Genomic DNA, 44,498 nt, shown 5'->3' with positions numbered 1-44,498 from the left:
GAGGGGTGGGGTGGGCAGCGGCACCATTCCACGCCCGCCCCCGCACACGCAACGGAGGGACCCGCGCGCTACAGGCCGTACGCCTCCAGCAGCTTCAACCACACCTCGCTCATGGTGGGGAACGACGGCACCGCGTGCCACAACGTATCGAGCGGCACCTCCCCCGCCACGGCGATGGTGGCCGCGTGGAGCATCTCCCCCACCTCAGGCCCGGTGAACGTGGCGCCCACCAGCACGCGGCGCTGCTCGTCCACCACCCACTTCACGGTGCCGGTGAGGCCCTTGCCCACCAGCGACGTGCCGGACACGTCCTGGAGCTGCTTCTCCACCGTGCGCACCGGCAGCCCGGCCTCGCGCGCCTTGGCCTCGGTGAGGCCCACGCTGGCCACCTGCGGGTGGGTGAAGACGACCTGCGGGGTGGCCTTCGCGTCCGCCCAGGCCCTCGCCTGCTTGCCCGCGATGACGTCGCCCACCATGCGGGCCTGGTACTTGCCCATGTGGGTGAGGAGGTTGCGGCCATTGGTGTCGCCGCACGCGTAGAGCCAGCCGCCGTCCACGCCCTTCGCGCGGAGTTGGTCGTCCACCTCCACCGGCTTGCCGCCCTCGAGCCCCACCGTCTCCAGCCCGATTCCCTCCGTGCGCGGCACGCGGCCCATGGCCACCAGGAGTTCGTCCGCGACGACCTGCTCGCCATTGGACAGCGTCACCGTCACCTCGCCCTTGCCGCCGGGCCGCTGGACGCTCTTCGCGGTCATCCCCAGCAGCACGCGCGCGCCGGAGTCCCGCAGCGCCTGGGCCACCTGCGCTCCGGCGAAGGGCTCCGCGCGGGACAGCAAGCCCTTTCCGCGCTGCACCAGCGTCACCTCGGAGCCCAGGGAGCGCCACGCCTGGGCCAGCTCCACCGCGACGGCGCCGCCGCCCAGCACCACCAGCCGCTTGGGCACCTGCCTGGCCGCGGTGCCCTGGCGGTTGTCCCAGGGCTGGGCGTCCTTCAGCCCCGGGAGGTCCGGGATGCGCGGCCGGCTCCCGGTGGCCAGCACCACGGCCTTTCGCGCCTCCAGCTCCCGCGCGGCGCCGTCCTTGCGCTCCACGCGCACCTTGCGCGGGCCGGTGAGCCTGCCGGTGCCCCGCACCACCTTCAGCTTCGCGTCCTCGGCCCACTTCACCTGGGAGTCATCGTGGTAGTGGCTGACCATCGAATCCCGGTGGTCCAGCACCGCGCGCGCGTCGATGCCCGCCTGGAGCTTCTCGCGGACGCCGGCGGCATGCTCCGCCAGCCACCGGACCTCCCCCGGGCGCAGCAAGGCCTTGCTGGGGATGCAGGCCCAGTACGAGCACTCGCCGCCGAGCAGCTCGTGCTCCACCAGCGCCACCGACAGCCCCGCCGCCGCGGCGCGCGCACCGGCGACCTCCCCCGCGGGGCCCGCCCCAATCACCACCACGTCGAACGCTTCCGCCATGTGCCTTCACCTCGTGCCCACTGCGTAGCGCGACGGCGGGCCAGGCCCACGGCCGCGTTGAGACGCACGTCCGCTGCTGGAAAGTGAGGGTGGTCACCCGTCGACACCGGACACAGGGCCTGGGCCCGAGGGGTGGCTGGCTGTCAGGTCTGCCCGCGTCCTGCCGTCCCGGGCTGTCGCTTGACGTGGGCAGGGGGGCGGTCACACCTTGCCTGCGCGGCATCACGGTCCGCGCGGGAGTCACGCACGCGGCGGGAGGCGTGCCATGGGACGTGTCTTGAATGGAGTCTCGGGTCGCTCCGCGCTGAACGTGCTGAACCGGGTGGGCCGCCTCCCCCGCTGAGCGGGACGGAGCGCGCTTCCAGAGCCTTGGATTCGGCGGGTGCGCGGGGCCTTTGCCTCCGTGCAATGGGCCGGCGTGTGTCTCGTGCGTCGCTGACGGCTTGAAGCCGGGCGCGCACGAGGGCACGCGCGGCCTTCTGGGAACCGTTCGTCCGCTCATGTCCTCTTCCAGGAATCGCCGTACCTCGTCCTCGCGCCATCTGCGCGTGCAGTCCCACCTGTCCCAAGAAGTCTCCCGCACCTTCCGGGGTGAGCTGTCCGACCCGAGGCTCGAAGGCGTCGCGCTGACGTCCTTCGAGCTGTCGCCAGACGGCCGCCTCGTTCGCATCGGCTACACCGTCACGCCCGAAGCCGCGGCTGGCGGCCTTCGTCCCCTGCAGGCGGCGCTCGAAGGCGCCAGCGGCTATTTGCGCTCACAGCTCGCGGAGCACCTGGACCTCAAGCGCGTGCCGCAGCTTCGCTTCATCTACATCGGCGTCTCGGAGCACACGCCCGGGGCGGCGGAGGAGGGCGCGCCATGATGCCCCGTCTCCTTCCGCCCGCGCCGGGCTGCAGGCCCATCCTCGTCTGGGCACGCGCGCTGCCTCCCGGCGCGGAGAAGCAGCTGCGGCACCTCGCATCCCAGCCCTATGTCGTGGAGCACGTGGCCGCCATGCCGGACCTCCACGTCGCCTCCGGCATCGCCGTGGGCACCGTCTTCGCCACCGAGCACCACGTCGTGCCCGGGGCGCTGGGCGGAGACCTGGGTTGCGGCGTGAGCGCCTGGCGTTTCCCACGCACCTCGGGCCTCCCCGGACGGGACGTGCTGGAGCGCGTGCTGTCCCGGTTGGCCGAGCGCATCCCCGTGGGTGACGCCGTCCACCGGGGCCGAGGGCAGCCCTTGCCCTTGGCGCTGGCGTCACCACCCCTGTCCACCCAGAAGCTTCGCCATGCCTGGGAGCGGCTGGCGCCCAGACACCTGGGGACGCTCGGAGGCGGCAACCACTTCCTCGAACTGGACCGGGACGCGGACGGGGACCTCTGGCTGCTGCTGCACACCGGCTCGCGGGGCGTCGGCGCGGCCATCGCGGACCACCACGGGCGGGTGGCGCGGGCGCTCGGGGAGGGCGGCCTTCCGGCCCTGAGCATCCACACCGCCGAGGGCGCCGCCTGCCTCGCCGACACGCAGTGGGCCTGCCGCTTCGCGCTCGCCAACCGGGAGGCCATCGCCGCGCGCGCGCTGGACGTCCTGGAGGAGGCCCTGGGCGTGGCCGCCGACACCCCGTCGGTCGTGGACGTGCACCACAACCACGTCGCTCAAGAGGCGCACGGGGGCCGCGTGCTGCTGGTCCACCGCAAGGGCGCGGTAGGGCTCCATGCGGGCCAGCGCGGGCTCATCCCCGGCTCCATGGGCACGGCGTCCTACGTCGTGGAGGGGCTGGGCGAGCCGCGCGCCTTCCGCTCCTGCTCACACGGCGCGGGCCGCGTCCTCACCCGCTCGGAGGCCCGGGCGCGCATCCGTCCGGCGGCGCTGGAGCACGTGCTGCGGCGCGTGGTGTACGACAAGGGGCGCACCGCCACGCTGGTGGAGGAGGCCCCCGCCGCCTACCGCGACATCACCGAGGTGCTGGAGGACGAGGCCGACCTCGTCCGGCCGCTCCTGCGCCTCACGCCGCTCGCCGTCCTCAAGGGCTGACCGAGGAGTGGCCGCCCCTGGCGAGAGTCCGGGGCGGCTTTACTCCAGGTGTAAAGAGAGAGCGACAATGCGCCCGGCTCCGGCCGCCCTCGGGGCCCGGGCGAGGGGTCCAGTGGCTGACATTGCAGGGAACCGCTTCAGGGGAGTTCCCCGCACCCGTCGGGATGCCGTACACTCGGACACCAGAAGTACACGAGAGAACCTGCTGGGGCGTCGTCTAATGGCAGGACATCAGACTTTGACTCTGAGTATCAAGGTTCGAATCCTTGCGCCCCAGCCACTCCGCTCCGGGGGGACGCGGTAGCCATGCGTCCGCCACGTGCATGAAGGACGGTGGGCCGATGCCGCAGAAGACACTCCTTCTGGTCTCCGTGGGTAGCCCGCCTGTCTCACTGTTGAGGGACTTGCAGGACCCGCTGGCGGCGCAAATGGGTGTCACGGCGGTGGTGTCGAAGACGATGTTGACGACGCCCGCCTACGCCTTCAACAAGGACCGCGGTCAGTACCACTGCAACGCCATCATGCGGCGGCTGACGCCCATGCTGGAGCCCGGCCAGTTCGCCGTGTTGGGCATCTCCGACGTGGACCTCTTCGTCCCGGACTCGCCCTTCGTCTTCGGGGAAGCGGACCGTGAATCGAAGACGGCGGTGATGAGCCTCCACCGCCTGGCCCAGGGCGCCGCCAGCGACACGCTGCGGCGCCGCGCGCAGGTGGAGGTGGTGCACCAGGCGGGGCACCTGCTCGGGTTGTCCTACTGCGAGGACCCGCGGTGCGTGATGTTCTTCGCGCAGACGCCGCAGGACTGCGACCGCAAGCAGCTGACGCTCTGCAACCTCTGCCGCAACGAGCTCCAGAAGCTCAACCGCTGACCTTGACGGTGCGTTGAATCACCCGCGGCGCGTTGACGTCAGTCCCGGTGCGCTCTGTAGTACGGGGCTCTCTATCGGCCGGGAAGCGGAGTGACGACGATGACGGGCAAGCGGAGATTCCTCGGAGCGGTATTGGCGGTGGGGATGCTGGGGGGCTGCGAGCCCCTGGATGACGGCGGTGGCGGCGGCATCGGGGACGTCCTCTTCACCCGTGGCTTCGCCTTCGTGCGCGAGGACGACCGCAACGTCTTCGTGGTGGACGACAGCGGCGACGCCAACAGCCCGCAGCGGCTGACCAGCGTGGGCGGCGCCTACTGGCCTTCGGTGTCGCGTGACGGCCGCGGCGTGGTGTTCGTCCAGCGCAGCGGAGGCTCCACCTCGCTCCTGACGGTGCCCACCTCGGGCGGCACGCCGTCCACGCTGTTCCGGGCGAATGACTCGGCGTGCGCGCGCGGCTGCTCCAACTTCCGCACGCCCACCTTCAGCCCGGACGGGCGCAGCGTCGTCTTCGTCTTCTCGCCCGGAAACAGCTCCCAGACGGCGCTGGCGCGCATCAACACGGACGGCAGCGGCTTCCAGGAGCTCACGCCCAACAACGTCATCGCCTACGGCGCGCCGTCCTTCGTGCCCAACGGGAGCGCGGTGCTGGCGGGCGCGGGCAGCGGGCTGAACCAGCTCGACCAGCTCGCGCACGTGCCGCTCAACGGGAGCACCATCACCTATTCGTCCCTGAGCGCGGGCGTGCAGTTCGTGGAGAACCGCGTGGCGGTGTCTCCGAACGGCTCCCAGGTGGCGCTGGATGGGCGCCTGTCCTCCGGTGGCACGCGCATCTTCGTGGGACAGCTGTCGGGCTCGAACGTGGGGGCGCTCCAGCGCGTCACCAGCGGCGGGGCGGGCTCGGAGGAGTCGTGGCCGAGCTGGACGGGCGCCAGCCAACTGGGCTTCCTCATCAGCGCCGGCGGGAGCGACCCGGGCATCTACCGCGCGAACCTGAGCTCGGGCGCGGTGTCGCTGGCGGTGCCCAGCGCCACGGAGCCGTCCTACGGGCCGATTTGACCCGGAGCGGCTGACCTCGGGCCCGGTGGCGTGGCGTCAGGGCCGCCCGCCGGGCCTGATTCGCGCTGTGGGGGCGCCTGCGGTAGCCTGACGCATGGAGATGCCGGCATGAGCGTGTCACCCGACAGCAAGTCCCTTGCCTCTGGCGCGCCGTCCCAGGAGCCCATCCTGGGGAGCCGGGCCGGCAACCTGGTGGGCGTTGATGCCAGCGGCGCGGTGCTCGTGGACTTCCCGGGGAGCACCTCGGGGCCGGTGGCCGCGCGGCTCGCCGTCGTCGTGGAGCCGAAGGCGCTCCAGGCCGCCGTCGCCCAGCGGCAGAAGGTGGTGCTCCTCTTCGAGAACGGAGACCCGCGGCTGCCCTTCGTCATGGGGCTCATCCAGGAGCCCAGCGCGACGCCGCTGCTGGATGCGTTGCTGGAGTCGCCACCCCCGGAGGCCACGCCGCGGCCCATGGAGGCCCATGTCGACGGCAAGCGCGTCGTCATCGAGGGCCAGGACGAAGTCGTCCTCAAGTGCGGCGAGGCCAGCATCACCTTGCGCCGCAACGGCAAGGTCATCGTGAAGGGCACCCAACTGGAGTCGCGCGCCTCCGGCACCCACCGCATCAAGGGCGGCACGGTCGAAATCAACTGACCCTCCAGGCGTAAGGTGACGTGCGTCTGGGGCAACTGGCGCCCCAGCGCGCGAGGCGCGATGCTGCCGCGCGGAGGTCTGACAATGTCCCTCTTCAATGCCGTGCTGGCGGGCGACCGTGACGCCGTGGAGTCCCACCTGTCCGCCGGAGCGGACCCCAACCCCTTCGACGAGGAGGGCCGCACACCGCTGATGGCCGCGGCCCGGGTGGGACGGGCGGACCTGGTGCACCTCCTCCTGGAGGCGGGGGCCGACCCCGAGCTGACGGACCGCATCGGCGAGTCCGCGCTCATCATGGCCGCCGCGCACGGGCACACCGAGGTCTGCCAGTGGCTGATGCCCCACGCGCGCGCGGATGACCAGGACCTGGCCCGCACGCTGCTCTCCGGCCTGGGCATCACCGACTTGCGCCTGGACGCGCCGCCTCCGCCGGACAACGGCTTCCGCCGCAAGCTCGCCTCGGCCGGGGCCTACGTCTCCGGCAAGCTGGGCGACGACGGCGCCACCCAGCGGCTGGCGCGCGTCCTGCGCTCGGAGAAGCAGCGCAAGCCCTGAAACGGCGAAGGCCCGGGGCTTCACGGTGGAAGCCTCCGGGCCCTCGGGTGAAGCGAAGCGGGCGGGCCCTTCAGCGGGCCCGCCGCTTTGGCGCTACTCCGGCTTGGCGCTCACCGTGGCGCTGGGGGCCACGGTGCCCACCGCGCCGCTCTTCGTCTCCAGCGCGTCGGCCACCAGCTCGGTGATGTCCTTGATTTTGATGTTCCCCTCGCGGCCGGTGTCGTTCACCGCGTCGGAGAGCATCGTGGAGCAGAACGGGCACGCCACCGCGACGATGCCGCTGCCGCCTTGCTCCTTGTAGTCGCCCACCTGGCCCGGCTTCTTCTTGTCCGCGGCGTTGGGGTAGGGCGTGCTCGGGTCCTCGGCGTGCTTCAGCGTCAGCGCGGCCTCGTTCAACCGGTTGTGGTTGATGCGCGTGCCAATGTGCTCCTCCATCCACATCCGGCCGCCGCCGGCGCCGCAGCAGAAGCCCTCGCGCTTGCTGCGCTGCATCTCCACCACCTCGAGCCCGGGGATGGCGTTGAGCACCTCGCGGGGGGCGTCGTAGACGCCGTTGTGGCGGCCCAGGTAGCAGGGGTCGTGGTAGGTGAGCTTGCTGTTCATCACCGCGGAGAGCCGGATGCGCTTCTCCTTCAGCAGCTCGTTGATGAGCTGCGTGTGGTTGATGACGCGGTACTCGCCGCCGAACTCCGGGTACTCATTCTTGATGGTGTTGAAGCAGTGCGGGCACTGGGTGATGACGGCCTTCACGCCCATCGAGTTCCACGACTCGATGTTCGTCTTCGCCATCGTCTGGAACAGGTACTCGTTGCCCATGCGGCGCGCGGAGTCGCCGTTGCACATCTCCTGCTTCGACAGCGTCGCGAAGCTCACGCCCGCCTCGCGCAGAATCTTCACCAGCGCGCGGCTGACCTTCTTCTGCTTGTCGTCGTAGCTGCCCGCGCAGCCCACGAAGAAGAGGTACTCGTAGGGGCCGCCGTCGTCACCCCACGTGGGCAGCGCCAGGTCCTCCGCCCACTCGTCGCGCCGGTCCTGGCCCAGGCCCCAGGGGTTGCCCTGGCGCTCGATGCCCTCGAACACGCGCTGGATTTCGGGGGGGAACTCCGCCTTCACCTGCACCTGGTAGCGGCGCATGTCGATGAGGCGCGGCACGTTCTCGATGAACACCGGGCAGGCCTGCTCGCACCAGCCGCAGCTCGTGCACGCCCACACCGTCTCCGCGGACAGCGCGCTGCCGACGATTTCGGGCAGCGGCTCCTTCACCTTGTTGGGGCCGTAGCCTTCCTCCACCCACTGCTCGTTGTCCCAGATCCAATGCTTCAGGTCCTGGTTGACGCCCTTGTGGGTCAGCGGCTTGCCGGTGATGTACGTCGGACAGTGCGTCTGGCAGCGGCCACACTCCGTACAGGAGTAGAGGTCCATGCCCTGCTTCCACGTCAGGTCCTTCACCGTGGCCGCGCCGAACTCTTCCTTCTCCAGGTCCGGCGTGGGCAGCTTGCCGGTGGAGTGCGTGCGCTGGAAGAAGACGGTGGGCAGGCCGGTGATGATGTGGAAGTGCTTGCCGATGGGCAGGAAGTTCAGGAACGCCAGGATGATGACCAGGTGCGTCCAGAAGCCGGCCACGCCCAGCACGTGCGCGGCGGTGGCGCCCAGCGGCATCATCGCCAGGCCCGTCAGGCTGGTGAACGGCTCCCACCACACCAGCGCGGCGGCGGACTGTGGCACCTGCGTGGCGCCCAGCTGCGTCTGCGCGGCGTGCGCGGCCACCATGTGGCTGCCGCCGAACAGGAACTCGGAAATCATCAGCCCGCCGATGAAGCACAGGATGAGGTACGCCTCCCACGACGGCGTCAGGCGGTCCGGCTTCACCTTCCAGCGGACCCAGACGTAGTAGGCCACGCCCAGCAGGGCCAGCGCGGCGACCACGTCCTTGGCCAGCAGGTAGACCTTGTAGAGGAAGAGCAGCGCGGACTGCTCCGCCCAGAACGGGTGGCCCAGGTCCGTCAGCACGTCCAGCGCCGTGGTCGAAAACCCCATGGCGAAGAGCATGACGGTGCGCAGGGCCAGCACCATGAAGGCCGCGTAGATGAACACGTGGAACAGGCCCGGCGTGAACTCCTCCGGATCCACCAGTCGCTTCTGGCCAAGGCCGAAGCGCACCAGCTGCGCCACGCGGAAGGGGATGTTGTCGAGCCGGTTCTCCTTCTTCATCGCGAGCAGGACGCCCACGCGACCGGACATGGTCATCACGAAGATGGGAACGGCGAGGGCTAGCAACAGGCCGGTGATGATGGGACTCATGGGACTCTGAGGACCTCTGGGGCGCGGCGGATGGGCCCGGGCTGCCGCGTCGCGGCAATTCTTGAGTGCACTTCAACCCTAACAGGGGTGATTCGCGAATCAAGCGCGCTGCTGTCCCAGGTGTCCTTCACTGGAGAACGCGGCCTGGGTCCGCCGGGGAGTGAGCGGCCATCGTACGGATTTACCAGGGACGGGCGGCGGCCAGGGCCTCCTTGAAAATACCTGGGTGTCAACCGTTGTGGGATTCCCTCGCTCGGACCCAGGGCTTACCTTGTGCGATTGCCACGGGCACTGTCAGACGCTTGACTGTTCGTAACCGGCTGTAAATACGAACACGCCTTGCTGGAGGCCAGGCAGGTAGGCAGACGGTCTACACGGGCTCCAGAACTTTGAGACCCCAAGGGCTTTACAACGCGGAGCGACATCCCCAACATGGTTGGTAAATCGGTCAACGCCTGTTGGAGCGGGTTTCGCATGGGGTGAGCCCGGGTCGACCGAAGCGGCAGAGGAGCCGACAATGGTTCACGACGACACCACGTACATGGACGATGAAGGTTTGCCTTATGTGGATCCGCGGCAGGACGGTGACGCGGAGTCTTCGGGGGCCGACGAGGGCGCGCCCGGCCGCCGCTGGGGCTACTCCGAGGAGTCGTGGGGCGGCTGGACTGCGGCCGAGTAATACGCGGCCCCCGCGGCCGGTGGACGCGCGGGGGCACCAGCGGTAACCGGGGCAATGGATGCCCGCGTGGCGGCTCCCTCAGGGTGAGCCCCCGGGCCCCCTTGCTCCAAAGCACGACTCCCGACATTCTCGGACCCCGCAGCCTGCTCGTGAGCGTCCCCTGCTCCCGTGCGTTGTGGCCCATGAGACTTCCGGCATCGGGGGCAGTCCGCTCCCGCAGATTGATTCGCGGCACAATGCCTCGTGCGACCACGGGGGAGTACGTATGAAGCAGACGGCCTGGGCAGTGGAGCGTGACGCCGAGCAGGGCCGCGAGGTGCTCCTCCTCGTCACCCTGGAAGCCGACGCCGATGCCCCCCGCGCGCCCGTGGCCATCAACCTGGCCTTGGACCGCAGCGCCTCCATGCGGGGCGTGCCGCTGCTCGCCGCCGTGCAGGCCGCCCAGGCGCTCGTCGAGCGCGCCAGCCCGCGTGACTACCTGGGCCTGCTCACCTTCGACGCCGAGCCCGAGCAGGTCCTCCCCATGCGCGCCATGGACGCCAACGCCCGGGCGCAGCTCCTCAAGGTGCTCGCGCGCCTGGAGTCCGGCGAGGGGACCGCCCTGCACGAGGCCGTGGAGCGCGCCTCGGAGTCCGCCCGCCGCGTGCTCGTGCCCGGCGCCCGGCCCCAGGTGCTGATGCTCACCGACGGCGAGCCCTCCGTGGGCCCGTCGCAGCTCGCCGAGTTCAAGACCCAGGGCGCCCGCATCGCCGAGTCCGGCGTCATGCTCCACGCGCTGGGGCTGGGCCGCCACTACCTGCCCGACGTCCTGGAGGCCCTCACCAGCCCCTCCGGCACCGGCTTCGTGCACGTGGATGACCCCGAAGGATTGCCCATGGCCGTGGGCCAACTGGGCGCCGAGCTCTTCGGTGAAGTCGTCTCCGACGCGCGCGTGCACGTGCTGCCCACGGGCTTCGCCGACGTCCGCTGCCGCCACCGCTACCCCTCGCGCGTGGAGGGCGACGCCATGAGCGCCACCCTGGGCGCCATCTCCCAGGCCTTCCCGCGCCGGGTCCTCTTCTCGGGCATGTTGGGGGAGGCGGAGTGGAACCTGGGCGTGTCCACGTCCTACTCCGAGCGCGGCGATACGCGGCGCATCAGCGTGCCCGTGACACGCGTGCTGCCCGACAGCGACGCGGGCCGCTTCGTGCGCGCCGTGTCCGCCGAGCTGGACCTGGTCGCCGGTGAAGCCGCCGCGTGGAAGGCCCTGGGCCGCCGTCACCAGGACGCCGCGGAGCGGGCGCTGGAGGCCGCCGACGTGGCCCTCTACAAGCTCGCGCGGCTTGGCTCCGCGGAGGTGCCCGCGCAGCGCCACGTGGAGCGGCTGGCGGACCTGCGCCGGGTGATGGAGCGCCGGGCCAACAAGCTCCCCGCGCTGGTGCTGCGCCGCGCGCACTCCGAGGTCTCCCGCATCACCATGAGCCGCGTGGGCCCCACGGCGCCCGAGCCCGCGCTGCTGCCCTGGAAGACCGAGGACTGACGTCCGCCGCTCGGCTGCTCCCTGTGGGTTGATGACGTTGCCTCTGTGACGCTGTAACCCCCTCCGCCCGAGCGGTCCGCCTGGGAGTGGGCGTGGCGCGTCATGCGAGGGGAATGCCCGCCTGCCCAGATGGTTCACTGTGCTCGGAGGCATGTGACTGCCGCTGGCGGGCCAGCCTCCTCTAGGTTAACGGGAATCGCATGACGCATCGGCAGTCCAAGAGGCTCGGCAGTGTTGGCGGAATCGGACTGCTGCTGGTGGCGGCCGTCGCGTGGGCGGACCTGCCCGCGTCGGCGGTGGCCTCCAGCGCGCCGGACGAAGGTGACCCTCGCATCGAGGGCGCCCTCCTGGTGGACGCCACCCAGGTGAAGCCGGGAGACACCTTCCGCGTGGGCGTGCGCTTCCGGTTGGACCCGGGCTGGCACGTCTACTGGAAGAACCCGGGCGACTCCGGCCTGGAGACGGAAGTCGCGTGGGACACGCCCGGCGTCACCGTGGGGCCGTTGCAGTGGCCCTTCCCGCAGACGTTCCGCACGCCCGACGGCTTCATCACCACCCATGGCTATGACGGTGAGGCCATCCTCGTCGCCGACGCCAAGGCCGTGGATGGGGCCGCCACGGGCATGGTGACGGTGTCCGCCGCCGTGGAAGCGCTGGTGTGCGAGGTGCATTGCATCCCCGCGGAGCTGATGCTGACGCGCTCCATTCCCCTGGGACCCCAGACGGTGCGCGACGCCGAGACGGCGGCCGTCCTCGACGCCGAGCTGGCCAAGGTGCCCCGCCCCGCCAAGGACAGCGGCCACGCGGCGACGCTGGCGTTGGATGCGCCCCAGCTCACCGCGGGCCAGGATTTCACGGGCACCCTCACCCTGACGGCCTCGGGCGGCGCGGCGGTGCCCGCGGTGGAGGGTGACTTCTTCGTCGCCGACCGCATCCCCGGCGTCGCGCGCGTGGGGTTGGCCTCGGACGGTCCGGGCCGCTTCAAGCTCAAGGGCAAGGCGGAGCCGGACGTGCAGGCGACGGCGCCGGGCCTGACGGGCGTGCTGCGCCTGGGCACGGCGGCCACGGGCTACCAGTACCTCGAGGTGACGGCGCCGCTGGCCCCCATGGTGGCGGCCGGTGGCGCGGCGGGGACGCCGGCCGCGGTGAAGCCGCCGTCGGTGAAGGACAGCATCGCGGCGGTGAAGCCGGTGGGCGCCGCCATCGCCACGCCGCCCGCGGCCGGGTCGTCCATGAGCCTGGGGCTGGCGCTGGTGTTCGCCTTCTTCGGCGGCGCGCTGCTCAACCTGATGCCGTGTGTGTTCCCCGTGCTGGCGCTCAAGGCCTACGGCTTCACGCGCATGGTGCAGCAGGAGAAGGGCCGCGTCGGCGCGCATGCGGCGGCCTACGCGGCGGGCATCATCGGCACGATGCTGCTGCTGGCCGGCGGCGTGCTGGCCGTGCGCGCGGGCGGGGCGAGCGTGGGCTGGGGCTTCCAGTTCCAGGAGCCGCTCTTCGTCGCGGGGGTGTGCGCGGTGCTGGTGGCCTTCGCGCTCAACCTCTTCGGTGTCTTCAACGTGGGCCTGGACGGCACGGCGCTGGCGGGCAAGGTGGACCAGAGCCACGGCCTGATGCACAGCGCCGGCGAGGGCGTGCTGGCGGTGGTGCTGGCCACGCCGTGCTCGGCGCCGCTGCTGGGCACCGCGGTGGGCTTCGCCTTCGCGGCGGGCCCCCTGACGGTGCTGGCCGTCTTCACCGCGCTGGGCCTGGGGCTCGCGCTGCCCTTCTGCGTGCTGGTGCTGGTGCCTGGACTGGCGAAGAGGCTGCCCAAGCCGGGCGCGTGGATGGAGCGCTTCAAGCAGGTGCTGGGCTTCGCGCTGCTGGCCACCACCGTCTGGCTGGTGTGGGTGATGGGCGGGCTGGCCGGCGTGGACGGCATGGCGCGGCTTTTGGCGTTCCTGGTCGCGGTGGGGCTCGTGACCTGGCTGTACGGCCAGGGACAGGCGCAGGACGGCGTGCGCAAGCTGGCCACCGTGGCGGTGGCCGCGGGCGTGCTGGTGGCGTCCGGGCTGCTGACGTTGCGCTTCGAGGACCAGGACGCGGCGGCGGCGCCGCCGCGGCTCGGGTCCGCGGTGGTGCAGGCGCAGCCGTGGAGCTCGGACGCGGTGAACGCGGCGCTGGCGGCGGGGCAGCCGGTGTTCATCGACTTCACGGCGGACTGGTGCCTCACCTGCAAGTTCAACGAGCGCACCGTGCTGGCCACTGACGAGGTGCGCGACGCCTTCACGAAGCACCAGGTGGCCTTCTTCATCGCGGACTGGACGCGCCGGGACGCGAGCATCACCACCAAGCTGGCCGAGCACGGCCGGGCCGGTGTGCCCATGTATCTGGTGCTGAGCCCGGGCGTCCCCGACAAGCCGGAGGTGCTGCCGGAGTTGCTCACGCCGGGCGTGGTGGCGGACGCCGTGAAGCGCGCGGCGGAGTGCGCACCTTCGAAGCTGGGCAGCGGCGCGAACGTCCTCTGCGCCGCGGGTTTCCCAAGTCACTGAAGTCGTGCTGTCTTCCCCGCAGTCCCCAAAACGCTGGAGCAACGCCATGAAGCAGGTCTTCACCGCACTCGCGCTGGGCACGTTGTTCACGGGGGCGCCTGCCCTCGCCGACGCGGAAGTCGGCAAGCCCGCGCCGACCTTCACGCTGAAGGACGAGTCCGGCAAGGAGCACACGCTGGCGCAGTACAAGGGCAAGGTCGTGGTCCTGGAGTGGACCAACCCCGAGTGCCCCTTCGTTCAGCGGCACTACAAGAACGACACGATGGCCACCACGCTGAAGGGCTTCGACGCGAAGAAGGTGGTGTGGCTGGCGGTGGACTCCACCGCGCACAACACGCCGGAGAAGTCCGCGGCGTGGAAGAAGGATGAGGGCTTCCCCTACCCGGTCCTCCAGGACGCGAGCGGCACGGTGGGCAGGTCCTACGGCGCGAAGACGACGCCGCACATGTACGTCATCGATGAGAAGGGCGTTGTCCGCTACGCGGGCGCCATCGACGATGACCCGCGCGGCAAGAACGCCAAGCCGGCCAACCACGTGAAGACGGCGGTGGACGCGGTGGTGGGTGGCCAGCAGGTCCCGGCCAGCACCACCACGCCCTACGGCTGCTCGGTGAAGTACAAGAGCTAGCGCCCGCTCGGCTGGGGGCCTTCTGCTTGAGCGGCGGGCGGCGGCGCCATGGCCCGATGCGGGCGCTAAGGCCCCGCCGTCCCGCGCTCCTGTCGCGTGGAGGCCGTGCGCCCGGCCTCGCGCGGAATCGTGAGCAGCGAGCACAGCGCTCCCACGGCGCACAGGCCCGCGGACACCCAGAGCGCGCGCCGTGTGCCCACCAGGAAGTCCACGTTGGCGTCGCCGGCGAGCCCGCCCAGCAGCGGCAGCAGCGCCACCGCCAGCAAGCCGGCGATGCGGGCCACGGCGTTGTTCACGCCGGAGGCGATACCCGCGTGGCGGTCCTCGACGGCACCGAGCACCACCGCCGTGAGCGGACCGACGGTGAGCGCCAGTCCCAGCCCCAGCACCACGATGCCGGGGAGCACCGTGCTCGCGTAGTCGCCTCCGCGCTGGATGCGCGTCAGGAGCGCCAGCCCCACGCCCGCGAGCAGCGGCCCCGCCGTCATCAACGGACGCGCGCCGATGTGCCCCGCGAGCCGCCCCACCGAAGGCGAGAAGAGAAGCAGCATCAGCGTGATGGGGAGCAGCGCCGCGCCCGCGCCGAGCGCCGAATAGCCGAGCTGCTGCTGGAGGGCGAGCACCACCAGGAAGGTGGCGCCTCCGAGCGCGAAGTACACGACGAGCGTGGTGAGGTTCGCGCCGGAGAACGTGCGCGATTGGAAGAGAGTGAGTGGGAGCATCGGCTCCCGCTGCCGCGCCTCCAGGACGAAGAACGCGGCCAGCAGGACGGCGCCTCCGGCCGCGGCGACGATGGCCGCCAGGGGCCATCCATGGGCGGGGCCTTCGATGAGCGCGTAGATGAGGCCACCCAACCCGAGCGCCGCCGTCACCGAGCCCGCGACATCCAGCCCGCGCGCCCCTGTCTTCGGCGCGATGTCTGGCACGTACCGCAGCGCCGCCCAGGCGGTGAGCGCGGCCAGGGGCACGTTGAGGAAGAAGACGAAGCGCCATGAGCCCGCGTCCACGAGCCACCCACCCAGCAGCGGCCCCACGGCCGTGGTGACGCCGGACAGCCCGGCCCAGGCGGACACGGCGCGCTGCCGGTCCTGAGGCGGGAACGACGTGCGCAGCAAGGCGAGGCTCGCGGGCACCAGCAGCGCGGCGCCCACGCCCTGCGCCGCGCGGAAGGCGGCCAGCGTCCAGGTGTTGGGCGCCAGCCCGCACAACACCGATGTGGCGGTGAAGACGAGCATGCCCAGCAGGAAGACGCGGCGCTGCCCCTTCGCGTCGCCGAGCGCGCCCCCTGTGAGCACCAGGGCGCCGAGCGTGAGCAGATACGCGTCCACGGCCCATTGGAGGCCGGACAGGCCCGTGTGGAGTTCGCGGCCGATGGCGGGCAGGGCGACATTGACGGCGGTGGAGTCGAGGAACGCCATGCCGCTGCCCAGCACGCTGGCGAGCAGCACGCCCCGGCCGCGAGGACTGTCATAGGCGACGGGGGTGTCGGGGGCGGTGGTGGCCATGTGGCTCTACCGTGCACCCGGGGCTCCGCGCACGCCATCCGCCACGGCGGGGTGGGGACGTGCCGCCGGTGGCTCGCCATCCTGGCTGGTGCGCACTGAAGGACCCCGCACCCAGTGCCTACGCTGTGGAGGGCACTGGGTCGCCCCAGTCACAGGGAGGTGTCACATGGAGCCGATTTGCGAGCACATCCAGCAGGCCGGAGACCCGCCTCCGCGCTCGCGAGGCTGCGAGGAATGTCTGGCCATGGGAGCGAGCTGGGTGCACCTGCGTCGCTGCCTGAGCTGTGGCCATGTGGGATGTTGTGATTCTTCGCCCAACCGGCACGCGACGAAGCACTTCCAGCAGGCGGCGCATCCCGTCGTCCAGTCCTTCGAGCCGGGGGAGGAGTGGGCCTGGTGCTACGAGGACGAACTCTTCACCGAGCACCGTCCGGCGCCATCGCAAGACGCGCGGCCCTGATGTGGGTCGTCATCCGCTATCATCCTCCGGGCCCGTTTCAGCTCGTGGGAAGAAAGGCGCGGCACCGCACCATGGACGCGTGGACTCTCGAAGGCTCGCGCATCACCGACCCGGAGACGTTGAGCCGCCTGCGGGAGATGCTGGCGAACGAAAGCCCGCTCATCATCGAGCACCGCTTCTACCGGGAGACGCGTGCCCCGCACCGCTTCATCTGTGACGACGCCGACGTGCTGGACGAGTATCTCCAGGAGTCACGTCCTGGAGACTCGTTCTGGGTGTGGTCCTACAAGAGCCTCTGCCGGGGCGACAACCTGCTGCTCCAGGGGAAGATGCCGGACGCGCAGGGGCGGACGCCGGGCGGTGGCGTAGCCTGAGTCAGGCGGCCACGGGCGCGTCCGTGCCGTGCCCGTCCTGGGTTCAGCCTGCCTCGCGGAAGCGCTCGTAGCGCGCTTTCAGGTACTCACGGCGCGGCCGGTGGGCAGGCGCCTCCGGCAGGATGCTCAGCGCCTTTCCGGCGAAGCCCTTGAGCCCGTACTCCAACGTGGGCCCGTCGCGCTCGGCGAGCAGCCGTGGCGCGATTTCGATGATGCCGTCGGGGCGGATGCCCAGCAGGTCCGCGTCGAAGGCCCCGTGGTGGAGTTTGCAGAGCGAGAGGCCGTTGGAGACCTCCGGCCTGCCGCGCTCGTCCCGGTCTGGGAGGATGTGCGCCGCGTCCAGCAACTCCGGCCGGGGGAACCGGCATACCGCGCACCGCCGCGAATAGGCGCGCAGCACGTGCTGACGGAAGGCGGCTTGATGCAGCCGCTTCTTCATCTGGACCGTGGCGTAGCGGCGCTCCAGGCTCAAGAGCTTCGGGTCCGCCGTGTGGAGCCCCGGTGTCAGCACCTCCGCGTCTGGCGCGGCGGAGACGACGGTGAAGCTCAGCTCGGCTGGGTTGGCCTCGGAGATGTAGACGGGCCAGATGGGCCGATAGGCGCCCGGCTCGATGCCGTAGAAGTAGATGAGCGGGACATCCCATTCCATGCCCCGCACGAGGCGCCGGTTGTCGCGAGATGCCACGTCCGTTCCCTGGAACCGGTACTGGAAGCCCTCGTTCGAGCGGAGGTCGTCGTAGCGCGCCTCTCGGCCCTGGCGAGGCACGGTTGTCTTGATGGACAGCGCAGTCTCGCGCATGTGGCGAGGCCAGAAGATGCCGCGTGCGCGGTTGGCGAAGTTCAGCGTCTCGCCCTGGTACGTGAAGCCTCGGTCGATGACGTCCCAGGACAGCACCTCGCCATGCTGGCGCACCAGGTGTTGCAGCGCGTTCATGGCGGCGACCCGGATGGGCCAGTCGATGTCCTGGTTCGTCAACCCCGCCAGGCTACCAGGTCCAGGCCGGAGGCGAGGCCGTTGGGGCCGCTCCGCCGCTTCGACAGTCGCCACGTTGGTGTCCTCGTCAAGGTTTCAAACCGCGGTGTCCGGGCTGCCCTCGGGGGGGGGCCGGACCCCACGGACCCCGGCCGGGAGCTCGCTGTTCGGAAATGTCGGGGGTTTTGGCGTCACAAAAGTCCCGACATTTCCGAACAGCGAGGTGCAAGGCCGCTCCGGAGGGGCAGGGTGGAAGACCTGATTCGCTCGTCTTCCGCCTGGATGTAGGGACTGCCTGCGCCGCGGCGACCAGTTCACCAGGGGAGCGGTCAGCGCGACTCCAGCCCTGCTGCTTCCCCACGGCCCGCGCGTCCCTACGTTCTCCAGGAACTTCACGATGGCGAACGAAAGGTCATCCCCATGGAAGAGACAGGCGAGCGCACGATGAATCAGCCGCGGGGGGCCATCCAGGGAGACCGCCGGGAGTTCGAGGAGCTGCTGAAGGGCCATGACACCGCCCTCCTCACCACCCGTGGCGCGGACGGACACTTCCACACGCGGCCCATGGCGGTGGCGAAGAAGCACAAGTCCGGTACCGTGCTCTGGTTCGCCACCTGGACGGACACGCAGAAGGTGCAGGACCTGGAGTCAGACCCGCACTGCTCGCTGGCCTTCCACGCGACGGAGGACAGCGCCACGTATCTCTCCGTATCGGGCGTGGTGGAAATCGTCCGCGACAGGAGGGCCATCCATGACCTGTGGGAGCCCGGCTGGAAGCCCTGGTTTCCCCAGGGCCCGGATGAGGGCGACATCGCCCTGCTGCGCTTCACGCCTGAGCACGCCGAGTACGTCCACCCGGCAGGCGGAAAGCTCAAGGTGCTCTTCAGCACCGCGAAGGCGCTGGTGACGAAGCAGCGCCCCGACATCGCGCCCAAGAAGGAGCTGGACCTGCACTGAGCCTGGGCGAGCGCCCGCTTACCGCCGCTCCAGCAACGCGCCACCCGGCCCGAAGCCCAGCGTGAGGCACAACACGCGCGAGTGGTTCGCCAGCCGCGAATCCCTCCGCGCGGCCTCCGTGGCCAGCTCCGCGTCATTGAGCACCAGCGCCGTACCGCCGTGGCCCTCGCTCCCCATGGCCGCTTGGAGGATGTCCGTCACCAGCGACGCGTGGCCCTCCCAGCCGTAGGTGCAGCCCCCCGGGACCAGCGACGCGTCCAGCGGACACGGCAGCGCGAGGCACAAGGCATCGGGAGCCTGTGCCGAGAACACGCGCAGGGCGCTGGCGATGAACGCCACCGCCGCCTGCACATGACGCCTGTCCGGAGGCCGCGCCATGCCGATGAAGTACCGGGGCAGCAGCGCCGTATCGCGCTCGAAGATGCGCGGTGCCGCGGTGTGACTCACGCACTTGATGCCCGTCTGGCCCACGTCGAGCGCCACCGGCTGCGCGGGCGCGAGCGGCGCCAGCAGGCGCAGCCCCGCCTGGGCCGGCGCGAAGAGGGGACGCTCCGCCACGTACACAGGGCAGGGGAGCGCGGTGGCGACGTGCGAGAGCATGGCGCCGAAGCCCTCCAGGCACACCAGGCCGCCGCTGAGCCACACGGCCTCCACCGCGTGCCGCTTCACCAGCGTGGACAACGCCCCCGCGAGCGCCGGGCCCAGCCGGCCCGCGAGCGCTGACTCAGGAACCCCCGCGCGACGGTCCGCGTCCACGCGAGGCGCCCCGAGCAGCTCCCACAGCTCGCGCCCCATCACGGGCAGGTTCCACACCTCCAGCGGTGACACGCCCGGCAGCACCAGTCGCCACACGTCCCAGTCACGCATGCAATCACTCACGCCACGAGTCGGAGGATGCGTTCAGCGGCGTCCTTCGCGCCGTCGCGCGCCTGATAGGACGCTGCGATGCCGGCCACCCGCTGTCGCAGCAGCGTGCCCGGCTCCAGCAGCTGTCGCAGCGCCTCGCGGCAGTCCTCCACGGAGAGCGAGCGCGGCGCCCGCACGAGCCCCGCGCCCGACTTCGCCAGGAAGTGCGCCTGGATGGGCTGGTCGTTGCAGACGGGCAGGAGCAGCATCGGAACGCCCTCGGTCAGCGCCTCCATGACGGAGTTGGCGCCGCCGTGAGACACGAGCACGGAGACTCGCGATAACAGTTGTCGCTGCGGTGTGTATGACACAGCGACCACGTCCCCGGGAAGGTCGTGAACAAAATCTGTATCAGCCAGCTCACCCGCGCTGAGCACCACGGTGACGCCCAGGGGCGCGGCGGCCTCGGCAATCGTCTGAAACAAACCCGGCTGCCACGAAATCTGGCTGCCGAAGGACACGTACACCACGGGCCTGGTCCCCAGCCGCTCCCACGGGAAGTCCACCTCGTCACCGCGCGCCTCGGGAGGCCGTGACGGTCCGACCAGGTGGGTGGCGGGAGGCAGCCCCGCATCGGAGCCCAGGAAGGCCTCGGTGGCGAAGACGACGTTGAGGTCCGGTGACAGGCACTCACAGTTGCGGAAGCGGGCCTCGAAGCCGTGGCGGGCGAACAGGGCCTGCCGCTCGTCGGCCAGCGCGCGCACGTTGCGGCGTAGGCCGTAGTCGATGGGCGGCTCCAGCAGCGACAGCGCGGAGGACACGCCCGCCCAGGGGATTCGCAACGCATGGGCGGCCAGCACGGCGGCGTACTGCATGCCGTCCAGGGCCATGACGTCCGGACGAAAGCGCTCGACGGCCTCTCGCACCGGCGCCAGCAGCGAGGGCACGGCGTCAATCAACAGGCCGCGAATCCACTGCCCCAGCGCCGCTTCATCGAGCACCAACCGCGCGAGCGCCTCGCCTCCTGTCTCGATGGCGGGCACGGGCGCCTCGACGTGGGGCAGCGCCAGCACCTCCACGCCCAGCCGTTCAAGCTGTGGCGCGGGCTCGGGGATGCACAGCCAGCCCACGTGGTGGCCCATGCGGCGCAGCCACTGCGCGACGCCGGCCATGGGGTTGAGGTGGCCCTTCTCGGGGGAGGTGGCAATCAGGATTCGGGACATGGGGGATGGCCGCTGGCGTGGGCGTGGGCGTGGGCGTGGAGCATGGCGAGGGAGCACAACCGCATCAACAGCCGGTCCAGGACGCTCGCCTCGGGAGCGTCGGCGGCCAGACGTGCGGAGCGCTCCAGCAGGGCCCGGGTCGCGCCCGGGTCGACGACCTCCAACGGCGCCAGCCGGGCCGGTGTGAGCCATTCCCGGTACAGCTCCAGCCAGCGCGCGCGGACGGGGCTGGAGAGCGCGGTGTGCGCATAGCGCGGCGTCTTCCGGGCCCACCGGACCTCGTCCGGCACCAGCGTGCGCACCGCCTGCCGGAAGAGCCACTTGCCGGCCCCATGCCGCGCCAGCACGTCCAAGGGGAGCCCCAGCGCCGCGTCCGTGAAGTCCGCGTCCAGGTAGGGCGTGCACACGTTCACGCTGTGTGCGCGCGCGCTCCGGAGCTCGGGAGGCAGCACCAGCTCCCACAGCACCCAGGCCGCGTAGCGGACCTCCTCGGGGTGATCCTCGTCATGGGAGGCCAGCCCCGCGTCCCAGGGGCGGCGGAGGGCCCGCTGATCCACCCCCAAGTTGTCCACAGGCCCTGCGCGCAGCACCTCATGCGCGAGGCGCCGGTCCTCCATCACACGGGCCGCCGCACCCGCGAGCGCCGCCGGGTTGCCCATGAGCACCTCATCCGCGCCCGCGCCGCTCAGCAACGTGGAGGCGCCCTGCCGTCGGGCCTCCGCGTAGAAGGCATGACTGGCCACGGCGCGGGCGTTGAGGATGGCCGTCTCCTGGCTCAGGACGGCGGGCTCGAACAGCTCCGGGAGCACGGCGTCTGGGATGGACACGTCCACCAGCTCGACTCCAGCCGTACTCGCCACCATCCGGGCATTCCGCCGCTCCGTGGCATCCGCGAAGTGGACATCCATGGTCCAGGCGCGCACGCGTCCGGGGGCTTGCCGCGCGGCCAGGGCGCACAACGCGGCGCTGTCCACGCCGCCGCTCAGGCTCACGTCCACCGCGCCCGCCGCCAGGTGCTTGCCTACGCAGCCCGCCAGCGCGGCCACGAGCCGCTCCGCCAGCCGGTCCTCATCCTCGCGCGTCTCCGGAGTCCCCACGCTCCGCCGCACGCGCGGCAAGGCGCTCGGAACCCGGCGCACGCCCTGGAACACGCTGCTGTCGGCAGGCAGCGCATGGCGCAGGAAGGCGGCGACGGCCTCCGGTGACAGGCCCGGGGGATGGAGCCGCCACACGGACGGCGCCTGGCGCGCCGATGACTGGTAGCGGGGCAGGGTGGCGAGCATTCCGCCGGAAGCGTGAGACACGCGGGCACTGTGACAAGCGCCAGGGGCCGCGGGCAACCTCGTATAGTCCCGCCGTGCGCTACGAGCTCCAAGACGGACGCATCCTCACCTGGTCCCTGGAGACGCATGTCGCCACGCACTGCAACCTGCGCTGCGTGCAGTGCTGCCCGCTGTCGCCGCACCTGCCCGCCTGGTCCGTGGACCCCGCTGCCCTGGGCAAGGACTTGCGCCAGCTTGCCCGAGCCCTCCGGCCCAACGTCTTCAAGCTCACCGGCGGAGAGCCCTTCCTCCACCCCGACCTGCCAGCGGTTCTGGACGCCGTGCGCGCCTCGGGCATCTCCCCGCAGGTGTCCGTCACCACCAACGGCTTCCTCGCCCAGCGCGCCCCTGACGCCGTCTACGAGCGCCTGGACCGGATGACCCTGTCCGTCTACACCTCCGCGCCGCTGCCGGAGCGCTCCATCGCCCGCATCACCGAGCGCTGCGAGCAGCACGGCGTCTTCCTCACGGTGAAGCGCATCGACGCCTTCCAGCAGCTCACGCCGGAGGCGCCGCACGACTCCGAGGACGCCGTGCGCGGCATCCACGCGCGCTGCTGGCTGAAGGTCCGCTGTCACCTGGTCCACGCGGGCCGCTTCTACGCCTGCACGCGCCCGCCGCATGTGGCGACGGTGCTCGGTGGCACGTACCCGGAGATGCCCGCGCTGGGCGAGGTCGACGGCGTGCCGCTGAACACGCCGGACCTGGTGGGCCAACTGCTCGGCTTCCTCGAACGGGAGACGCCGCTGGCCACCTGCCGTTACTGCCTGGGCGGCGACGGCGCGTGGCAGCCGCACGCCCAGCTCCCTCGCGTCCGAAGCTGAGGGTCACCTCACCGGGCGCGCGGCTGGGACGCCTTGGGGAGCGAGGACTGCATGGACGGCGGATAGCGCCCACCCGCGGCGACGCCCGGAGGCGCGACGGCGTTGATGGCGGCCACGTCCTGGTCCGTGAGCGTCACCTCCAGCGCGCCCAGGTTCTCATCCAGATACTTGCGGCGCTTGGTGCCGGGGATGGGCACCAGGTCCTTCCCCTGGGCCAGCACCCACGCGAGCGCGAGCTGCGCCGGCGTGCAGCCCTTCTCCCGTGCCAGCCGCTCGATGTGGCCGACCAGCTCCAGGTTGCGCGTGAAGTTCTCCCCCTGGAAGCGAGGCGAGAAGCGGCGGTAGTCGTCCTGCGCCAGGTCCTCGAAGCGCTTGATTTGCCCCGTGAGGAAGCCGCGTCCCAGCGGGCTGTACGGGACGAAGCCCACGCCCAGCTCGCGGCACGCCTGGAGCACGCCGTCCTCCGGCTCACGGCTCCACAGCGAGTACTCGCTCTGGAGCGCGCTGATGGGATGCACCTTCGCCGCCCGGCGCAGCGTGTCCGCGTCCACCTCCGACAGGCCGAGGAAGCGCACCTTGCCCTCGCGCACCAGCTCCGCCATGGCGCCCACCGTGTCCTCGATGGGCGTCTGCGCGTCCAGCCGGTGCAGGTAGTACAGGTCGATGACGTCCACGCCCAGCCTGCGCAGGCTGGCCTCGCACGCCTGCTTCACGTACTCCGGCCGCCCGTTGATGCCGCGCTTCTGCGGGTCCGCCGGGTCGCGGACGATGCCGAACTTCGTCGCCAGCACGACGTTCGCCCGGTGCGGCTTGAGCACCCGGCCCACCAGTTCTTCATTGGCGCCCGACCCGTACATGTCCGCGGTGTCGAAGAACGTGATGCCCCGCTCCAGCGCGTGGAGCAGCGTGGCCTCCGACTCCGCGTCATCCCTGCCCGCGTAGAAATCGGACATCCCCATGCAGCCCAGGCCCAGCGCCGAAACGGTGGGGCCCTGCCTTCCCAGCTTCCGAGTCTCCATGTCCCTCACTCCTTCCTCGTGGTGACGCCCCTCTAACTGGTGCCTCCCGGCCTCGCATGACCTTCGAGTCCGGAATCGTCAAAGGGGGCCGGGAGGGCCTGCTCCGCGTCCAGGTTGCCGGGCAGCTCCACGGTGAAGGTGGAGCCCCTCCCCAGCGTGCTCTCCACGTGGACCCGGCCGCCCATGGCCTCCACCAGCGTGCGGGTGATGTACAGACCCAGGCCCAGGCCGCCGTAGTTGCGCTCCGACACGGCGCGCTCGAAGCGGCCGAAGAGGCGAGGCAGGTGCTGGGGCGCGATGCCGATGCCCTCGTCCCGCACCGTCAGCCGCGCTCCGTCGTCATGCGGCGCCAGGCGCACGTGGATGGGCTTGCCGTCGCCGTACTTCACGGCGTTGTCCACCAGGTTGGTGATGACCTGCTCCAGGCGCAGCCGGTCCCACCGGCCCACGATGTAGAAGTCCCCCGCCTCCAGCAGCAAGGAGGAGCCGGTTCGCGCCGCTTGGGGCTCATACCGCGTGACGACGTCCCGGACGAGCGACCCCAGCTCCAGCTCCTCCATCTCCAGCGAGAGCCGCCCAGCGGAGATGCGCGACACGTCGAGCAGGTCGCCCACCAGCTCCGCCAGCTTCTGCACCTGCCGTGCGCCCACCACCACGTAGCGCTCCACCAGGTCGCGCGGAACCGGGCCCGGGTTGCGGGCCAGCTCGCGCGCGAGCGCCTGGAGCTTCAGGCTCAGCGGGGTGAGCGGCGTCTTCAGCTCGTGGCTGGCAATGGACATGAACTCGTCGCGCAGGCGGATGGCCTCCCGAGCCTCCGCATAGAGCCGGGCATTCTCCAGGGAGAGCGCGGCCCGGTGTGCCAACTCCCTGGCGAACGCCAGGTCCGACGTCGAGTAATGCCGGCCGGAGTAGGAGTGGATGAAGCTGAGCACCCCCAACACCTGTCCGCGCGCAATCACGGGCACGGAGATGAGGGAGACGGGCCCCATCGCCTCCATCACCCGGGCATGCTCCGCGTTGTGCGTGAGCGCGTGAATGCGCTCCCGGGTCAACCGCTCGATGTGAACGGTCTCCGCCTTCAGCAAGGCGCCCGTGGGGGGATGCCCTGGGTTGCCGCTGGGGCGCATTCCGAAGCGGAGGACATCCTCCGCCAGCTCGTCGTCCTCGGGCCGGAAGTGCGCCGCCTCCAGGCGCCGGAACGTCCCGCCTGGCTCCGCCATGTCGACGAGGCACCAGTCCGCGAAGGTGGGCACCACCAGCTTCGCCATGTTCCGCAGCGTCGTCTCGTCGTTGAGCGACGACGTCAACACCGCGCCCGACTCCGCGAGGAGCCAGTCACGCGCCTCGGCCTGCTGAAGTTCGTGCGTCAGGGCCTCGGCGCGCTGTCGGGCCCGGACCAGGTCCGTCACGTCGAACCCGAAGCCGACGACGCCGTCGACCTCCCCCTGCTCGTTCCGGGTGGGCTGATACACGATGTTGAGATACGTCTCCTGTCTCTCCCCAGTGGGGAGCTCGCGAGGGAACGCCACCGCATTGCCCGCGTAAGGGACGCCGGTGCGGTAGACCTCGTCCAGCAGGGCGATGAAGCCGCGTTCCTCCGCCCAGGGAACCGCTTCGCGAGCCTCCCTGCCCTCCAGTGGGTCCGTCCCCATCAGCGTGTCGTTCATCGTGTTGGAGAAGGAATAGACGTGCCGGGGGCCACGCATGAGGATGATGCCCGCGGGCGCGTCCTGGAAGAGCGTGTGGAGCCGTGCCCGTCCGGCCTCCGCCTCGCTTCGGGCCGCCCGCTCCCGCTCCAGCAGCCGCGCCCGCTCCGCGTTGGCCTTGCGCAGCATGACATTCAGCTTCGTCATCAGCAGCGAGAGCACCGCGAAGGCCGCCAACGAGACAGCCCTTCCCGCGCCAGGCGACTGGTCGAGCAGCGGCTTCAGGAAGTAGAAGTCCGCCACCACCGTCGACAGGAGCGTCGTCGCCATGGCGGGGCCCCAGCCGCCCCACCAGCCGGCCACCATCACCGCGCCGAAGAAGAACAGGAAGGGGGTGGCGGGGAGGAACGGTGCCACGCTCGCCTGGATGAGCCACGCCGCGCCGAAGGCGAGCAGCGCGACGCCATAACGTCCGGCGCTTGAAGCCCAGCGTAGGTGATGTCGTTCCGGACGAGGGTGCATGGTCAGGGGCCGGCTCCGGACGGCTGCCTACCGCTGGCAAGGAACCGCGCACTTCTCAGGTAAGCACCGAAGCTCAATGCATGACATCTTGCTCGCCGCTCTGCCATGCAAGGCTGCTCAGCGCAGCCGGCGGAACGGCTGTGGCTTGGTGCCCACGGCCAGCGCGGATTCCTCTACGTGACACACGTCCAGGCTCGGCTGCGTCCAACCCAGGTTCCGCATGGCGCCGGCAAGCCGCTCGCGCAGTGGCACGACGTCCGAAGGGCTCGCGCCCGCCAACTCCAACCGGAAGTGCGCGACGCCCGCCTGTGTCAGTCGGAAGCCACGCAGCGCATGGTGCTTGAACACCCAGGCCAGCGCCCAGGCGTCCACCTCCCGGCCCGAAGGCGTGACGAAGTGGCAGGCCCCGCGTCCGCCGAAGTGCTCCAGCGTCCACCCGTGAAAGCCACAGGCGCAGGCGTCACGCCGCACGCTGCCCGCGTCGCCCGGGAGGTAGCGCAAGAGCGGCAGCACGCTGGGACGCAGCCGTGTCACCACCACCTCGTCCAGCCCAGGCTCCAGCCAGACATCCGGGGCCAGGACGTGGAAGCGGCCCGGCGCCTCGGGCCGCGAGCACTCCCAGGCCAGGGGGCCCGTCTCCGTTGTTGCATAGTAGTTGAGGACAGGCGTGGGCACCGCGTTCGCCAGCTCCGCGCGCAGGCCGGCGGGCAGGTGCTGCGCGGAGGTGAGCACCAATTGGGGCGTGGGCACGTCGCGCTGTGCCGCCAGCCACCGCAGGCCCTCCGGGTCGGAGAAGAGCACGGCGGGACGCACGCGGCGCAGGCGCTGGAGCGCGTCCTCGCGCAGGACGGAGATTCGGTGCAGCGCGCCGTCGTGGAGGATGGGCAGGCGCACCGAATACTCCAGCCCGCCCGGCAGCGCGTCCAGCAGCACCACCCTCGGATGCGGAGGCAGCGCCGCTCCCACGCGCGTCACGAGGAAGCGCAGCACGGCCCACATGTGCAGGCAGTCGCGCCGGTCCCTCACCACGTTCACCGGCGCGCCGGTGGACCCGGAGCTCTTCACCACCACGCAATCATCGGCGTCCGACGGCAGCGTGGGCACCGCGTCCCAGTTCGCGGCGAGGGCCTCACGGTCCAGGAAGGGCAGGTGGCGCAGGTCGTCCAGCGTCTGGAGGTCACCCGGGTGGAGGCCCGCCGCGTGGAGCCTCCGGGCGTGGTACGGCGAGTCCCGCAGCGCGTCGCGCAGGCCGGACAGCCGAGCGTCCAGGTCCTCGCGCGCCGCGTCCTCGTCGGCCAGGGAGGCGAAGCGGGCCAGGCCCTCGGCGATGGATTCGGCCCAGGGGATGTAGGGGCGCTGCGAGGAGGTGTCCCGGCGAATGTTCGCGCGAGGCGCGACGCGCAGGTGCGCCGACAAGACTTCCGTCACTCCCGCCACCCACGCGCCTCCGTGGCGCGCTGCTCCGCCTCGCGGAGGGCCTGCTGGCGTTTGTCCGCCTCCTTCTTCCGGGCCTCCTCCGCGCGCCGCATCTCCGCTTCCGCCTTGCGGTAGTCCAGTTGCTCGATTCGCGCGACGGAGCCCTTCGGCGACTCGCCCGTGCACTGCCCGCCCACGACGCGCACCCACTTGCGAAGGAACTCCTCGCGGCGGAAGGTGTTGGAGCGAATCATCTCCGCCGTCAGCGGGGCCACGTCCTGGAAGAAGCGCTGCAAAAGCGTCGTCGCGTCGTCGTTCTGCTGCAGCGCCTGCACCGTCTCCTGCCGCAGCGCCGAGGACACCAGCACGTGCGCGAGCATCACCACCTGCTCCCGCCACAGCGGGGAGCGGGCCCGGTCCTCCAGGGCGCCCCAGTCCGCGCGGGACGGGGGGCGGACCTTCGCGAGCCGGAAGGTGTCGCAGATGATGGCCAGCGCCAGGTCATGCGAATACGGCGACACGATGGGGGCTGCTTCGAGCTGCGTCTGAATCTCGCGGATGTCGAAAGCCATGGGACTCAATTCTCCAGCAATGCCTGGGCGAGGTCGGCGGCGGCCTTCGCGAAGTCGGAGGGCCAGCGCACCACCACCAGCCGGAAGCGGCGCTCGCGCAGCAGCGGCGCCAGCGCCTGCCGTGCGCGGAGCTCGTCGGGAACCGCGAGGATGGCCACCACGAGGCGCGAGCGCCGGATGGATTCCAGCACCGGCGCCAGGGGCTTCTCCGCGGTGACGTTCATCAGGAAGTCGCTGTCGGAGATGATGATGCGCAGCGCGTCGGGCCGCTCGCGGGACAGCGCGTCCATCACGTCGAAGGGGAACCGCGTACCTCCGCCGATGTAGCTCAGCAGGAAGTCGCGCGCCGTCTCCTCGTCGTACATCCACGGCGACACCTGTGGGTTGCCGTGCGAGTACACGATGCCGCGCACCGTGGCCTTCTTCCGCAGCGCGGAGGCGGACAGCACCTGGGCCGCCAGCGTCATCGCGTTGAGGCTCAGCTCCGGGTTGGGCATGGAGCCGCTGGTGTCCAGGTAGATTTCCACGGACGGCGCGCCCAGCTCGGACGGGGGCGGCAGGTCCGCCTCCAATTCGCGGCGCAGCGGAGACACCGCGGCCAGGTGGCCCTGGGACAGCACCGTCAACGTCCAGTCGATGCTGGATGGGTCGTCGCCATACTCCCACGCCTGGGGCGTGGTGCGCAGGTAGGGCTCCGGCTGGGACGGCGCGGTGGGGAGCTTCAAGATGTGCCGGTCCACCAGCCGCCGGTAGTGCTTCGCCACCAGGGCCCGCCGCAGCGTCCCGCCCTGCTTGCCGGGCAGGTGCTCGGTGACGCGGTGGATGGTGTCCAGCGCGTCCTTCTCCTTCGCGCGGGTGCTCAAGGGCTCCAGCCAGCCTCGCCCCTCCGCCTCCTCCAGCGCGTCGTCCCAGCGGCTGCTGCCGTGGATGGCGGCGTCCAGGTCGTCCACGTCCGGCACGGAGACGTCCCCGCCCAGCGGCAGGCTGAACTCCAGGTCCGCAGGCTGCTCGATGTACCGGATGAAGGTGGCGCAGAAGTAGAGGAACTGGAGCTTGCCGGTGGGCAGCGCGTAGAAGGTCTGCGCGAACATGCGCGCCTCGGCGCGAACGCCGGGGTAGCGCTGCTCCATCGCCTCGAGCTGCGCGGCGGGCACCAGCTCCCCAGGGAGCAGGCCCCACAGCTCCTCGTAGATGGCCAGGTAGAAGAAGAACAGCGGCGACACCTCGCCGCCCTGCACGCGCTGGAAGCCGCGGTACACCGCGCACAGCGCCGCCGCGTGCGTGCGGCCCACCACCTCGTTCACCTGCAAGTCGTAGAAGAGGTTGGTGAGGGACTGCTTCAGGCCGGGGACCAGCCGCTGCTCCTGCACGCGCAGCTCCGCGTCCCAGCCCAGCGTGTGCGGGAAGCGCGCGTGGTGACCGATTTCATGCGCCAGCACCGCAGTGAGGCTGCCAGTGGCCTCCATGGCCTCCAGGAGCTTGAAGTTGACGAAGACCTGGCGCTTCACCAAGTCGATGTACGCGAGCGGCTCCTGGGCGTGGCTTTCGTCGGGATGGAAGGCCACGTGCGGCTCGGGGGGGCTGAGCTGCACGCGCACGTCCCACAGCGCCAGCGCGTCGCGCCAGCCCGTGGCCACGTCTTCGCGGGTGATGCGCGGCGGCGGGCTCATTCCGGGACGAACACCAGCACGTGCTGGGAGGTGTGCAGCGTGGCCGCCACTCGCCAGTCATTGCCCAGGGTCGCGAACCACGCGTCCGCGCGCGGGTCCTCCCGCAGCGCTTCGTCCAGATGGGGACTCTCCACGCGAGTCTGCTCCGGCACCTCGCGGCAGCCCATGGCGCCCAGGCTGACGGGCGCCTTGGCCAGCCAGATGCCCTGCGTGGCCGCGTCGCGGCCCGCCACGGCCTGACGGTGCCGGTCATGCACGCACACCACGGTTGGGGACAGGAAGTGCATCGCGCCGGGGAGGAATCGGCTGTCCTCTTTCGACAGGTCCACCCAGTGCGCCTGGGCCCGCTCGGCCAGCGGCGCGTCGGGCGGCTCCAGGGCCACGGCGGACGTCTCCCGCAACCGCGCCTCGATGTCCTGGAGCGACGTCAGCCCCTGGCCCACGCGCCAGAAGATGCGCTGCACCCACGGCGGCGCGGACTCCAGGTTCTCCCCCAGGTTCCACAGCTGGGCGAACACCTGCGAGCGCGCCTGGGTGGGCACGGCGGCCAGCAAGCGGGGAATCAGGTCCGACCACGCCAGGGTGAAGAAGTTCTGCCTGCCGGCGCTCGCGGGATACAGGTAGCCCAGGCCAATGGCCTCCGCGCCTAGCTGGAGGTAGGCGCGCAGCAGCTCCTCGCCCTCCGCGGCTGGCGTCCCCGCCTCGAGCAGGGATTGTCCCAGCCGCTGCGCGGCGCCGCCGGTGAGCTCGTGCCACAGGCTGGAGTCCCAGCGCACGAACCGGGCGCGGGCATTGGCTTCCAGCTCGTCGGTGAAGGTGCTCATGGGCGGCCGCCCGGGTTCTCCTTCAGCCACGTCGCGTAGTTCCGGTAGCGGCTGTAGAGGGACTTGAGGTGGATGACGTCCTCGTAGACGGGGCCGGACAGCTCGTGCCGGGTGAGCAGCTCCTTCATCAGCACCGTCACCCGGTTCATTCGCTTCTCGGTGGTGCGCAGGTCCACGCCGGACAGGCCCTTGTCCAGCTCCTGGCGCAGCGCCGTCACCTTGCGCCGGAGGGGTTCGTGCGTGTCGTAGTGGCCCATGGCCATGTCGAACATGTTCCGCAGCCAGGCCACGCGGTCCTGGAGGAGCATGCGGTGGCCCTTCACCTCGAAGAAGGCGCTGCGCGGGTTGGGCACCAGCTTCTCGTGCAGCACCCAGGGGGCAATCTGCCGGAAGTCCTCCAGCTCCACGGCGGCGTGGCCGCGGAAGAAGGCCATGGCCTTCGCGAAGTGGAGGATGGTCTGGTACGCGCGCACGCTGACGCCGTTCTCCGTCTGCGTGCAGAGGTGGACCTTCTTGTCCAACGGGCACTGCTCGTTGCACACCGCGGCCACCGTCTGCCCGGCCAGCTTGAGCGTGTCCTTGTGCTTGAACTCGAAGCGCGGCGAGGCCATGCGGCAGAAGTCGAGCTGCCCCAGGAAGAAGGCGATGCGCTCCAGCACGTCCTTGGGCACCTCCACTTCCAGGATGGCGGCGTAGGCGCGCTCCAGCTCGCCGGGCGTGAAGACGACTTCCTGGGGCAGCAGCTCCTCGGGGGACTTGTCGGCCTCCAGCCGCTGGAGGAGCTGGTCCATGAACCCCGAGTTGAACGGCACCGCGCGCACCACCACGTCGATGCGGTCCTTCAGCGCCTCGATGACCTGGAAGGTGCCGCCGCCCTGGTCGTCGTTGGCGGTGAGGAACCAGGACGAGCGGCCCGCATAGACGTACTGGTCCATCATCTCCGCGTAGCCCTCCGCCATGAGGGACAGGAGCGCGGACTGCGTCTTGGTGGGGATGCGGTTGTACTCGTCGATGATTTTGACGCGCTGGCCAATCCACTTGCGCCAGCTCACCTTCACCGCGGACAAGTCCTCCGCCTTGAGCATGTCGGAGGGCAGCGGCGCGCCCAGCAGGTCCGCGATGGAGAGCTGCGGATGGCCGCGCTGGATGCCGCGGTGGACCTCGTCGCGGCCCATGCCGGACAGTAGGGCCATGAGGAGGGCGGACGTCGTCTTCCCGCGTCCCGGCCCGCCCACGAGCAGCGCGCGCCGGCAGGTGAAGAGGGTGAGCAGGGGGATGAGGACGAACGAGCTGTAGCTGGTGTCCTCGGGGAGGTGGAGCTCGTCACCCGCGGGCGTCTTGAGCGACGCGGCCGCGCCGAACTCCAGGTCGTAGTAGGGACAGATGACGGCGTTGTTGGTGATCCACCAATACGCCTGCCGCATCTTGTCGTGGAGGCTGCCGCCGTCGCGCTCGGAGAGGTGGACATTGAGCTGCTTGTCCGCCGTCGCGCGCCCGGTGAGCAGACGCGTCACCCAGTCCTGGTTGGCCATGCGCGCCGGAGCCTATCACCCGGAGTGGACGGGCGCAGGCCGGTGTCCCACCGCGGCCCGCCCGTCGGGTCGCTCAGGGCCCGCGCAGCCGCGACATGAGCAGGAAGCCCACGGCGAGCACGAGCAGCACGCCCACCACGGCCCACAGGGCGACGGAGCACCCAGGGGAGGACTTCGAGACGATGGGCAGCTTCTGCGTCCGGAGGTCCTCGGTAATCTGCGCGAGCAGCCCGGCGTCGTAGGACACGGGCTCACCCTTGCGAATCTTCCGGCCCAGCTCCTCCAGCTCGCCCCCCGGCAGGTAGCGCTCCGTGAGCAGCAGGCTGCGCGCCTGGAGCTCCCGTTCGGTGCCATGGGCGGCGGGGTCCAGTCCGCAAGCCGCGCAGGGGGTGAAGGCGCCCACCTTCGAGTTGCCACACCGCACACAGACAGCCAGGGTCATGCGCCTACCCTAGCGCGAATGCCCCGCGAGGAGCGGCCCGCCAATCCTCACGGGCCGCTCGGCGGGCGTCACATCAGGGGGCCAGGTTGCTCAGGTGCTCCACGCTCCCCGCCGCGAAGCCCGCGGTGCGCGGCCGGTGACCACTTTGTGGTCACTCCATGCGTCAGGTGACCGGTTCCGGCCGCGCGGTGGCGTGACGCTCCGGGGGGCGGCACGCGGCACAGCCGCTGCAATGTCCTTTGCGCGTCCCATCCGGGACACCCGCAGTGCACCCCTCAGGAGACGCCCCATGGATGAACAGTCGCTCGCCTCTCGCCAGCGCTTTCCGCGTTGGATGCTGGCTGGTTGGATGGCCACCGCCGCCTTCGTTGGCTTCCGCCATGTGCCCGCGGCCAACGCGTCACATTCGCATACGGGCTGGAACCAGATTCACATCGCCACCATTCATGGCAATGACGGCCCCGCGAGTGGCGGCAGCGGGCCGGGCTCGCAGGACGAAGAGTACTGCGTGATGTCGGAGACCACCGCGCTCCCGGCCGCGACGATTGCGCCCTTCATCGAGCAGACGTTGGCGAAGCTGGACTTCAGCCTCGTCTGGGATGGCGCGGCGGACTGGCGCGTGGACCTGTGGCGCACGCAGAAGTTCTGCAACCAGTACGCGACGGCGGACCGCAACCGCATCGAGCTGGAGTTCCGCGTCCGCGAGTCCTGGGCCGCGCTGTGCGGCGGCGAGCAGTACGCCTGTGTCACAGCCGTGAATCCGGTGACGGACTCCAGCGGGAAGCACCAGCACTACATGTACATGAACGCGCACCTGAAGCGGGAGCAGATGGCCGCCATGGGAGAGCGCGCGCGCAAGTTCATCAACCACGAGACGGGGCACCTCGTGGGCCTGAGAGACCCCAGCTACCACGGGGACTGCATGCACAGCGTGATGCACAACAACCTGTACCTGAGCTACGGGTGCACCGACCCGGTGTGGCACCCGACGACGTCCGACTTCGTGTCCGTGCGCAACATCGCGAACCGCGCCAACTGAACGCCGTCATCCCTTCGACATGAGGAACTTTTCCATGAAGCGCTTCCCTCTGCGTGAGTTGGCCCATGTGGTCGCGATGTCCGGTGTCGTCCTGGCCGCGGTGCGGTGTGGCAACCCCGAGGACACCCACGCGCCCGACGATGCCTCCCAGTTCAACGTGCACAGCGCACTGCTGACGAGCAACCGCGACGCCCTGCGCCTGTGCGTGCGGGAGTCCGCGTCCCTGCGTGGCAGCGCCGCCCGCATCACCGAGCGGCTCGGTGCCAGCCTGCGGACCGTGTCCGGCCATCCCGACTGGGAGGCGGCGCGCTTTGGCGGCAAGGCGCCTACCATCGAGCGGGGGTGTCCCGGACCGGCGCTCGCGTTGGAGCGGCTGGAGCCCAAGGAGTCCATCATCGGTCCGGGTGTCGCGTTGAAGCCTGGCCGCTACCGCACCTTCATCCACGTGCTGGATGAGAAGACGGCGGACGTGGTGCTGGGGGAGCGGCAGGTGGACCGGGCGCCAGCGGAGTTCCTGCGCGTCGACGACCATGTGCTCGCGGAGGTCTCCACGGCGCTCGTCGTGCGTGAGTCCTACCTGGACCACCCGGAGTTCGCCGCGCGCTGGCTCACGGGCGCGGTGGGTCTCGAGGCCATGGAGGCCGGCCTGCCCGGCGTCCTGGGAGACGTGTTCGACAAGCCCGTCACGGAGGCCTCGTCGCTGGTGAAGCCCTCGTTCGAACCCACGCACTGAGACGTGGGGGCTCATGCCCTGCGAGCGCGCGGCGCACGGGTGGGCCGGGCGGGAGGCGTCTCCAGCTCCCGCCCGGACATCCGGCGCAGCTCGGCGTTGCCCAGGACGACCTGCGTCAACCGGGAGCGGGAGATGCGCAGCGCCGAGGCGGTGGCGACGACGTTGCCGCCATTCTCCACGAGGCTCTGGGCAATGCACTGCCGCTGCACCTCCGCGAGGAAGTCGCGGAGGGAACCTCCATGTTGCCGGAAGAGCATGGGGATGTCCGTCATCGCCGCGGGCGCGGGCCGGGGCTCGGCGCACTCCAGCGCCCGCTGCAAGAGCGGCGCGAGCACCGCGCCACCAATGGCTGGCGCATCCGACAGGACGTCCGCCGCGCGCACCACGTTATGCAGCTCGCGGACGTTTCCGGGCCACGGGTGGGCGCGCATCAACCGCGTGGCCTCGGGAGTGAACGACTTCGGCGAGCCCCCGCGCTCCTGTGCCGCCTGTTCCAGGAAGTACGTGGCCAGCAGGTGCACGTCTTCGTCGCGCTCGCGGAGGGGCGGCAGCTCCACCTGGATGCCATTGAGCCGGAAGAAGAGGTCCTGCCGGAAGTCGCCCGCGCGGACCGCCTTCGCCAGGTTCCGGTTGGAGGCGGCGACGACGCGCACATCCACCTGGACCGTCTCCGCGCCGCCCACGCGTTGGAACGAGCGCTCCTGCAAGGCCCGCAGCAACGCGGCCTGTCCCCGAGGGCTGATGTCGGCCACCTCGTCCAGGAACAGGGTGCCGCCGTGGGCCTGCTCGAAGCGCCCTCGCTGGCGGGCCAGGGCCCCGGTGAACGCGCCGCGCTCGTGGCCAAACAGGTCCGACAGCAGCAGCTCATCGTTGATGGCCGCGCAGTTGACGGCGACGAAGGGGTCCGAGGCACGCCGGGACAGGTCATGGATGGCGCGCGCCGCCAGCTCCTTGCCCACGCCCGTCTCACCGAACAGCAGCACGCTGGCGTCGGAGGAAGCCACCTTGCGCAGCTGCGCCACGGCCGAGCGGAACACCGCGGAGCGGCCGCGCAGGTACGGCGGCGCGAAGCCGTCTTCCGTGGGGGACTCACCCAGCAGGGTCCGCAATTGAGGTCTGTCATAGGCGCGGCGGAAGCGCTGCTGGGCCTCGGGTGGGAGCGCGTCGATGAGCCGCCGCCACTCCGCGAGCGCCGCCTGCCGAGCGCTCAACCGCTGCGCCTCGGCACCTCCCGCCTCCGCCAGTTGCAGCGTAAGGACGCGGACCCGCAGGGTGAAGTCCTGGGCGCTCAGGCGGTCGGGGCGGGCGCTCGCGCGGCGCAGGGCCCGGCGCGCACGAGCCATGTCGCCATTGGCGAAGGCAACCCGGGCATCGAGCAGATGGAGCCGGGCCGGCTGGGTGGCGCTGTTGCGCAGGTAGAGCCGCTGGGCCAGGGCGTCCAGGACGGAAGAGGCCTCCGTGGCCCGTCCCAGCGCGAGCAGGGCCTCCACGCGCAGCCATCCGGTGGGGATGGCATAGAGGTGGGGCTGCGCCGTCTCCTCGTCGCCGCTCAGTCCGTCTAGCGTGGTGAGGGCCGCCTCCCACTCTCCGCGAGCGCATTGGAGCTGGGCGCGGCTCAAGCCCACGGCCAGCCGGGCCTGGGGTGAATCGGGTGCGCGCGCCACGAGCGCGGCCAGCTTGCGCTCCGCCTCGGCGGTATCGCCCAGGAAGCAGTCGGTGGCGATGGCCTGTGGATAGGCGGAGAGCTGCTGGAAGGGGATGTCCAGTCCCGGCAGGGCGAGCGTGAGCGCGGACTGGGCCTCCAGGTGGCGGCCCTCCCGGGAGTAGGCGAGTCCCAGGCCCAGCAGGGCCACGGCCTCGAAGGGGACCTCGCCGCACAGCAGGGACAGCGCGGCGAGCCCCAACTGGATGGCGGCGGTGTTCTGCTCCGCGCGCCGGGCCAGCGTGGCGAAGGCGACCTTGGCCAGTCCCACCAGGTCGTCCAGTCCGGCGGCGCGAGCCTGGCCCTCCACGGTGGTGAACAGGCGCCGAGCCAACGTGTCGTCGCCGGCATCCATCGCCACGCGTCCCTCGAGCACCGTCATCATCAGGCGTGAGAAGGTGTTCTCCGGACCGTCGAGCGCCGGATGCGCCTCGCGCGCGAAAGCGATGCCCGCCTCCCGTTGTCCCGCGTCGAGAAGGAACTGCAGATGCGTAGGCGCCAGGAAGCCATGGTCCTCTGAGATTCGGCCCGCGAGTCCGTCGGTGCCCAAGGCCCAGGCGACCAGCGCGTGCCCGGACGCCACCTGCCCCCCTCGCACGAGGACGTGCGCGGCCGTGGCAAGCAAGGCACTGGCCCACCGCGCCTGCTCACCCCAGGGGGCGAAGCTCCAGGGCGCGGGCATCGCGCTGTGCGAGGGCGTGGGCTCCAGCGCCCACAGGATGCCCGCCGCCATGTCCGCGGCGCGTCCCGTCGCCTGCTGGAGCAGCTCACGTCCCAGCCCCAGCGGATCCGCTGCCAGCATCAACAGCAGGGCTTCGTCGGAGGCCTCGGCCAGCGGCGCCAGGCGGGCGCACGTCTCGCGGACCGCGGGCACTTCCAGCAGGTTCACCGCCATGTCGAGCGTCGCGGCCCTGGTGGGCGCCAGCCGGTGTCCCGGAAGCACCGTGCACAGCCCCGCCTCACAGGCGAGCCGGGCGCCCTCATGGAGCGACGTGCCCAGGGCCTCGGCGAGCGTGTTCACCGGCAGTGGCCGAGGCGCCGCGCAGGCAGCCAGCACCGTCAGTCGACGCAGGCGCGCGGGCTCGCGACGCGCGGGGTGCAGCAGGGAGGCGATGGTGTCATCAGGAGAGACAGGCACAATCGGAAAGCCTGAGGCCGCTCCGACAAGCCATCAAGGGCCCCCACGGAGACCGCCTGCAGGAGCGCAGCGCCGCTGGAATGCTTCAGCAAAGCGGTTTCATCAGGGGCGCCTGCCTGCTCGCAGGCCGTGCGACGGGGTGTGGCTCAGGCCCGCGTGACGCCATGCCCGGGGGCATCCGTTGGCAGCTCCAGCCGTGCGCCCGCGTACCGGGCCCCGCCCTGGAAGGGGTGGCTCGCGATGAACAGCGGCGTATCCAGGTCGGCATAGGTGAAGCCCCCCAGCCCAGCGGCCAGGTGCGCCGAGGCGGACATGGCCAGCACGCTCTCCACCATGCCGCCCACCATGAGCTCCAGGCCCGCGGCGCGAGCGAGGCTCCACATCGTCAGGGCCTCGACGACGCCACACTTCATCGTCTTGATGTTGATGGCATGCGCGGCGCCTTCCCGGATGAGCCGCAGCACGTCCTTCGCCGAGCGCGCCGACTCATCCGCGCACACCGGCACGCGCGAGCGGCGCGTGAGCTCCGCCATGCCGGCCACCTCATGCGCGGGCACGGGTTGCTCGAAGAGGGCCAGGGGAACGTCCGCGCGCTCCAGCGCCTTGAGGAAGGCGAGCGCCTCGGCCACGTCATAGCCGCCGTTGGCATCCGCGAAGAGCCGGGCCTGGGGCGCCACTTCATGGATGGCCACCAGCCGTGCCGCGTCTTCATCGGGCGGCAGCGCCCCCACCTTCACCTTCAGCGTGGTGATGCCCCGCGCCAGGATGGCCCGCGCGGACTTGCGCGCATGGGCCACGTCTCCCGCGGTGATGGTCATGTCGATGTCCAGCGTGGCCTGCGCGCCGCCCAGCATCACGTACAGCGGAACGCGGTAGTGCCGAGCCAGCGCATCGAGCAGCGCCGTCTCCACGGCGCACCGGGCGGAGGGCGCCAGCGCGAGTGAATCCCCCAGCGCCTCGGACGCGGGCCGCCAGGCGCGAGCGTCTTGTCCCATCAGTCCCGCGCGCACCTGCTCCAGGGCGGTCAGCGTACTGGCTTGAGTTTCTCCACTGACGGCGGGGAAGGGGGCGGCCTCGCCCAGGCCCTCGGTGCCGTCCGCCAGGGTGAGCCGCACCAGGACGTTCTCCGCGGCGTGCTGCGCGCCGGTGGCGATGGCGAAGGGCTCGGTGAGCGGGAGGTGCAGCGGCTCGAAGCGGACGGCGGTGATGAGGGTGGGCGTCATGGGCGACCGAGGAGCCTAACGGGAACTGATACATGTCCGCCGCGTGTACTTGTGACGGCCCCGCATTCGTGTCGACATGGAGCCATTCTGAACGACCGATTCCAGGCGGCTCCGGCGCCCGACATGGATGTGCTGCTCGTGGCGCTCGAGGAAGCGGAGCGCCACCAGCCCGAAGGCTGCATGGTGTTGCACGCCGTGCGGGACGCGGCGGGAGCGCTGGTCGACTTTCAGTGGGCCTGGGCCAATCCCGCGGGCGCGCGAGCACTGGGGCACGCCGCACCGGAGTCGCTGCGCGGCAAGCGGCTGCGCGAGCTGATGCCGGGCTCGGGATTGGCCGCCCGGGTGGACCTGCTCCGGGAGGTGGTGGAGGCGGGGCGGCCGGCCGCTGACAGCTTCCAGGAAGGGGACGCGTGGCTGCAGGGAACGGCGGTGCCGCTCCGGGACGGTGTGCTGCTGCGCCTGCGTGACATCACCAGCGCCCTGCGGCTGGAGGAGGGCGTCCGGGAAACGCTGGACTGGGTGCGGAGCATGCTGGAGGCCACACCCGACGCGTTCTTCACGGTGGATGCGGACTGGCGGGTCACCTATGTGAACCACGAGGCCGCGGCGCTCAGCGGGCGCTCACAGGAGCAGCTCTTCCGGCAGATTCTGTGGCAGGCGTGCCCGGAGTTGCTGGGCACGCGGATGGAGCGGGAGCTGCGCCGCGTCGCGAGCGGTGCGGGCCCCACCATCTTCGAATGGCGCGCCACGCCTGGACGCTGGCATGAGGTGCACGCCTGGGGCGCCAACGGCAACGTGTCCATCTTCGGGCGGGACGTCACCGCCAGGAAGCAGGCGGAGGCGGAGCGGGACGTGCTCCTGTCGCGTGAGCACTCGGGCCGCCTGGAAGCGGAGGCCCTGGTCCACGAGCGCACCCGCGAGCTCATGGCCGCGCGTGAGCGACTGGTGCAGTCGGAGAAGCTGGCCATGGCGGGACAGCTCGCGGCGGGCGTGGGGCACGAAATCAACAACCCGCTCTCCTACGTCGTGGGCAACCTGCAGTTCGCGCTGGAGCAACTCGAGCCCCTCGCGGCGCGAGGCGAAGTGAGTGCCGCCTGGGCCCGCGCGCTGGGCGAGGCGATGGAGGCCCTGCGCGAGGCGAAGGAAGGCGCCGAGCGCATCCGCACCACCGTTCGCGATTTGCAGACCTTCGCCCGAGCGGAGGAGCCGCGCCTGTCACCCGTGGACGTGCACGCGGCGCTGGAGTTCGGCCTCTCCATGGCGATGCCGCACCTGCGCCACCGGGCCCGGGTGGAGAAGCGCCTGGGGCCGGTGCCCACGGTGATGGCGCACGAGACGCGGCTGGGACAGGTGTTCCTCCAACTGCTCGTCAACGCCGCGCAGGCCATCCCGGAAGGAGACGTGGCGCGCTACCAGGTGACGCTCTCCACCTGGAGGGACGGCGCGACGGTGGTGGTGGAGGTGGCGGACAACGGCCACGGCATGGCGCCCGAGGTCCTGGAGCGCGCCTTCGAGCCCTTCTTCACCACCCGTCCCTTGGGGGAGGGCGCTGGACTCGGCCTGTCCACCAGCCTGGGCCTGGTGCGAGGCATGGGCGGCGAATTGTCGGCCTCGAGCGCGCCGGGGCTGGGCAGTGTCTTCCAGGTGCGGCTACCCACCACCGACGCGGACGCGCCATCCGTGCGGGTGGCGGAGGACAAGGACCTCCCCGGGCGGAAGCGGGTGCTGGTGGTGGATGACGAGCCGCTGCTCGCCTCGGTGCTGGGCCGCATCCTCGGCGCGCGTCACGAGGTGGTGGTCGTCCACAGCGGGCGCGAGGCGCTGGACACGCTGGCGCGCGACGCGGACTTCGACCGCATCTTCTGTGACTTGATGATGGGAGACCTGACGGGGATGGACGTGTACGAGGCGCTGTCCTCGCGTCAGCCGGAGCTGCTCGCGCGCTTCGTCTTCATGACGGGCGGGGGCTTCTCCGAGCGTGCACGGACCTTCCTCCAGTCGGTGCCGGTGCCGCGCATTGAAAAGCCCTTCGAGCTGGGCGTCCTGCACGCGTTGGTGGAGGACGCCCCGCCGCGCGAAGCGGTGTGACTGACTACAGCTTCACCTCTTCCCGGTCGGGCTGGGTGATGTAGCCGGAGCCCGCGGCCACCAGCTTGGCCATCAGCTTGTCCATGCCGTTGGAGCGGGCAAAGGCCATCTCGTTGCGGGTGGCGCCCACCAGGGTGAGCAGCTGCACCTTGCCGCTGGGGAGCACGAAGTGGTCGGGCCGGGCCGGGTCCCTGACGAACACGAAGCCGCCCAGCTTGGACTCGCCACCATCCAGCGCGCCCTCCACCGGGTAGCGGTGGCCCATGGCGAAGGCGCGCAGGGACACCAGGTTGTAGGCCATCATGTCCAGCAGCCGGAACACCGGCCACTTCGCCTCTTCGGGCGTGTGGATGACCATCTCGTAGCCCAGCCCGCTGGGCGCGTCGTCGGGGATGTCCTCGCCGGGCGCGGCGGTGAAGGGGTTGGACAGGCCGCTGGTGACATAGGTCCAGTAGGGGTAGCTCTCGCTGGGCGGGGCGACGCGCACGCCCATGGGACCCCAGTTGGGGTCCGCCTCCTGGACCTGGGCCAGCTCACTCTCCATCCACGCCTGGATGGCATCCGTCTGGTCGAGCGTGAAGACGCCTTCGTCAATGGCGCCGAACATCTTCGGATACTCGACTTCGTCGCGGTCCGCCCAGCAGTCTTCGTACCACTGGATGAAGTCTTCGTCCGTCTCCGGGGCTTTCATGGCGATGACACTCTAGAGGCTCACCCCGGTTTCACAACTTCAAGTCGCGGAGAGGTCTCTTCGGGCTGACAATCCGGGGGCGTTCAGGTGCCGGTAGCCCCTTCGGTGCCCGGCGGGGCGGCCAGGGGCCAGGGTTTCAGCCCGCAGATGCGCTCGGCCTCCTCCACGGCGGGCGCCAGCCGAGCGTGCTCCCGGCGGAGGAAGCCTCGCACCGCGCCGTCCAGCGTCTTGTCGAAGATGAGGTGGGCGCTGTGCACGGCGGTGGGCTCGAAGCCGCGGGACACCTTGTGTTCACCCCCGGCGCCGGGCTCGAACACCTTCCGGCCGGCCCGGATGCAGTCCTCCACGGAGTGGTACAGGCAGACGTGGAAGTGGAGGAAGGGGTGCTCCTCGAAGGCGCCCCAGTAGCGGCCATAGAGGCGCTCCGGGGTGGCCAGGTTGAAGGCGCCGGCGACGACCTGCTGGCCGCGCACCGCCTCCACCAGCTCCACCGCGCCGGGCATCGTGCGGAAGACGCGCGCGAAGAAGTCGGGGGTGAGCTGAATCTGCCCCCAGGCGTGGCGCTCGCAGGTGGAGGTGTAGAAGCCGTAGGCGCGCTGGGCGTGCACCTGGGAGAGCGCGTCGCCGCGCACCGTGCGCAGGGAGATACCCTGGGTGGCCGCGGCCCCGCGCTCGCGCTTGAGCTGGTTGCGGCGCTTGGAGTCGAAGCGCGCCAGGTAGTCGTCGTAGCTGCCGTAGCCCGGGTTCTTCCAATGGAATTGAAGGGTGATGCGCCGGGCGAGCCCCTCGGCTTCCAGGAAGTCCGCCTCGTCTCCCGTCGGGTACAGGACGTGGACGGAGGAGCAGCCCGCCTCCTGGGCGCTCTGGGCGGCGGCGGAGAGCAGGGCCCGGCGCAGGGCGGGGACGTCCTCGCCCGGGGCGATGAGGAAGCGAGGGACGGTGGCGGGGGACAGCGGCCCGCCCACGACGAGCTTCGGGTAGTACTCGACCCCGAGCCGGGCGGCGGCATCCGCCCAGCCGAAGTCGTAGATGTACTCGCCCATGCTGTGGAACTTGAGGTACGCGGGCGCGGCGGCCACCAGCTTGGGGCCGCGCCACAGCGTGAGGTGATGCGGCGCCCAGCCCGTCTCCTCGGTGGCGCTCCCGCTCTCCTCCATGGCCGCCAGCCAGGCGTGCCGGACGAAGGGTGGGGCGTCGGGGCCGACGAGCGCGTCCCAGCCTTTGGCCGGGGCGTCAGTCACTGCTTCGAGGATGCGCAGACGGAGCGGGGTATCGGCGGGCACGGGGGCACTCTTAACGCGCCTCGCGCGTGCCCGCAGGGGGTTGCTGGCCTGTCCATCAGGCGGCGCGGGCGGCGCCCCCGGCCCGAGCGGCCTCGCGGGCCTCCGGCCAGACGGCACGCTGCGGGGTGGTGATGCGGATGACGCGCAGCAGGGCCAGCACGCGCATCACCTGCCACGTGGGGTCCAGCTCGAACTTCCGGGCCGCGAAGTTGGGGCTGCTGCCGTACTTGTGGTGGTTGTTCTGGAAGAGCTCCCCCATGCAGAGGAAGTCCAGGGGCAGCGAGTTGCGCGACTTGTCGGTGCTGGCGAAGTTCCGGTAGCCGTATTTGTGGCCGCACCAGTTGACGATGGCGCCGTGCAGGGGGCCCATGAGGAAGTGCAGGGGCAGCAGCAGGAACTGCCAGGGGGAGGTGGCGAACGCCACGTAGAAGGCGGAGTAGAAGGCCACCCAGCCCAGCGAGGCGAGCCACGAGGTGCGCAGCGTGGTGTCCACGAGCGGCCACTCCGGGTAGCCGCCCAGGAAGCGAGCCTCGGGCTGGCCGCGGCCGGCCGCGTAGTCGTCGTAGCGCGCCTTGGTGTGCCACATCATCCGCGCCACATCCTTGAAGAAGTGGGGCGAGTGCGGGTCCTGCTCGGTGTCGGAGAAGGCGTGGTGCTCGCGGTGGAGGATGGCGTACGCCTTGGGCGACAGGTACGACGAGCCCTGCACGAGGTAGGTGAGCAGGTGCATCACCCGCTCCGTCTTCGGCCCCATGGTGTACATGCGGTGGGCCGCGTACCGGTGCTGGAAGAAGCTCTGGAAGAATACGCAGAGCAGCCAGTGCGAGACGAAGAAGATGAGGACGGCCATTCGAGCTCTCCGGTCAGTGACTGAACCGAGGTAACACCGGGCATGTCATGGCCTCGTCACGCAGGGCCGAAGAGCGGCGCCCCTGCCCCGAGGGGCGGTGCGCCCGGTCGCTCCTCTTCAGGGGGCCATCAGTAGAACGCGCCGTGGCATGACATGACGCGCGGCGGTGTGGCCCGCTCTTCCGGTACGGAAGGGGGCACTGAGTTCCACGAGAGGAGCACACGCGTGAAGCGGTCGGACATCGTCGGATTGGACAAGGCGCACGTCTGGCATCCCTACACGGCGATGGAGGCCTACATCGCGCAGACGGATCCACTGGTGGTGGTGCGCTCGGAGGGGGCGTACCTCCATGACGCGGACGGCACGCGCTACCTGGACGCGAACGGCTCCTGGTGGGTGTCCACGCTGGGCCACCGGCACCCGCGCCTGATGCGCGCGCTCGCCGAGCAGGCCGCCGCGCTCCCACACGTCTCCCTGGCGGGCATCACCCACGAGCCGGCGGCCCTGCTGGCGTCGGAGCTGGCGGCCATCGCCCCCGGTTCGGACCGCCCCGGCCTTCCCGCGTCCGAGCGCCTGTCCCGCGTCTTCTATTCGGACAACGGCAGCACGGCGGTGGAGGTGGCCATCAAGATGGCGGCGCAATACTGGGCGCAGAATGGCCAGCCGCGCCGCACCCGCTTCATCACCCTGTCGGGGGCGTTCCACGGCGAGACGATGGGCGCCACCAGCGTGGGGGGCGTTCCCCTGTTCCGGGAAGTCTTCGGCCCCCTGCTCTTCGACGTGGTGCACGTCCCCTCTCCGGCGGAGGAGGGGGGCTGGGCTCGTGCCTTCGAGCAGGTCCAGTCCACCTTGCGTGCGCATCCAGAAGAGATTGCGGGCGTCATCCTGGAGCCGGTGCTGCAGGGCGCGGCGGGCATGGTGATGTACTCACCGGACTTCGTCCGGGCGGTGCGCGAGGCCACGCGCGAGGTGGACACCTTCCTCATCGCCGACGAGGTCTTCACGGGGCTGGGCCGCACGGGCGCACGCTTCGCGGTGGACCTGGCGGGCGTGGTGCCGGACATGCTGTGTCTGGCGAAGGCCCTCTCGGGGGGAATCCTGCCTTTCGGCGCGACCCTGGCCTCGGAGCGCGTCTTCTCCGGCTTCCTCGGGGCGCCGAACCGGGCGCTGTATTACGGGCACTCGTACTGTGGGAACCCGCTGGGCGCCGCCATCGCCCGGGAGGTGCTGGCCGTCTACCGGGACGAGGATGTGATGGGGCAGGTGGCGCGAAAGGCCCCCCTCGTCAAGGCCGCCTTCGAGCGGATGGCCGCCACGATTCCGGGACTGGTGCGCCCCCGCGCCGTGGGAATGGTGGGTGCGGTGGACCTGGGTGGGGG

38 protein-coding genes and 1 tRNA gene are annotated in these 44,498 nt (G+C 70.8%); 19 read left to right on the top strand and 20 right to left on the bottom strand.

Features of this window, described 5'->3' with window-relative positions:
• Positions 1–68 precede the first annotated feature (68 nt).
• Complete coding sequence (locus HV824_RS17700; protein ID WP_176423823.1) at positions 69–1,460, bottom strand: NAD(P)/FAD-dependent oxidoreductase; 1,392 nt, start codon at positions 1,458–1,460, stop codon at positions 69–71.
• A gap of 500 nt (positions 1,461–1,960) precedes the next feature.
• On the opposite strand from HV824_RS17700, the gene HV824_RS17695 reads away from it, so the two are divergent.
• The 7 genes from HV824_RS17695 (at position 1,961) to HV824_RS17665 (ending at position 6,590) form a co-directional block, all read left to right on the top strand.
• The gene (locus tag HV824_RS17695) at positions 1,961–2,323 is read left to right on the top strand and encodes a ribosome-binding factor A (protein WP_176420024.1); all 363 of its coding nucleotides are present in this window, start codon (positions 1,961–1,963) and stop codon (positions 2,321–2,323) included.
• Positions 2,320–3,477, top strand: coding sequence for an RtcB family protein (locus HV824_RS17690; protein WP_176423822.1), 1,158 nt, complete (start codon positions 2,320–2,322; stop codon positions 3,475–3,477). The genes HV824_RS17695 and HV824_RS17690 overlap by 4 nt, the downstream gene beginning before the upstream one ends.
• Before the next feature lie 206 nt (positions 3,478–3,683).
• A tRNA-Gln gene (locus tag HV824_RS17685) sits at positions 3,684–3,757 on the top strand.
• A 61-nt stretch (positions 3,758–3,818) separates the two neighbouring features.
• Positions 3,819–4,346: a non-proteolytic archaemetzincin-like protein gene (locus HV824_RS17680; protein WP_176420022.1), complete on the top strand. Its 528-nt coding sequence runs from the start codon at positions 3,819–3,821 to the stop codon at positions 4,344–4,346.
• Between the two features lie 90 nt (positions 4,347–4,436).
• A complete protein-coding gene (locus HV824_RS17675; protein WP_176420021.1) occupies positions 4,437–5,402 on the top strand; it encodes a PD40 domain-containing protein in 966 nt (321 codons plus the stop codon).
• A 108-nt stretch (positions 5,403–5,510) separates the two neighbouring features.
• Complete coding sequence (locus HV824_RS17670; RefSeq protein WP_176420020.1) at positions 5,511–6,035, top strand: DUF6484 domain-containing protein; 525 nt, start codon at positions 5,511–5,513, stop codon at positions 6,033–6,035.
• An 84-nt stretch (positions 6,036–6,119) separates the two neighbouring features.
• Complete coding sequence (locus HV824_RS17665; RefSeq protein ID WP_176420019.1) at positions 6,120–6,590, top strand: ankyrin repeat domain-containing protein; 471 nt, start codon at positions 6,120–6,122, stop codon at positions 6,588–6,590.
• 93 nt (positions 6,591–6,683) lie between these two features.
• Here HV824_RS17665 and HV824_RS17660 read toward each other — a convergent pair whose 3' ends face one another.
• The gene (locus HV824_RS17660) at positions 6,684–8,891 is read right to left on the bottom strand and encodes a (Fe-S)-binding protein (RefSeq protein WP_176420018.1); all 2,208 of its coding nucleotides are present in this window, start codon (positions 8,889–8,891) and stop codon (positions 6,684–6,686) included.
• 517 nt (positions 8,892–9,408) lie between these two features.
• On the opposite strand from HV824_RS17660, the gene HV824_RS17655 reads away from it, so the two are divergent.
• The 4 genes from HV824_RS17655 to HV824_RS17640 all read left to right on the top strand — a co-directional run bounded on the left by HV824_RS17655 (position 9,409) and on the right by HV824_RS17640 (position 14,245).
• Entirely contained in the window at positions 9,409–9,570 is a 162-nt protein-coding gene (locus tag HV824_RS17655) for a hypothetical protein (protein WP_176420017.1), read from the top strand.
• A gap of 265 nt (positions 9,571–9,835) precedes the next feature.
• The gene (locus HV824_RS17650; RefSeq protein WP_176420016.1) at positions 9,836–11,089 is read left to right on the top strand and encodes a VWA domain-containing protein; all 1,254 of its coding nucleotides are present in this window, start codon (positions 9,836–9,838) and stop codon (positions 11,087–11,089) included.
• A 200-nt stretch (positions 11,090–11,289) separates the two neighbouring features.
• Positions 11,290–13,617 carry a protein-disulfide reductase DsbD gene (locus HV824_RS17645; RefSeq protein WP_176423821.1) on the top strand — a complete coding sequence of 776 codons (2,328 nt, stop codon included), beginning with the start codon at positions 11,290–11,292 and terminating at the stop codon, positions 13,615–13,617.
• 46 nt (positions 13,618–13,663) lie between these two features.
• Positions 13,664–14,245, top strand: a complete 582-nt coding sequence (locus HV824_RS17640; protein WP_176423820.1) for a thioredoxin family protein — start codon at positions 13,664–13,666, stop codon at positions 14,243–14,245.
• Between the two features lie 65 nt (positions 14,246–14,310).
• Here the strand turns inward: HV824_RS17640 and HV824_RS17635 are convergent, their stop codons facing one another.
• Positions 14,311–15,750, bottom strand: coding sequence for an MFS transporter (locus tag HV824_RS17635; protein WP_176420013.1), 1,440 nt, complete (start codon positions 15,748–15,750; stop codon positions 14,311–14,313).
• 166 nt (positions 15,751–15,916) lie between these two features.
• Here HV824_RS17635 and HV824_RS17630 point away from each other — a divergent pair, with 166 nt between their 5' ends.
• Together HV824_RS17630 and HV824_RS17625 are read left to right on the top strand one after the other, a co-directional pair.
• A complete protein-coding gene (locus tag HV824_RS17630) occupies positions 15,917–16,210 on the top strand; it encodes a UBP-type zinc finger domain-containing protein (RefSeq protein WP_176420012.1) in 294 nt (97 codons plus the stop codon).
• A 71-nt stretch (positions 16,211–16,281) separates the two neighbouring features.
• On the top strand, positions 16,282–16,584 hold the full coding sequence (locus tag HV824_RS17625) for a hypothetical protein (protein WP_255208116.1): 303 nt from the start codon (positions 16,282–16,284) through the stop codon (positions 16,582–16,584).
• Positions 16,585–16,627: 43 nt separating this feature from the next.
• On the opposite strand, the gene HV824_RS17620 is transcribed toward HV824_RS17625, so the two are convergent.
• Positions 16,628–17,632, bottom strand: a complete 1,005-nt coding sequence (locus HV824_RS17620) for an HNH endonuclease (RefSeq protein ID WP_176423819.1) — start codon at positions 17,630–17,632, stop codon at positions 16,628–16,630.
• Between the two features lie 345 nt (positions 17,633–17,977).
• Here HV824_RS17620 and HV824_RS17615 point away from each other — a divergent pair, with 345 nt between their 5' ends.
• Entirely contained in the window at positions 17,978–18,514 is a 537-nt protein-coding gene (locus HV824_RS17615) for a pyridoxamine 5'-phosphate oxidase family protein (RefSeq protein ID WP_176420010.1), read from the top strand.
• A gap of 18 nt (positions 18,515–18,532) precedes the next feature.
• Here the strand turns inward: HV824_RS17615 and HV824_RS17610 are convergent, their stop codons facing one another.
• From HV824_RS17610 to HV824_RS17600, 3 genes are read right to left on the bottom strand one after another with little or no spacing between them, the layout of a single operon-like run.
• Positions 18,533–19,381 carry an ROK family protein gene (locus tag HV824_RS17610; protein ID WP_217917493.1) on the bottom strand — a complete coding sequence of 283 codons (849 nt, stop codon included), beginning with the start codon at positions 19,379–19,381 and terminating at the stop codon, positions 18,533–18,535.
• Between the two features lie 8 nt (positions 19,382–19,389).
• A complete protein-coding gene (locus HV824_RS17605) occupies positions 19,390–20,583 on the bottom strand; it encodes a glycosyltransferase (RefSeq protein ID WP_176420008.1) in 1,194 nt (397 codons plus the stop codon).
• Entirely contained in the window at positions 20,568–21,866 is a 1,299-nt protein-coding gene (locus HV824_RS17600) for an asparagine synthase C-terminal domain-containing protein (RefSeq protein WP_217917492.1), read from the bottom strand. The genes HV824_RS17605 and HV824_RS17600 overlap by 16 nt, the downstream gene beginning before the upstream one ends.
• 74 nt (positions 21,867–21,940) lie before the next feature.
• Here HV824_RS17600 and HV824_RS17595 point away from each other — a divergent pair, with 74 nt between their 5' ends.
• Positions 21,941–22,729 (top strand): radical SAM protein, encoded by a 789-nt coding sequence (locus HV824_RS17595; protein ID WP_176423817.1) that lies wholly within the window; start codon positions 21,941–21,943, stop codon positions 22,727–22,729.
• An 8-nt stretch (positions 22,730–22,737) separates the two neighbouring features.
• On the opposite strand, the gene HV824_RS17590 is transcribed toward HV824_RS17595, so the two are convergent.
• The 8 genes from HV824_RS17590 to HV824_RS17555 form a co-directional block, all read right to left on the bottom strand.
• Complete coding sequence (locus tag HV824_RS17590; protein WP_176420005.1) at positions 22,738–23,748, bottom strand: aldo/keto reductase; 1,011 nt, start codon at positions 23,746–23,748, stop codon at positions 22,738–22,740.
• Positions 23,749–23,780: 32 nt separating this feature from the next.
• Complete coding sequence (locus HV824_RS17585) at positions 23,781–25,916, bottom strand: ATP-binding protein (RefSeq protein ID WP_176423816.1); 2,136 nt, start codon at positions 25,914–25,916, stop codon at positions 23,781–23,783.
• A gap of 117 nt (positions 25,917–26,033) precedes the next feature.
• Positions 26,034–27,353: an AMP-binding protein gene (locus tag HV824_RS17580; protein ID WP_176423815.1), complete on the bottom strand. Its 1,320-nt coding sequence runs from the start codon at positions 27,351–27,353 to the stop codon at positions 26,034–26,036.
• Complete coding sequence (locus HV824_RS17575; protein WP_176420002.1) at positions 27,341–27,904, bottom strand: hypothetical protein; 564 nt, start codon at positions 27,902–27,904, stop codon at positions 27,341–27,343. The genes HV824_RS17580 and HV824_RS17575 overlap by 13 nt, the downstream gene beginning before the upstream one ends.
• A gap of 5 nt (positions 27,905–27,909) precedes the next feature.
• Positions 27,910–29,574 carry a VWA domain-containing protein gene (locus HV824_RS17570; RefSeq protein ID WP_176423814.1) on the bottom strand — a complete coding sequence of 555 codons (1,665 nt, stop codon included), beginning with the start codon at positions 29,572–29,574 and terminating at the stop codon, positions 27,910–27,912.
• Positions 29,571–30,398 carry a hypothetical protein gene (locus tag HV824_RS17565; protein WP_176420000.1) on the bottom strand — a complete coding sequence of 276 codons (828 nt, stop codon included), beginning with the start codon at positions 30,396–30,398 and terminating at the stop codon, positions 29,571–29,573. The genes HV824_RS17570 and HV824_RS17565 overlap by 4 nt, the downstream gene beginning before the upstream one ends.
• On the bottom strand, positions 30,395–31,930 hold the full coding sequence (locus HV824_RS17560) for an AAA family ATPase (RefSeq protein WP_176419999.1): 1,536 nt from the start codon (positions 31,928–31,930) through the stop codon (positions 30,395–30,397). The genes HV824_RS17565 and HV824_RS17560 overlap by 4 nt, the downstream gene beginning before the upstream one ends.
• Before the next feature lie 73 nt (positions 31,931–32,003).
• The gene (locus tag HV824_RS17555) at positions 32,004–32,372 is read right to left on the bottom strand and encodes a hypothetical protein (RefSeq protein WP_176419998.1); all 369 of its coding nucleotides are present in this window, start codon (positions 32,370–32,372) and stop codon (positions 32,004–32,006) included.
• A 289-nt stretch (positions 32,373–32,661) separates the two neighbouring features.
• Between HV824_RS17555 and HV824_RS17550 the strand changes: the two genes are divergently transcribed.
• A complete protein-coding gene (locus HV824_RS17550; RefSeq protein ID WP_255208115.1) occupies positions 32,662–33,411 on the top strand; it encodes a hypothetical protein in 750 nt (249 codons plus the stop codon).
• 34 nt (positions 33,412–33,445) lie between these two features.
• Entirely contained in the window at positions 33,446–34,144 is a 699-nt protein-coding gene (locus HV824_RS17545; protein ID WP_176423813.1) for a hypothetical protein, read from the top strand.
• 11 nt (positions 34,145–34,155) lie between these two features.
• Here the strand turns inward: HV824_RS17545 and HV824_RS38220 are convergent, their stop codons facing one another.
• Both HV824_RS38220 and HV824_RS17535 read right to left on the bottom strand, forming a co-directional pair.
• Positions 34,156–36,984, bottom strand: a complete 2,829-nt coding sequence (locus HV824_RS38220; RefSeq protein WP_176423812.1) for a sigma-54 dependent transcriptional regulator — start codon at positions 36,982–36,984, stop codon at positions 34,156–34,158.
• A gap of 146 nt (positions 36,985–37,130) precedes the next feature.
• A complete protein-coding gene (locus HV824_RS17535) occupies positions 37,131–38,207 on the bottom strand; it encodes a dipeptide epimerase (RefSeq protein WP_176423811.1) in 1,077 nt (358 codons plus the stop codon).
• A gap of 123 nt (positions 38,208–38,330) precedes the next feature.
• On the opposite strand from HV824_RS17535, the gene HV824_RS17530 reads away from it, so the two are divergent.
• A complete protein-coding gene (locus tag HV824_RS17530; protein WP_255208114.1) occupies positions 38,331–40,295 on the top strand; it encodes an ATP-binding protein in 1,965 nt (654 codons plus the stop codon).
• 4 nt (positions 40,296–40,299) lie between these two features.
• Here HV824_RS17530 and HV824_RS17525 read toward each other — a convergent pair whose 3' ends face one another.
• The 3 genes from HV824_RS17525 to HV824_RS17515 form a co-directional block, all read right to left on the bottom strand.
• Positions 40,300–40,986 carry a suppressor of fused domain protein gene (locus HV824_RS17525; RefSeq protein WP_176413208.1) on the bottom strand — a complete coding sequence of 229 codons (687 nt, stop codon included), beginning with the start codon at positions 40,984–40,986 and terminating at the stop codon, positions 40,300–40,302.
• An 83-nt stretch (positions 40,987–41,069) separates the two neighbouring features.
• Positions 41,070–42,269, bottom strand: a complete 1,200-nt coding sequence (locus HV824_RS17520; protein WP_176423809.1) for a GNAT family N-acetyltransferase — start codon at positions 42,267–42,269, stop codon at positions 41,070–41,072.
• Positions 42,270–42,324: 55 nt separating this feature from the next.
• Positions 42,325–43,119 (bottom strand): acyl-CoA desaturase, encoded by a 795-nt coding sequence (locus tag HV824_RS17515; RefSeq protein ID WP_176423808.1) that lies wholly within the window; start codon positions 43,117–43,119, stop codon positions 42,325–42,327.
• Between the two features lie 225 nt (positions 43,120–43,344).
• Here HV824_RS17515 and bioA point away from each other — a divergent pair.
• Positions 43,345–44,498, top strand: a 1,154-nt coding sequence (gene bioA, locus HV824_RS17510; RefSeq protein WP_176423807.1) for an adenosylmethionine--8-amino-7-oxononanoate transaminase, incomplete at its 3' end; no start/stop codon positions are given.

The sequence above is a fragment of the Myxococcus sp. AM009 genome (assembly GCF_013372605.1).
In the GTDB taxonomy this organism is placed as follows: Bacteria; Myxococcota; Myxococcia; order Myxococcales; family Myxococcaceae; genus Myxococcus; species Myxococcus vastator.
Note: the sequence above shows the minus strand (reverse complement) of the source record. Positions and strands in the feature narration are given on the sequence as shown.

Excerpts from the sequence above, each read along its gene's own strand:
- HV824_RS17515 (WP_176423808.1), bottom strand. The coding sequence starts at position 43,119 with ATGGCCGTCCTCATCTTCTTCGTCTCGCACTGGCTGCTCTGCGTATTC.
- HV824_RS17670 (WP_176420020.1), top strand. The coding sequence starts at position 5,511 with ATGAGCGTGTCACCCGACAGCAAGTCCCTTGCCTCTGGCGCGCCGTCC.
- HV824_RS17570 (WP_176423814.1), bottom strand. The coding sequence starts at position 29,574 with ATGAGCCCGCCGCCGCGCATCACCCGCGAAGACGTGGCCACGGGCTGG.
- HV824_RS17650 (WP_176420016.1), top strand. The coding sequence starts at position 9,836 with ATGAAGCAGACGGCCTGGGCAGTGGAGCGTGACGCCGAGCAGGGCCGC.
- HV824_RS17655 (WP_176420017.1), top strand. The coding sequence starts at position 9,409 with ATGGTTCACGACGACACCACGTACATGGACGATGAAGGTTTGCCTTAT.
- HV824_RS17690 (WP_176423822.1), top strand. The coding sequence starts at position 2,320 with ATGATGCCCCGTCTCCTTCCGCCCGCGCCGGGCTGCAGGCCCATCCTC.
- HV824_RS17565 (WP_176420000.1), bottom strand. The coding sequence starts at position 30,398 with ATGAGCACCTTCACCGACGAGCTGGAAGCCAATGCCCGCGCCCGGTTC.
- HV824_RS17600 (WP_217917492.1), bottom strand. The coding sequence starts at position 21,866 with ATGCTCGCCACCCTGCCCCGCTACCAGTCATCGGCGCGCCAGGCGCCG.
- HV824_RS17640 (WP_176423820.1), top strand. The coding sequence starts at position 13,664 with ATGAAGCAGGTCTTCACCGCACTCGCGCTGGGCACGTTGTTCACGGGG.
- HV824_RS17590 (WP_176420005.1), bottom strand. The coding sequence starts at position 23,748 with ATGGAGACTCGGAAGCTGGGAAGGCAGGGCCCCACCGTTTCGGCGCTG.
- HV824_RS17525 (WP_176413208.1), bottom strand. The coding sequence starts at position 40,986 with ATGAAAGCCCCGGAGACGGACGAAGACTTCATCCAGTGGTACGAAGAC.
- HV824_RS17560 (WP_176419999.1), bottom strand. The coding sequence starts at position 31,930 with ATGGCCAACCAGGACTGGGTGACGCGTCTGCTCACCGGGCGCGCGACG.
- HV824_RS17555 (WP_176419998.1), bottom strand. The coding sequence starts at position 32,372 with ATGACCCTGGCTGTCTGTGTGCGGTGTGGCAACTCGAAGGTGGGCGCC.
- HV824_RS17680 (WP_176420022.1), top strand. The coding sequence starts at position 3,819 with ATGCCGCAGAAGACACTCCTTCTGGTCTCCGTGGGTAGCCCGCCTGTC.
- HV824_RS17610 (WP_217917493.1), bottom strand. The coding sequence starts at position 19,381 with ATGCGTGACTGGGACGTGTGGCGACTGGTGCTGCCGGGCGTGTCACCG.
- HV824_RS17625 (WP_255208116.1), top strand. The coding sequence starts at position 16,282 with ATGGACGCGTGGACTCTCGAAGGCTCGCGCATCACCGACCCGGAGACG.
- HV824_RS17585 (WP_176423816.1), bottom strand. The coding sequence starts at position 25,916 with ATGCACCCTCGTCCGGAACGACATCACCTACGCTGGGCTTCAAGCGCC.
- HV824_RS17665 (WP_176420019.1), top strand. The coding sequence starts at position 6,120 with ATGTCCCTCTTCAATGCCGTGCTGGCGGGCGACCGTGACGCCGTGGAG.
- HV824_RS17550 (WP_255208115.1), top strand. The coding sequence starts at position 32,662 with ATGGATGAACAGTCGCTCGCCTCTCGCCAGCGCTTTCCGCGTTGGATG.
- HV824_RS17545 (WP_176423813.1), top strand. The coding sequence starts at position 33,446 with ATGAAGCGCTTCCCTCTGCGTGAGTTGGCCCATGTGGTCGCGATGTCC.
- HV824_RS17700 (WP_176423823.1), bottom strand. The coding sequence starts at position 1,460 with ATGGCGGAAGCGTTCGACGTGGTGGTGATTGGGGCGGGCCCCGCGGGG.
- HV824_RS17635 (WP_176420013.1), bottom strand. The coding sequence starts at position 15,750 with ATGGCCACCACCGCCCCCGACACCCCCGTCGCCTATGACAGTCCTCGC.
- HV824_RS17645 (WP_176423821.1), top strand. The coding sequence starts at position 11,290 with ATGACGCATCGGCAGTCCAAGAGGCTCGGCAGTGTTGGCGGAATCGGA.
- HV824_RS17660 (WP_176420018.1), bottom strand. The coding sequence starts at position 8,891 with ATGAGTCCCATCATCACCGGCCTGTTGCTAGCCCTCGCCGTTCCCATC.
- HV824_RS17530 (WP_255208114.1), top strand. The coding sequence starts at position 38,331 with ATGGATGTGCTGCTCGTGGCGCTCGAGGAAGCGGAGCGCCACCAGCCC.
- HV824_RS17695 (WP_176420024.1), top strand. The coding sequence starts at position 1,961 with ATGTCCTCTTCCAGGAATCGCCGTACCTCGTCCTCGCGCCATCTGCGC.
- HV824_RS17575 (WP_176420002.1), bottom strand. The coding sequence starts at position 27,904 with ATGGCTTTCGACATCCGCGAGATTCAGACGCAGCTCGAAGCAGCCCCC.
- HV824_RS17605 (WP_176420008.1), bottom strand. The coding sequence starts at position 20,583 with ATGTCCCGAATCCTGATTGCCACCTCCCCCGAGAAGGGCCACCTCAAC.
- HV824_RS17615 (WP_176420010.1), top strand. The coding sequence starts at position 17,978 with ATGGAAGAGACAGGCGAGCGCACGATGAATCAGCCGCGGGGGGCCATC.
- HV824_RS17535 (WP_176423811.1), bottom strand. The coding sequence starts at position 38,207 with ATGACGCCCACCCTCATCACCGCCGTCCGCTTCGAGCCGCTGCACCTC.
- HV824_RS17630 (WP_176420012.1), top strand. The coding sequence starts at position 15,917 with ATGGAGCCGATTTGCGAGCACATCCAGCAGGCCGGAGACCCGCCTCCG.